This is a genomic window from Marinobacter sp. GH_1 (genome assembly GCF_048595985.1).
In the GTDB taxonomy this organism is placed as follows: domain Bacteria; phylum Pseudomonadota; class Gammaproteobacteria; order Pseudomonadales; family Oleiphilaceae; genus Marinobacter; species Marinobacter shengliensis.
In genome coordinates, this window is the sequence record NZ_CP184460.1 from 2,583,795 (window position 1) to 2,641,465 (window position 57,671).

The window sequence follows — 57,671 nt, forward strand, 5'->3', positions numbered from 1 at the left end:
CTGCACCCGTTCCTGAATCTCGGGAATATGCCCGGGATTACCGCCTCCCATCATGATCATCCCCTCACCGGAGGCCATGGCGTTACCCAGGTCATCCATCAGGGAGGTGATACCGGCGTCGGCGGTGAACTTACGACCAAAAGCAGAGAGTTTCATGGCGCTTATCCGTTCAACAGGCAATTCAATAGGTAGCTGATAAGTGTAGCGTGAGCCGGAACGGCTCAGCTATCGAGGGAAATACCGAGATTGCTGACGCCGTCGTTGGCGGCATCCGCCTTGAGTTCGGCGATAAAGTCTTCCAGTGGCGTGCGCTGGCGCTTGAGCGCGAGTACGGTGTCACGCTGGAAGATTTTGTCTTCCTTGAGCAGCGGGTGCTGTTCAAAAAGGCGTACCAGCTGGTCTTCATCCAGCTCTTCACCCTCGGACATTTCGACGAAGTCCATAATGGTCCTGGTGGCCAGCTGGGATGCGTCAGTTGCCCGGTGTTTGTTGGGGTTCAGGCGGTTGAGCAGTGCCTGTTCGAGCAACTGGCAAAAGTCGAAGGCCGGGTACACACCGTAGGCGTCGTAGTCGTCAACGTTGGGGCTCAGGCTTTCGAGCTTGGTGAGCAGTTGGGGGATGGCCGCTTCGGTGGCCTCCTGCTGGAGCGTGTCCCAGGCAAGGTCAAGCAGCTGGCGCATTTTGCCACCGCTTTTCATGCCGACGGCATCAGCGAACAGGGCGTAGTTGGGAAAGGCCCGTTCGGCCAGGGCCAGCAGGAAGGCGCATTCGCGCCAGCCCTGCAGTTGTGAGACGGCTTTAAGAAACTGGTTGGCGTTCATGTCCTGGGCAGGGTCACGCCGGTCTGGCCAAGGTACTTGCCGCCGCGGTCTTTGTAGCTGGTTTCGCAGATTTCGTCGGATTCGAAGAACAGCATCTGGGCGACGCCTTCGTTGGCGTAGATTTTCGCTGGCAGGTTGGTGGTGTTGGAGAATTCCAGGGTTACCTGGCCTTCCCACTCTGGTTCCAGCGGGGTAACGTTGACGATGATGCCGCAGCGGGCGTAGGTGCTTTTGCCCAGGCAGATGGTGAGTACGCTTCTGGGGATGCGGAAGTATTCCACGGTGCGCGCCAGGGCGAAGCTGTTCGGCGGGATGATGCAGACGTCGCCGGTGTAGTTGACGAAGCTGTTTTCATCGAAGTTCTTTGGGTCTACGGTGGCGCTGTGGACGTTGGTGAAGATTTTGAATTCGTTGCTGCAGCGTACGTCGTAGCCGTAGCTTGAGGTGCCGTAGGAGATGACGCGGCCCTTTTCGCTTTCCCGAACTTGGCCGGCTTCGAAGGGTTCGATCATGCCGTGTTGTTCGGACATCCGGCGGATCCACTTGTCGGATTTGATGCTCATGGTGAATTCTCGTTTCCAGCTGGGAAAAATTGGGGCGTAGTTTACCTTGTACTTCGGTGACTGTCGAAGCCTCGGCGTTCGTGCTCGCTGTAGCCTGTGAGCTTGGAGTCAGAGGAAGTGAGGGGCGCTTTCCAAAAAACGCTACGAGCACATCCATGTGCGCTTCGCTCCGGCCATCCATGGCCTCCGAGATTTTTGGAAAGCGCCCCTCACTTCCTCTACGCAGACTGCTCAGGAATCGCCTTACGACGGGCCTGATTAATCAGACAGGCTTAGGGCAAGACTAACTGAACAGGCGGCTCAGTGTTCCGTTACAGAAACACTGGAGATAGTCCCACCAAGGTTCCGCTCCCGGGTAGACAACTCCGCCCCCACCCTTCTGGCGATATCCAGATACCGCCTTGCCACTTCGGAATCCGGTTCAGCCGCGACGGTCGGGGCGCCGCTGTCGGTTTGTTCGCGGATGGTCATGTGCAGGGGGAGCTGGCCCAGGAGGGTGGTTTCGTATTCTTCTGCGATGCGTTCGCCGCCGCCGTGGCCGAAGAGGGGTTCTTCGTGGCCGCAGTTGGAGCATATGTGCACGCTCATGTTTTCGACCACGCCCAACACCGGGATCTCAACTTTGCGGAACATTTCGATGCCTTTTTTGCCGTCCAGCAAGGCGATGTCCTGGGGGGTGGTGACGATGACGGCGCCGGTGACCGGGACTTTCTGGGCCAGGGTGAGCTGGATGTCGCCGGTGCCGGGGGGCATGTCGATGATGAGGTAGTCGAGTTCATCCCACAGGGTTTGCTGGAGCAGCTGCATCACAGCGCCGCTGACCATGGGGCCGCGCCAGACCATCGGGGTTTTGTCGGTGGTGACAAAGGCCATGGAGTTGGCTTGCAGGCCGTGGGCCTGCATGGGGACGAAGTATTTGTTTTCTCGCACGTCCGGGCGTTTGCCTTCGGGTACGCCGAGCATCATGCCGATGCTGGGGCCGTAGATGTCGGCGTCGAGGATGCCGACTCGGGCGCCTTCGGCCTGCAGGGCCAGGGCGAGGTTGACGGCGGTGGTGGATTTGCCGACGCCGCCTTTGCCAGAGGCCACGGCGATGATGTTTTTTACGCCGGGTACGGCCGGGAGGTCTTTGTTGGTTTTGTAGCTGTGGATCTTCTGGGCCACATGGACTTCGGCGCTTTCCACGCCATCCACAAATTCCAGGGCGTTGGCGATGATCTGTTTCAGGCCGCCGGCGATGCCTTTGGAGGGGTACGGCAGTTCCACCATCAGGGTGACCTTGCCGTTGTCGTCTGCGGTCAGGTTTTTCACGGCACCCAGTGCGTACAGGTCCTTGTTGAGATAGGGGTCTCGGTATTCTTTGACGGCGGTTTCTAGGGCCTGTTGGGAAATCTGGGTCATCGGGGTCTCCGGAATAAGCTCATAAGCTTGAATGCAGGTGAAAAATGATGGCTTGGAAGGTATCATCTGTGCCCGTTTCTGACCATATGGGGTCTTTACCTGGAACAATCAATTGCGATTGTCGCCGGAACCCCGTTTTTGTCTTTCCAACCCGACTCAACATAAGGTTCGGACATCACCATGACGCAAGCGAGCAAGCAACAGCGCGATATCCTGGTTACCAGCGCCCTGCCCTACGCCAACGGGCCCATTCATCTGGGGCACCTGCTGGAATACATTCAGACCGATATCTGGGTGCGCTATCAGAATATGCGTGGCCACAACTGCTACTACGTTTGCGCCGACGATGCCCATGGCACCGCCATCATGTTGCGGGCCGAGCGTGAGGGGATTACCCCGGAGCAGCTGATTGACCGGATTCGTCAGGAGCATCAGGAAGACTTCGCCGGCTTCCATATCCGTTTCAACAACTACTATTCCACCCATTCGGAGGAGAACCAGTTTTTCTCCGAGTACATTTACCGCCAGATCCAGCAGAACGGGAATATCGCCACCCGCAATATCACCCAGTTCTATGATCCTGAAAAGCAGATGTTCCTGGCGGACCGTTTCATCAAGGGCACATGCCCCAAGTGCAAGGCGGAAGATCAGTACGGCGATAACTGCGAAGCCTGTGGCGCCACCTACACCCCTGCCGAGCTGATCAATCCGCGCTCTGCGGTGTCTGGTGCCACCCCGGTGGAAAAAGAATCCGAGCACTATTTCTTCAAGCTGCCGGAGTTCCACGATTTCCTGAGCAAGTGGACCCGCAGTGGTGCCCTGCAGCCGCAGGTGGCCAACAAGCTGGCCGAGTGGCTGGATGCGGGCCTTCAGGAGTGGGACATCAGCCGGGATGCGCCCTATTTCGGGTTCGAAATTCCGGACGCGCCCGGCAAGTATTTCTATGTCTGGCTGGACGCACCTATCGGTTACCTGGCCAGCTTCAAGAACCTGTGTAACCGCGAAGGCATTGATTTCGAGCATTTCTGGAAGAAGGATTCCACCGCCGAGGTGTACCACTTCATCGGCAAGGACATCATCAATTTCCACGCCCTGTTCTGGCCGTCGATGCTCCACGATGCCGGCTTCCGCACGCCAACGGCGGTCTGGGCCCATGGCTTTGTCACGGTCAACGGCAAGAAGATGTCCAAGTCCCGCGGCACCTTCATTATGGCCCGCACCTATCTGGACCATCTGGACCCGGAATACCTGCGCTATTACTTCGCCGCCAAGCTGACTGGCGGTGTGGATGATATGGACCTGAACCTGGAAGACTTTGCTGCCAGGGTGAACTCGGATCTGGTGGGCAAGGTGGTGAACATCGCCAGCCGCAGCGCCGGGTTCATCACCAAGCGCTTTGACGGCAAGCTGGGCAAGGTCACCGAACAGGACAAGCTGAAAGAGTTTATCGATGCGGGCGAACAGATCGCCGAGTTCTACGAAACCCGCGAGTTCGGCCGAGCGATGCGCCGGATCATGGAGTTGGCCGACATTGCCAACCAGTATGTGAACGACGAGCAGCCGTGGGTGATCGCCAAGCAGGAAGGCCAGGATGACAAGCTACAGGCCATCTGCACCAACGCCATCAACATGTTCCGCCTGCTGATCACCTACCTGGCACCGGTACTGCCCAAGATGGCCCAGGCCTCCGAGTCGTTCCTGAATGACCGGCTGAACTGGAATCGCCGCCATGAACTTCTGGAAGATCATGGTATCGACAAGTTCAAGCCATTGATGAACCGGGTCGACATGGTTCAGATCGAGAAAATGCTGGATGCCTCGAAAGAAGAGTTGCCAGCGGCGCTGGGCGACACCAATAAACAACCGACCCCGGATCTGGAGCCGGTTGCCGATGAAATTGAGTTCCCGGATTTCGCCAAAGTGGATCTTCGCGTGGCAAAGATTGTCAAAGCAGAACATGTGGAAGGCGCAGACAAGCTTCTTCGCCTGACTCTTGATGTGGGGCATGGCGAGCGCAATGTGTTTGCTGGTATCAAGTCAGCTTACAAACCGGAAGATCTGGAAGGCCGTATGACCGTGATGGTGGCCAACCTGAAACCCCGGAAGATGAAGTTCGGCATGTCCGAAGGCATGGTCCTTGCGGCAGGCCCCGGGGGTAAAGAGATTTTCATTCTGTCGCCCGATTCCGGTGCCACGCCCGGCATGCGGGTCATGTAAGCAGCAACAGGCAGAGACACTCCGATGACAGAGTATTTGCTGATACTGGTCAGTACCATTCTGGTGAACAACTTCGTACTGGTGCAGTTCCTGGGGCTGTGTCCGTTCATGGGGGTTTCCGGCAAGCTGGAAACCGCCATGGGTATGTCCCTGGCCACCACGTTTGTGCTGACTCTTGCATCAGTGTGCAGTTACCTGGCTTACACCTATTTGCTGGAACCCCTTGATCTTGCGTTCCTGAGAACCATCACGTTTATCCTGGTGATTGCCGTGGTGGTTCAGTTCACCGAAATGGTGGTCCGCAAGACCAGTCCCCTGCTCTACCGCGTACTGGGCATTTTCCTGCCGCTGATCACTACCAACTGTGCGGTGCTTGGCGTGGCCCTGTTGAACATCAACAAGAACAACAACTTCGTTGAATCGGTTTTGTACGGCTTCGGCGCTGCTGCAGGCTTCTCGCTGGTGCTGGTGCTGTTTGCCGCCATGCGGGAGCGGATTGCCGTGTCGGATGTACCAGTGGCCTTCAGGGGGGCGTCTATCGGCTTGATCACCGCAGGCTTGATGGCGCTGGCATTCCTGGGTTTCACTGGCCTGGTTGCGGTCTGACGGAGCGGTTGATTTATGTGGACAAGTTTCCTGATTGCCGTTGTGGTACTGCTCGCCCTGGCCCTGGTGTTCGGCGGATTGCTGGGCTTTGCTTCGGAGCGTTTCAAGGTTGAAGGCAACCCCCTGGTCGAGCAGATAGATGCTCTGCTGCCTCAAACCCAATGCGGCCAATGCGGTTTCCCCGGCTGCCGCCCCTACGCCGAAGCCATTGCCAACGGTGATGCCATCAACAAATGCCCGCCAGGCGGTGAAACCACCATCAAGGCGCTGGCCGACCTGCTGGATGTGGAACCTCAGCCGCTGGACGCCGAACATGGTGTGGCTCAGGCCAAGCGGGTTGCGGTTATTCGCGAAGACGAATGCATTGGCTGCACCAAATGCATTCAGGCTTGCCCGGTGGACGCCATTCTTGGCTCCGCAAAACATATGCACACCGTTATTGAGAGCGAGTGCACAGGCTGTGACCTGTGTGTGGAGCCCTGCCCCGTGGACTGTATTGACATGGTCACCATTGAGCCAGACATCCGAAGCTGGACCTGGTCTCCTCCGGAACCAACCATTATTGCTACTGATCGCCAGGGAGCCCGTGCCTGATGACGCAACTATGGGATTTTTCCGGCGGCGTTCATCCGTCTGAAAACAAACACCAGTCCACCAGCCGCCCCATTCGCATGGCCGGCGTACCCGAGCGGCTGGTACTTCCGTTACAACAGCACATCGGTGAGCCGGCTGAAGTCATTGTTGAGGTTGGCGAGCGTGTACTCAAAGGCCAGAAGATTGCCGATGTCACCACTGGCATGGGCGTGCCGGTGCATGCGTCTACATCTGGCGTTATTGAAGCCATCGAACTGCGACCGGTTCCGCACCCTTCTGGTATGTCTGACTTGTGCGTGGTGCTGAAACCCGATGGTGAAGACCAGTGGTGCCAGCTTGAGCCCATCGGCGATTATCACAAACTGGACCGGGAGACGGTACTGGACTTGATCCGGGAAGCAGGCATTGCCGGTATGGGCGGCGCCGGCTTCCCTACCGACATCAAACTGCGCCCGCCCCGAGACCGAAAAGTCGAAACCCTGATCCTCAATGGCGCTGAATGCGAGCCCTACATCACCGCCGACGATATGACCATGCGCGAACGCGCCACAGAGGTTGTCAATGGCTTGAAAGTGATGGCCTGGATTCTTCGGCCGTCCCGCTGTGTGGTCGGTATCGAAGACAACAAGCCGGAGGCCATTGCCGCCATGCGGGAAGCGGTTCAGGGCACCCAGATTGAGATTGCAGTGATTCCCACCAAGTATCCGTCCGGTGGGGAAAAGCAGCTGGTCCAGATTCTGACCGGCCTGGAAGTGCCCAGCGGAGGCATTCCTGCCGATATCGGGGTAATGTGCCAGAACGTCGGTACCGCAATGGCGGTGTCCCGGGCTGTTTTCGAAGGTAAGCCTCTGATCTCTCGTATTGTCACCGTCACTGGCAAGGCCATTCGGGAGCCGGGCAACTTCGAGATACTGGTGGGCACTCCGGTCAGTTACCTGTTGGAAAGTGGCGGCCTGCAGGAGGGCCAGCTGAACCGACTGGTGCTTGGCGGGCCCATGATGGGGTACACCCTCACCACGGACACCATACCGCTGGTTAAAACATCCAACTGCATCATTGCCGCCACCGTTGACGAGTTGCCCGCACCACCACCGGAACAGCCGTGTATCCGCTGCAGCCAGTGTGCCGAGGCCTGCCCGATGGAACTGCTGCCCCAGCAGCTGTTCTGGTACTCGAAGGCCTCCGAATTCGAGAAAGCGGAACACCTGAACCTGTTTGATTGCATCGAGTGTGGCGCCTGCTCCTACGTTTGCCCAAGCTCCATTCCACTGGTTCAGTACTACCGCTACGCCAAGGATGAGATCCGCAAGCAGCGTGCAGAGCAGCTGAAATCCGACCACGCCCGCGAGCGCTTTGAAGCCCGCCAGGCCCGGTTGGAGCGGGAACAGCAGGAGAAAGAACTGCGGCGCAAGGAACGGGCAAAGGCGGCCGCCGAAGCCCAGGCCCAGAAACAGGCCGAAGCGGAACAATCGGTTGCCGAGGGTGAAGCCACCGATGAGCGGGCGGCAAAGGCAGCACTGGTGCAACAGGCCCTGGAACGCAAGAAAGCCAAGGCTGCCCAGGCAGCAGAACCGGCGCCCGCTGCTGTTGAGCAGCCGGACATCGAAACGCTGGAAAAACAGCTGATGCAGGCCGAAACCAAACTCAGCACCATGCAAGGGATGCTGGATGAAGCCCGTGCCCAGCAGGCCGACAACGTGGAGAAGCTGGAACGGGCTGTGGCCAAGAATCACGACCGGGTGGAACGGGCCCGCGAGGCCCTGGCCGAGGCCCGGGGCCAGATGGCCGCCAACACCTCGGATGCGTCCTCCGAGTAACCCACTGCAGGCTTATCGTTTATGGCATTAGTTCAACAGTCATCACCCCATGCCCGAAATGCCCGGCCGACATCCCGGGTTATGCTCTGGGTTATTCTGGCGGCCATACCCGGCCTGATTGCCCAGACCCTGTTTTTCGGCTGGGGTAACCTGATCAATGTGGTCTGGTGTATCGCCCTGGCCCTGGCGTCGGAAGCGGCGATCCTGAAATTGCGCAACAAGCCTGTTTCATTTTTCCTGAAAGACAATACCGCCGCGGTAACCGGACTGCTGCTAGGCTTGTCGCTGCCACAGTTTGCGCCCTGGTGGGTTTCCGCCATCGCGGTAATTTCCGCCATCGTCGTGGCTAAACAGCTCTACGGCGGGCTGGGTTCGAACCCATTCAATCCGGCCATGGTGGGCTATGCCCTGGCACTCATTTCCTTCCCGGTGGCAATGACCACCAATTGGGCCCAGGCGGCAACCTTATGGGGCGGCGCACCGGGTTTTGGTGAAACCCTGGCCACTATCTTCTCCGTCAGCCAGACCACCATCGATGCCTGGACCATGGCGACGCCACTGGACGAATACAAACACAAGATCACCACCCACACCGCCGCCGAGGTACTGCAGCACCCCACCTTTGGCGATCTGGTTGCCCGTGGCTGGGAATGGGTCAACCTGGCCTTTCTGGCCGGCGGCCTGTTACTGATCTGGCTCAGGATCATCACCTGGCATATACCCGTGGCTTTCCTGGCCGCCATCGTTTTGATGAGTCTGGCATTCGGCAGCAATGCCGATCTGTATGCACCGTTGCAGCTTCACTTACTGGCCGGCGGCACCATGTTGGGCGCGTTCTTTATCGCCACCGACCCGGTATCCGCCGCCACCAGTCATCAGGGCAAACTCATCTATGGCGCCGGCATTGGCGTGCTGGTTTATCTGATTCGAACCTGGGGCAATTACCCCGATGCAATAGCGTTCAGTGTGTTGCTGATGAATTTCGCGGTGCCGTTTATCGACCACTACACCCCGCCCAGAACCTACGGTCATCACAAGGCCAAGCGTGGCGTGCCCAGCAAGAGTGGAGGTTAAGCGATGAATGCCATTACGACCTCTATCCGTCGCAGTGCCATCGGCCTCGGGCTGTTTGCCGTGATTACGGGTGGCACCATTGCCCTGACCCAGGGCATCACCAAAGACCGCATCCAGGAACAGGCCGAGCGGGCCGAAGCACGTGCCCTGTTTGAGATTATCCCCGAACACCAGCACGACAACGATATGCTGCGCGATGTCATCACCCTGCCCGCCAACGCTCGCCAACCGGGCAGTGAACCGGTCAAGGCCTGGGTGGCCCGGCGCAATGGCCAGCCAATTGGCATGATCCTGCCGGCCGTTGCTCCGGATGGTTATTCCGGTGAGATCCGATTGCTGGTAGGCATTGATCTGGACGGCCGCATACTGGGCGTGCGGGTCACCAACCACCGGGAAACCCCGGGGCTCGGAGACCGTATTGAAACCCGGAAATCCGACTGGGTATACGGTTTTGATGGTCGCTCGCTGGGCAATCCGCCCGCCGAGCAGTGGAACGTAAAAAAGAATGGTGGAGTGTTTGACCAGTTTACCGGTGCCACCATCACCCCCAGGGCGGTGGTCAAAGCCGTACAGCATTCGCTGGTCTACTTCCGCCAGAACCGGGATATTATCCGGGAGCGGCTGAACGAACCACCCGCGCCCAGAAACCGAACCCTGACTCCGGAAGCCATTGCCGGTGAATCCACTCCTGCGGAGCATTCCTGATCATGGCCACTAAATCATCCGCTGAAATCATCAGAGACGGCCTGTGGACCAATAACCCTGCCCTGGTTCAGGTGCTCGGCTTGTGCCCACTGCTTGCCGTAACCAGCACCGTGGTGAATGCCATTGGCCTCGGAATCGCCACGCTGATGGTACTGATTGGCTCCAACCTGTCGGTCTCCATCATCCGTAACTTCGTCAACGAATCCGTCCGCCTTCCGGCGTTTGTGATGATCATCGCGTCGTTTGTAACCTGTGCCGAATTGCTGATGCAGGCCTTCACCTACGAGCTTTACCAGATTCTTGGCATTTTCATTCCCCTGATCGTGACCAACTGCGCCATCCTCGGCCGTGCCGATGCCTTTGCCTCCAAGAACCCGCCACTACCGGCCCTGCTGGACGGCGCGATGATGGGTCTGGGCTTTCTGGCGGTGCTGGTGGTACTGGGTGGAATGCGGGAACTCGTAGGCCAGGGCACACTGTTTGCTGACATGCACTTGTTGTTGGGGCCCATGGCAAGCGATTGGGTGGTCCGCCCCTTTGAACACTACCCGGACATGCTGTTTATGGTACTGCCGCCGGGGGCTTTCGTTGGCCTCGGCCTGCTGATTGCACTCAAGAACGGCATTGATCACCAGATCAAAGAGCGCCGGAAGGCGGCAGAGCCCGCAAGCACCAGTGCAGGCAGCAAACGGGTACGGGTAACCGGCACCATTTCCTGAACAACGAATTTTGAGCCACCATGAACAAACAGAAGCGAATTGAGATTTTCACCCGGCTACGGGATGAAAACCCCAATCCCACGACAGAGCTGAACTACAGCACACCGTTTGAGCTGCTGATTGCCGTGATTCTGTCTGCTCAGGCAACGGACGTAGGGGTGAACAAGGCCACCGATAAACTGTATCCCGTCGCCAACACACCTGAGGCCATCTACGCCTTGGGCGTGGACGGCCTGAAGGACTACATAAAAACCATCGGCCTGTTTAACAGTAAGGCCGAGAACGTTATAAAAACCTGCAAGATTCTGATTGAGCAGCACAACAGTCAGGTACCGGACAACCGTGAGGCCCTGGAAGCCCTGCCCGGCGTTGGCCGTAAAACCGCCAATGTAGTGCTCAATACGGCGTTCCGACAGCCTGCGATGGCGGTTGATACCCATATTTTCCGGGTTTCCAACCGCACCGGTATTGCGCCGGGCAAAAACGTAGTCGAAGTTGAGAAACGACTGATGCGGCTGGTACCTAAAGAATTTCTGATGGATGCCCACCATTGGCTGATTCTGCATGGCCGATACACCTGTACCGCCCGCAAGCCCAAGTGCGGGGCCTGCCTGATTGAAGATCTTTGCGAATTCAAGCAGAAACGGGACTACCAGTAATCCAACATTAAAAAGCCGGCAAATGCCGGCTTTTTCGTAGGCAAGCAGATTGCTTCAGCGTTTGCCCAGCATCTTCTCTTTCAGGTCTTTCTGAGCCGGCTTGTCAGACAGCCAGATACCAAACAAGGCTTTCTTGAACTCCAGGTCGCCCACGGTGTCGCGCTGTTCACCGTTTTTAAGCACCTGAACGCCCTGCTCCGGCACATAGACCAGATCAAAGACATCGCCTTCTTTGATTTCTTCCTGGAACACCGCCATGAACTGGTCCACTTCAGCCTGAATACCAGACAGGTCACCACCGGTGGACGCCTGGAATCCCTCCATAGTGGCTTCTGTCATCCGCTCGCTGGTGATCATGCCAGAGGTGATATGCAGGGTAATGGCCTGGGGTTCATCGGCATCAATAACCGCTTCAGCATCGGCCACTTTCTCCGGGACATAAAGGCCACCAACGTACAGATTCATAAACCACTTGGAGCGCGTGCCTGCGCCGTTAAGCTGCAACTCCTGGCCCATGGCAGAATAGGTGTCCGGCACATCGACACCGCCAACATTCAGGGCATAAGCCGGTGCAGCCAAAGCGCCTGTCAGCAGCAGAGATGCGCAACCTGTGATAAGCGTCTTCTTCATAGTCCTTTCCTTTCGATCATTATTATTGAATGTTTCATTCGTCCCCGGATTCGACAGCCTATTCCCGCCGGGAGACGACATTCTAACAATGAAAATTAGAGGCCTATCGCCACCTGGTTCTCAATTGCTGCCACATTTAACAAAAAAGCCAGCCATGTTGCCATGGCTGGCTTTTTCCTCCTCCCTGGCCCCGGGCTATTTAAACAGCAAGCTACCAGACAAACCTTCTTTTTCCAGAATTTCCCTGAGACGCCGTAACGCCTCAACCTGGATCTGGCGCACTCTCTCACGGGTCAACCCGATTTCCTGGCCCACCTCCTCCAGGGTACTGATGGGGTAACCACGCAACCCAAACCGGCGGGAAAGCACTTCCTGCTGTTTATCGCTCAGCTGGTCAATCCACTTTTCCAGGCAGGAACACATGTTGTTGTCCTGCAGCAGATCCGCCGGGTCCAGAGCGCCTTCGTCGGCCACCGTATCCAACAGCGATTTGTCACTGCCCGCGCCAATCGGCGTGTCCATGGAGGCCACGCGCTCATTCAGGCCGAGCATGCGCTTCACATCCGCCACCGGCTTGTCCACCATGCGGGCTATTTCCTCGGCGGTGGGCTCGTGGTCCAGCTTCTGGGTCAACTCCCGGGCTGCCCGAAGATACAGGTTCAGTTCCTTGACCACGTGAATGGGCAGGCGGATGGTGCGGGTCTGATTCATGATCGCCCGCTCTATGGTCTGGCGAATCCACCAGGTGGCGTAGGTTGAAAACCGGAAGCCCCTTTCCGGATCGAACTTTTCAACAGCCCGGATCAGCCCGAGGTTACCCTCTTCAATCAGGTCCAGCAGGGTGAGACCGCGATTCACGTAGCGCCGGGCGATCTTCACAACCAGTCTCAGGTTGCTTTCAATCATGCGCTTACGGCCAGACTCTTCGCCTTTGCGGGCCAGCCGCGCGAAGTAGACTTCTTCCTCGGGAGTGAGCAGTGGTGAGAAACCGATTTCATTGAGGTACAGCTGCGTGGCATCGAGCTGCTTCTGACTGGTGAAATATTTTCCCTGGGTGGGAAAGTCGTCTTCCGCTTCTGCCATCGAGTCGTCTGCTGATGGCTTTTCAGGTTTGTCTTCCGCTAACAGATGATCGTCTGCGTCATCCAGATCTGCAACACGATCAATAATGATGTCTTCTTGCTCTGCTGACATGGTGTACCCCGCCTCTCAATAATCCTGTTTCGCCCGATACTTCTTGTTATTGCGGGCTGGTTCCGGTTGTGGTTTTCTTCAGGACATTAGCTTGTTGGCTGGCAATCACAGTTGCCGTTTTTATTTTTTACTTTGCGGTTTTCTGTCAGGCCTTACTGGCAATCACCTCAGAAACATCCAGCTTTCTGATCAATCAACGTCTTGGCAGGTATCTGGCCGGGTCAACCGGGTTGCCGTTCTTGCGAATCTCGAAATGCAACATCGGTTTGTCTGTACCAGAACTGCCCAGTTCCGCGATTACCTGTCCGGCTTTTACCTCCTCCCCTTCCTGCACCAAAATCTTCCGGTTGTGGGCGTATGCACTCAGGTAGTGCTCGTTATGATTTACGATAATCAGGTTTCCGTAACCCAGCAACCCATTACCGGCATACACCACACTTCCGCTTGCCGCCGCCTTCACAGCATCACCGGGATTCCCGGCAATATCAATACCTTTATTGACTTTTCCTGACTCTGAGAAGTTTGCAATAACGGTGCCAGAGTGCGGCCAATTCCAGCGGATATCAGAAGCTACCTGACTACTCGTGCGTGTCTGGGGCGCTGGAGCCGGTGCTCTGGAAGCAGGTTTGGACGCCGTGGGCGCCGGTGCCCTGGTGCTGGGTCTGGGAGCAGGCGCAGATTGCCTGGGCGGAGGAGATGCCTGGGCGGTCTGGCGAATGGTGCCCTTCTTGTCGAGCCGGAGCACCTGCCCGGCTCTGATGTTCCAGGGTGGCGCCAGACCGTTGGCATCACCCAATTCCCGATAGTCCCGGCCATAACGCCAGGCAATGCCGTATAGCGTTTCCCCGGGTTTCACAACATGACTACCCCAATACACAGGGGGGTTGTAGAGGTCGTCGCCATAGATCGCGTTGGTGTTGCAGCCGGATAACCCAAGCATTGCCAACAGCAGCAGGACAGCAGATACCGCAACGGGCAGGCCAGTGCGCCGCCGGCAGAACGCTTCCGTAGCAGGCGGGAGCCTGGTCGGAAAAACAGCTTGAATGTGCCGGCTAAAGAGAATCACGTAATAACAAACGCCTGATTATGATAAATCTATCTAAGAAACTGATCACTTTCGATGCAATTTCTCATGTTTCAGGACTAACTTACTAATATATTGCACATTTTATAATCAATTCCAAGTTACTCTGCGCACAGGTTTGTTACCGTCCGGAACGACATTTTGTGCGTCAGGTAACACTTTTATCGGTCAGGGCGCGACATTCTGGTGCCGTCGGGCCGATATCCTCCCAAACCATTCCAACGCAAGCACAACGACCAAACCCGCAATAGCCATGGTGATAGCCATCAATATCTGCGGGTCCTGGCCATACAGGCTGGCCCAGGTTTCCGGGCCTACCGGAGACTGGCTCACAGCCACTTGTTCACCAGCACTATTGGTGCGCCAACTCAGGGTTTTCTGCCATGGCCATACCTTGCTCAGTGCCCCCACCATAAAGCCCGTCAATAGCGCTAATACGGTGTCGTGAAAATGCCGGAACGCCAGGGTGATTATCCGGGCAACAGACAGAAGCCCAATCAGGCATCCTGCAGCAAACAATCCCAGATGGGCCAGCTCAACGGATTTTATCGCGGCCAGAACCGGCGCATACATCCCGATAATCAACAACAGAAAACTGCCGGAGATGCCGGGCAGGATCATCGCACAGATAGCCAGCGCCCCCGCCCCCAGGAACGCAATACCCGTTGGCGCCAGCTCACTGGCGGGTAAGGTGGTTACCCACCAGGCAAACACGATGCCGCACGCAAGCGGAATCAGCAATACCGGCGCTACCCGGCGAACCTGCTGCCCCACGTGCCAGACAGAGGCAACAATCAAGCCGAAAAAGAAGCTCCAGATTAACACCGGGTGGGTATCCAGAAGCCAGGTGATCAGCGAGGCCAGGCTAACAATACTGGTCAACACACCGGCCAGCAGGCACACCAGGAAGGTACCATCCACCGAGCGCCAGAAGCCGGCCACATCCCCTTTCAGCAGGTTGCGGACAAAGGCCACCGGTGTGGCGCTAATGGCTTCCAGCAGGCGAAAATAGATGCCGGTTATGAATGCAATGGTCCCGCCAGACACCCCCGGCACGATATCCGCTGCCCCCATAGCCATGCCCCGCAGGAAAACCGCTGCAGGATGATGTTCACGGCTCGTTTCGCTATTGGTGGTAGGCTGCATCAGCGAACAACCCCACCCAGCAAGGGTACAAAATGAACCGGTTCCAGCTCGCGCCGCTCGAAACGGTCACCACGGCGGATGATCTCCACCAGAACCTGCTGGTGTTCGCCAACCGGGGCGATCAGCACACCACCGTCGGCCAACTGATCGAGCAATTCCTGCGGCACATCCACCGGCGCAGCGGTCACGATAATGCCGTCAAAAGGCCCCCGCTCGGGCCAACCCATACCACCATCTGCATGCTTGAGCATGACATTACGAATATTGAGCTGCCGCAGCCGGTCCCGGGCCCGCTCCTGCAACGGGCGTATGCGTTCAACACTGTAGATGTCATCGAACAACTGCGACAACACCGTGGTCTGATACCCGGAACCGGTGCCCAACTCCAGCACTCGTGCCGGCTGATGCGCCAGAAGCAACTCCGTCATGCGGGCAACGATGTAGGGCTGGGAGAGGGTCTGGCCATAGCCGATGGGTAGTGAGGTATCCTCGTAGGCGCGGTGGGCAAGGGCTTCGTCCAGAAAGATGTGTCGGGGTACCTGACCAATCACCTCCAGTACCCGATCTGATTCAATGCCAGCTTCCCGCAACCGCTGCACCAGTCGCAGGCGGGTGCGCCTGGATGTCATACCGATCCCTTCAAGTTGAGCGATCACGATGTCGCCCTCCTGGCACCTTCCAAGCCATCTACCCAGTCCCGCAGCCCTGGCAGTGCTTCGTAACGGGTCATATCAACGTGGACAGGGGTAATGGAAACATAACCCTCACGTACCGCATGGAAATCCGTGCCAGGCCCGGCATCGCCGCCGCGGCCTGCGGCACCAATCCAGTAGCGCTGTTTGCCTCGGGGGCAGGTCATCGGAACCGCCCCTTCTGCCCTCTCCCGATGGCCCAGGCGAGTGACCTGGATACCGGAGAGCTCGTGCCAGGGCAGATCAGGAACGTTCACATTGAGGATAGAGCGAGGCCCCAAGGCCAGGGCTCGCTTGTCTTCCAGCAGCAACCGAACCACCCTTGCGGCGGTGTCGTAATGGAAATGGCCGTCGTTAACCAGCGACACGGCAATAGCCGGCAGGCCAAGGTGACGCCCTTCGGTGGCTGCCGCCACGGTGCCGGAGTAGATAATGTCATCGCCCAGGTTGGCGTGGGTGTTGATACCGGAGACCACTCGATCAAAGGGCTGATCGAACAGGCCGTTCACCGCCAGATGCACGCAATCAGTGGGCGTACCATCAACCGAGTGAAACCCATTGGGATGCTCTTCCACCGTCAGCGGGCGGTTCAGCGTCAAGGCATTACTGGCTCCGCTATGATCACGGTCCGGTGCCACCACCTCCAACACACCAAGGCCCCCAAGGCCTTCAAACAGGGCCACAAGACCCGGCGAATGCACGCCATCATCATTGGACAACAAAATACGCACAGTGTTCTCCGCTAGCTTTCTTGCTTATTATCACGGCTGAGGCTCATGTCCTGCAGCTCAAAAATATCTCCCAGCACCGTGGTGGCATACTGCCCTGGTGGCAGGAAAAACTGTAACCGCAGGGCATTGTCATCCAGCCACTGCCAGCTCAAATGCTCAGGCCGGGTTACCAGCCCCCGACGTTCCGGTTTCATTCGGGTACTGAGAAACAGCCGCTCGAACTCCGGGTGTTCCGCAACCACGGCCCGCTCAAGCTCGGCCAGCTCTCCGGTTGCCAGAGTGCCACCATCGCCCCACAACGGTCCGGTGGGACGGTCATCCTCAGAAGGCTCACCGGGCATGCCATTAAACCAAGTGCCTGCTTCAACCCGAGCAGCCAGAACTTCGTTGAACAACCAGGAACGTGCCGCCGAAAAGTACAATACGTTTTTCGAACCGCTTCCGCCACCGCCGCGACGGCCGCCTTTCTTCCGGTTCAATCGGGAAGGGTCAAGATTCACTGCCCGTTCCAGATTGCCGCCGCCAATGCCAAACCGCTGCGGCCCGAAATAATTCGGGGCTCCCCGCTCGCCAAGCAACGTCAGCGCCTGCTCAATGTCCACTCTATTGCCACTGACTTGCCTTAACACCAGATCAAATTCATTGCCCAGATGCTCGCCTCGGCGAAGCTTGCGTGCATGGCGGCCACTCGCCAACACTGGCCACCGGGCACCAATGGCTTGCAGCAGCGCAGCATCCTCGGATTCCCGGCCCGGGCAGTAGAGACTGAACCATTGCTTGGTAACCGCATGGCGATCCTTCAAACCACAAAAGCCCACCTCAAACGCCTTGCAACCCGCCAAGGCCGCCAACTCCCGGGCAACATACTCGGTATTGTCGCCAGACTTCTCAAGACGCACGCACAAGTGCTCACCGGCCCCTCCATGCACGGAACCTGGCAATTCAGAATCTGGCCAGAGTCTCTCTGTAACCCGGAAATCCTCAGGAACCGACTTTAACTGCGCCTTGCCCGGGCGCTTACCTGAAGATGTGGGCCACTCAAGACGCCAACGGCGCGCACCGTTATCCTGACTCACATGGCCACCGGTTCGAGCAAACACACTGCCTGGCAGGCAATGCCCTCACCGCGCCCGGTAAAGCCAAGCTTCTCCGTGGTGGTGGCTTTCACGCTCACCCGATTCACCGGCACCCCCAGATCCTCAGCAATATTGAGACGCATCGCCTCCACATGAGGTGCCATCTTCGGCGCCTGGGCAATAATCGTGGTATCCACATTCACCACAGCAAAGCCTTCCTCCAATACCCGCTGCATCACCCGACGCAACAGATCCCGGCTATCGGCCCCCGCCCACTCGTCGCTGGTGTCCGGAAAAAAATGCCCGATGTCCCCCAGCGCCACCGCACCAAGCAGTGCATCCGCCAGCGCATGCAACAACACATCGCCATCCGAATGGGCTTTCAGGCCATGACTATGGGGAATCTCAACGCCACCGAGAATGACAGAACTGCCCTCACCAAAGGCATGGACATCAAAGCCCTGACCAATGCGCATCATCGTCTCCGAGAAAAACAGAAATAAGCAAAAGGCGGGAAAACCCTACAGCCGGCCCAGAATAAACTCGGCCAGCGCAAGGTCAGACGGCACCGTAATCTTCAAGTTATCCGGCCGCCCTTCCACCAGAACAGGCATCTTACCGGAAAACTCCATCGCAGAGGACTCATCGGTAACCGGCTGGTTATTTTCAAGACAAGACTCCAGGGCCGCCCTGAGCGCACCAAAGCGAAACATCTGCGGCGTCAACGCCCGCCACAACCGACTCCGATCCACCGTCTGCGCCACCTCTGGCGGAACGCCGTCATCCGCCAGCTTCAAAGTATCCGCCACCGGCGCCGCCAGCAGCCCGCCAACCGGGTGGTCCGCCAAAGTATCAATCAGATTGGAAAGATCATCGGCATGCAAACACGGCCGAGCCGCATCGTGCACCAGAACCCAGTCGGAATCCTCCGCCCGCCCTTCCAGCGCATGCAACGCCGAAAGCACCGAATCCGCCCGCTCCTTGCCCCCGGTACAACTCTGGATACGATCATCCTGAGACGACTCACTATCCGGCCACCAGTGATCTGCCGGATTCAACGGCACCATACAACCCTTGAACGGCGCGTTATCCAACAAACGGGAGAGCGTGATATCGAGGATAAAACGGTTATTGATCTTGAGGTACTGCTTGGGACATTCAGCTTTCATGCGCTGGCCGATGCCAGCGGCAGGAACAACAAGCCAAAGAGATGGTTTATACATGATCGCACGCACAATGTTTGGAGAAGTGACGGGGGTGTCCTTTCCGGGAATGTCTGTGGCCAGGGATGGCCACAGTCAAGCGCACAGGGATGTGCTTGTAGCGTTTCCCGGAAAGGACACCCCCGTTGCTTCTAACTCCGAAACTAATTCTCGACGACCAAAAAGAAAGTCTCGTCTTCACGAATAAGCCCGAGATTCATGCGGGCACGCTCTTCCACCGCCCCCTGCTCGTTACGAAGATTCCGCACCTCCGCATAAAGCCGGTCATTACGCCCCGCCAACCCGGCATTCTCAGCCCGCTGCTCAGCAATCGCCTTCTCCAACGACCAAACCTGCGCAAAGCTACCCTCCCCGACCCACAGGCGAACCTGCAGCAGGAGAATCAGCACTACCAGAATGGCCCAAAGCGTTTTCATGCCCAATTAGCTCAGAAAATAACCAGATTTATCGAAAGAGTCGAAGGTCAAGTATAGACCTTATAGTAGATTAGCAACAAATTCTCGTAAGTCACTGTACAAAAAGGCCATCGTGTCCGAATTTTCATCCGGAACGCGATGGCCTTAACATTTTGTTACTTACCAGCGAGCGCTGGCAGGTTCAAAAATGTCGCAGGTCTTAACCCTGACCCTTGATCTCGCTCAGGCCACGGTAAGGTGCCTTACCTTCCAGCGCTTCTTCAATACGCAGCAGCTGGTTGTACTTGGCAACCCGGTCTGAGCGGCACAGAGAACCCGTCTTGATCTGGCCGGCACAGGTCGCAACCGCCAGGTCTGCAATGGTGGTGTCTTCAGTTTCACCGGAACGGTGAGAAATCACCGCCGTATAGCCGGCGTCCTGAGCCATCTTGATGGCATCCAGGGTTTCGGACAGGCTACCAATCTGGTTGAACTTGATCAGAATGGAATTGCCCACACCCTTCTCGATACCCTGCTTCAGGATCTTGGTGTTGGTGACAAACAGATCATCACCCACCAACTGCACCTTGCTACCCAATTTGTCAGTCAGGATCTTCCAGCCATCCCAATCGCTTTCGTCCATGCCGTCCTCGATGGACACAATCGGATAACGCTCACACAGGCCAGCCAGGTAATCGGCGAAGCCTTCGGAATCAAAGCTCTTGCCTTCACCAGACAGCTGATACTGACCGTCTTTATAGAATTCGGAAGAGGCACAATCCAGCGCCAGGGTTACGTCTTTACCCAGCTCATAGCCAGCGTCTTCAACAGCTTGCTTGATCGCAGCCAGGGCCGCTTCGTTGGACGGCAGGTTCGGCGCAAAACCACCTTCATCACCTACGGCGGTGTTCAGGCCCTGAGACTTCAAAACTTTCTTCAAGCTGTGGAAGATCTCGGCGCCGACACGCAGAGCCTCTGCAAAGCTCTTCACAGCAACCGGCTGAACCATGAACTCCTGGATGTCCACGTTGTTATCCGCGTGCTCACCACCGTTCAGGATGTTCATCATCGGTACCGGCATGGAGAATTCGCCGGGAGTGCCGTTGATATCAGCAATGTGCGCATACAGCGGCTTCTTCAGAGAAACAGCAGCCGCCTTGGCCGCTGCAAGGGAGACTGCCAGAATGGCGTTGGCGCCCAGGTTGGCCTTGTTCTCGGTGCCGTCCAGATCCAGCATAATCTGGTCCAGACCACGCTGATCCGCAGAATCTTTACCGACCAATGCATCACGAATCTTGCTGTTTACCGCATCAACCGCTTTCAGGACGCCCTTACCCAGATAACGAGAAGCATCACCATCACGCAGCTCCAACGCCTCGCGGGAACCGGTGGATGCACCAGAAGGCGCACAAGCGGTGCCGATGGTGCCGTCTTCCAGAATAACATCGGCTTCAACGGTAGGGTTGCCGCGGGAATCCAGAACCTCACGGGCTTTGATGTTGGCAATCTTGGTCATTCGATTGTTTCTCCAGTCTTAACTTTTAATTTGGTGCCGGAGCGAACAACTGGAAAGCCTTGGCGAAAACCGCTACGAGCACATCCATGTGCGCTTCTCTCAGGCCATCCTTGGCCTTCGAAATTTTCGCCAAGGCTTTCCAGTCATTCGCTCTCGTAGTCCGCAGTATGCCGTCAGGTTTGGCGACTTCAGGAATATGCGGTCGTTCAAATAGCCGACACCGCCAATCAGGCGGTGTCGATAGGTTTAAAACTTTTCACCAGATCGTCTACAGCTTTCACCCGCTGCAGGAACGGCTCCAGCTGGCTCAGGCGCAAAGCGCACGGGCCGTCGCACATGGCCTTGTCCGGGTCCGGATGGGCCTCCAGGAACAAGCCTGCCAGGCCTTGAGACATACCCGCCAGCGCCAGGTCGGTAACCTGCGCACGCCGGCCACCAGCTGAGTCTGCTCGTCCGCCGGGCATTTGCAACGAATGGGTCACATCGAACATCACCGGCACATTCATCGATTTCATGATGCCAAAGCCCAGCATGTCCACCACGAGGTTGTTATAACCGAAGCTGCTGCCGCGCTCACACAAGATAACCTTGTCGTTGCCGGCTTCTTCACACTTGGTGATGATGTGCTTCATTTCCTGGGGCGCCAGGAACTGGGCTTTCTTGATGTTGATGACCGCGCCAGTTTTGGCCATGGCCACCACCAGATCGGTCTGGCGGCTCAGGAATGCCGGCAACTGGATGATGTCACAGACTTCCGCCGCAGGCGCTGCCTGCTCCGGCTCGTGCACGTCAGAAATGATCGGCACACCAAACTTGCTTTTGATGTCTGCCAGGATCTGCAACCCCTTCTCGAGGCCAGGGCCCCGGAAGGAGTTGATGGACGAGCGGTTGGCCTTGTCGAAGGACGCTTTAAAAACATACGGGATGCCAAGACGACCGCAGACATCCACGTACTTTTCAGCAACCTCAAAGGCAAGTTCACGGGACTCAAGTACGTTCATACCACCGAACAATACGAACGGGTTGTCGTTGGCAACCTCAATGCCCGAGACGTTTACCTTGCTCTGCGCCATGCTCAGGATCCTTTCCGGTTGGCCAGTGCCGCCTCAACAAAGCCTTTGAACAGCGGGTGGCCATCGCGCGGTGTTGAGGTGAATTCCGGGTGGAACTGGCATGCCACGAACCACGGATGTTCCGGCGCCTCAACGACTTCCACCAGCTTGCCATCTGCGGAACGACCAGAGATTTTCAGGCCGGCTTCCTCAAGGCTGGGCAGGAAGTGGTTGTTGACTTCATAGCGGTGGCGATGGCGCTCGCGAATGGTTTTCTTGCCATAGCAGGCAGCGATCGTGGAGCCGTCTGTCAGTATGCAATCCTGCGCACCCAGGCGCATGGTGCCGCCCAGATCAGAAGCTTCGGTGCGCGCTTCGGTAGCACCACTGGCATCCAGCCATTCAGTGATCAGCCCAACCACCGGCTCCGGGGTGTGCTCGCGGAATTCGGTACTGTGGGCGTCTTTCAGGCCGGCCACGTTGCGGGCGTATTCGATAACCGCCACTTGCATACCCAGGCAGATGCCCAGATACGGAACCTTGTTTTCACGGGCGTACTGAACAGTGCGGATCTTGCCTTCCACGCCCCGTTCGCCAAAGCCGCCCGGCACCAGGATGGCATCGGCGGATTCCAGCACACGGGTGCCATCACGCTCGATGTCTTCGGAGTCAATGTAGTTGATATTGACCTTGGTGCGGGTCTTGATGCCGGCGTGCAGCAGGGATTCAATCAGCGACTTGTACGCATCCAGCAGCTCCATGTACTTGCCGACCATGGCAATGGTGACTTCCTGCTGCGGATTCATCAACGATTCCACAACGGCATCCCACTCGCCCAGATCTGCTTCACGGGCATCCAGACCGAAGCGCTCGATGACCAGCTGGTCCAGGCCGTATTCGTGCAGCATGCGCGGAATGGCATAGATGGACTTGGCGTCCTGCATCGGGATAACCGCCCGCTCTTCCACGTTGGTGAACAAGGCAATCTTGCGACGGGAGCTGGCATCCACTTCGTGCTCGGAGCGGCACAGCAGGATATCCGGCTGCAGGCCGATGGAGCGCATTTCTTTTACGGAATGCTGGGTCGGCTTGGTTTTGATCTCGCCGGCGGTCGCGATGTAAGGTACCAAAGTGAGGTGCATGAACAGCGCGCGCTGCGAACCTACTTCCACCTTCAGCTGACGACAGGCCTCCAGGAACGGCAGGGATTCGATATCCCCGACCGTGCCGCCCACTTCAATCAGGGCCACGTCAGAGCCGGCTGCGCCTTCCACCACACGGCGTTTGATTTCGTCGGTAATGTGCGGGATCACCTGCACGGTACCGCCAAGATAATCACCGCGACGCTCTTTACGGATAACTTCTTCGTACACCCGGCCGGTGGTGAAGTTATTGCGCTTGCTCATGGGGGTACGAATAAAGCGCTCGTAGTGGCCCAGGTCGAGGTCGGTTTCCGCGCCGTCTTCGGTGACAAAAACCTCACCGTGCTGGAACGGGCTCATGGTGCCGGGGTCCACGTTGATGTACGGGTCCAGCTTGAGAATAGTGACCTTCAGGCCGCGTGCCTCGAGGATGGCTGCCAGTGAGGCAGACGCAATACCTTTGCCTAATGAGGACACGACACCGCCGGTGACGAAAATATAACGCGTCATGCAGATTCCGTGATTATCTGGTTCGGTGAAGGAGGGAGATTGTTCATCTCAAGATGGGTCGCCAGACTACCAGAAAGCCCCCCTGTACTCAATCACAATCCCTCTCCACAATCAGCCGCCAGCCGGCGGCAGGGGCGCTTCCCGAGTATTGTTCAGAACACCACAAATCGCCAACGGCAATCAGCTCACTGGCACCGGGTGTTTCGTGGTAAACCAGCGGCAGTAAAGCCCTCTCCCAGGGCGGCACTCCTTGTTCCTGCAACCAGGTTTTCAACGATCGAGAGTGCCCGCCCTCCTCAAAGCGAAGCCTTTCGCCGCCCTGCCTCGTAGATACCCGTATTGGCGGGGGCGCTGCTTCCGGTGTAGTGGCTGTTGGCGTGAGCCGTAGTGTCCAGGGGCCCCATTGCAGCGTGCGGCCGGGCTCAAGGCCAGCGGAGTGCGCCGGCACTTCCACGTTTGGCACCAGGTACAGGTAGCCCCGATATCGCCGCAAACTGAAACCATCACCACGAATCTCCGGCGTCCGGTCTTCGCCGGCCTGAACCAACTCCGCCAGCGACTGATCCCAATCTGCCAGGGCAGGCATTTTCAAACCCTGCCGGTGAATCCACCATCGAACCAGATTTCTCTGCTCCAACGGGCTCAGGGCCTGAATCGACGCCAGTCGGAGCTGACCTGAATCAGAACACATCTGCCACTGCAGTTCCGCCAGCCGATGACTGAGCGTATCGCTTTCGGCGCAGGCCCTGGCACTGTGCTCCATCCGTTTCAGCAGGCCAGGCCAGCGCTCCTTGAGCCCCGGCAGCACAGCGTGGCGCAGGTAATTGCGATCAAATGCCAGGCTGGTATTGCTGGGATCTTCCACCCAGGAGAGACCGACATCCCGGGCAACCTGCTCCAGCCGGTCACGGCTTACCGCCAGCCAGGGTCGAAACAGGGCTCCCTGGCCAAGACGGCGGCTTTCAGGCATGCCCGCCAGACCCGTTACACCGGTTCCCCGGAGCAAACGAAACAACACCGTTTCGACCTGATCGTCTGCGTGGTGGGCCATCAACAACAGGTCGCCAGCCCCCAGTACCCGCCGGAACACGTCATATCGGGCCAGCCTGGCCGCCTCCTCAAGACCACCGGAGCCAGACTCGCCCACTGCAACGTCCACACGCTCAACCAGGAGGGGAACAGACAACCGCTCACAGAGCGACCGGCAGAACTGCTCTGTCTGCCGATGATTAGGCTGCAGTTGATGATTGATGTGCAAAGCACAGACATTACGGTGGCAGGCTGCCGCCACATGCAATAATAAGACGGAGTCCAGGCCACCACTGAGGGCGACCAGGATGCGGGAGCTGTCAGGGAGTGAGCTGACCGGCCCGCGCAAGTCGTCGGGCCAGCCAGATTCCCGGGCGGTGTTACCGCCCGCTTTCATATTTGGTAAGGCGCTCGTACCGGCGGGACACCAATTCGTCCAGAGGTAACCGGCTCAGTTCCGCGACACCCTTGGCCAACCTGGCCTTCAGGGTTTCAGCCATCCTTTCCGGATTACGGTGAGCACCGCCCAGAGGCTCTTCAATCACATTGTCGGCAACACCCAGTTCTTTCAGGCGCTGGGCGGTGACACCCATGGCCTCGGCAGCCTGGGCTGCATACTCGGCGCTTTTCCAGAGAATGGAAGCGCAGCCTTCCGGCGAAATAACGGCATAGGTGGAGTACTGCAGCATATTCAGCTGATCACACACACCAATGGCCAAGGCACCACCGGAACCGCCCTCACCGATCACTGTAGAGATAATCGGCGTTTTCAACCGGGACATGACCGCCAGGTTGAAGGCAATGGCCTCACTCTGGCCACGCTCTTCGGCGCCGATACCAGGGTAGGCACCCGGCGTGTCAATGAAGGTGAGGATTGGCATCTTGAAACGCTCGGCCATTTCCATCAGGCGCAGGGCCTTGCGGTAACCTTCCGGGCGAGGCATGCCGAAGTTGCGCTTAACCTTGTCACGCACTTCGCGGCCTTTCTGATGGCCGATTACCATTACTGGCTTGTTGTCCAGCCGGGCTGTACCACCAACAATGGATAAATCGTCGGCGTAGCGGCGATCGCCGTGCAGCTCGTCGAAATCTTCGAAAATCAGATCAATGTAATCCTGGGTGTAGGGCCGGCGCGGGTGCCGGGCCAAACGGGCAACATCCCAGGACTGCAAATCAGAAAATATGCTTTCTGTCAGACTGACACTCTTCTTCTTCAACCGACTGATTTCATCGGTGATATTGATGTCGGTGTCGTTGCCAACCATGCGAAGCTCTTCAATCTTGGCTTCCAGGTCGGCGATCGGCTGTTCGAAATCAAGGTAATTAGGGTTCATGATGTTCCATCATTTGATTGCCAGGCAGGTTTCACCCCACCAAAACCAGAATTTGGGACAAAGATAGCAGTGCAACCGGCACAGCTAAAGCGGACATTGGTATTAATCATAGACCAGTTCCACGGACTTCTCGCCTACCAGGTGTCTGAGCTCGAACAACAGGTTGTCATCCGGCTGTACTCGCCAGGACTCACCCAGCTCAATGCGGGTTCTGGCCTCAGCACTGCTGTATTCAATCCACACCGGGCTGCCTTCGTTGCGGAACGGGCGCAGGGTATCGTCCAGTTTGTCCAGCAGCCCGTTCTGCAACTGTTCCGCGTGCAGCGCCAGCCGGATGCCACGGCTGAACTGCTGCCTCGCGGTGGCCACGTCCATCACTGAACTGACGCGCATTTTCATTTGCCCGGAGTAGTCATCGTGGCTGACCTGCCCCTCCACAACGATCACCTGATCTGACTGCAGCAGTTCCCGGTTCTCGAAAAACGCCTCAGAGAACAGGGTGGCTTCTATCCGAGCACTGCGGTCATCCAGTGTAATAAAGCACATGGTGGAACCCGTGCGGGTTTTCATGGTGCGCTGGGCAACCACCAGGCCAGCCACCCGCTGGGGTGACTTGTTGGGCTTCAGATCCGCGATGGAGTTACGGACAAAACGCCGGACTTCCCGCTCGTATTCATCAAACGGATGGCCCGTAAGATAGATACCAAGGGTATCCTTCTCGCCCTTCAGGCGTTCTTTTTCAGGCCACTCCCGCACATGGGCCACATCGGCGTAGGGGTCTTCACCCTCACCGCTGCTCTCCAGCATTTCGCCAAACATATCCATCATGCCGGCGGCATCGTTTCGGGATTGCTGGTCTGCCTGCTGCACGGCCTTGTCGATACTGGCCATCAGCTGCGCGCGCCCGGCACCCAGTTTGTCCATGGCCCCGGCCCGGATCAGCGCCTCCATGGCACGCTTGTTGACCTTCTTCAGGTCAACCCGGCGGCAGAAATCGAAAATATCCTGGAACGGGCCGTCTTTGGCGGCCTCCACAATGCTATCAATCGGGCCCTCACCCAACCCTTTGATGGCGCCAAGACCATAAACAATCTGCCCGTCGTCATTGACGGTAAAGGTGTAAGCGGAACGGCTGACGTCCGGCACCAGCAGGTCCAGCTTCATGTTCCGGCACTCTTCCACCAGCGTGACCACCTTATCGGTGTTCTGCATATCGGCGGTGAGTACTGCGGCCATGAATTCGGCCGGGTAGTGGGCCTTGAGCCACAGGGTCTGATACGACACCAGAGCATAGGCGGCGGAGTGGGATTTGTTGAAACCGTAGCCGGCGAACTTTTCCACCAGATCGAAGATGTTCTCCGCCAGGGTTTCATCGATGCCATTATTGGCACAACCCTCCAGGAAAAATGCCTTCTGCTTGGCCATCTCTTCCGGCTTTTTCTTACCCATGGCCCGGCGCAGCATGTCGGCGTTACCGAGGGTGTAGCCCGCCATCACCTGGGCAATCTGCATGACCTGCTCCTGGTAGAGGATAACCCCATAAGTGGGCTCCAATACCGGCTTCAGGCCTTCATACTGATAATCCGGGTGTGGGTAAGACAACGGCTGGCGGCCATGCTTACGGTCGATAAAGTCGTCTACCATGCCCGACTGCAACGGCCCCGGACGAAACAGGGCCACCAGGGCGATCATATCTTCCAGGGAGTCCGGCTGCAGGCGCCGGATCAGATCTTTCATACCGCGGGATTCCAGCTGGAAAACGGCGGTGGTTTCCGCCTTTTTGAGCAACTCGAAGGAGCGCTTGTCTTCCAGCGGGATGGTGGCAATGTCCAGTTCTGATTGACCCTGCGCCTGTCGGCGCGGGTTAATCATGTGCAAGGCCCACTTGATGATGGTCAGGGTCCGAAGACCCAGGAAGTCGAACTTCACCAGGCCCGCGTCTTCCACATCGCCTTTGTCAAACTGTGTGACCAGGCTGCCGCCTTCGTCGTCACAGTACAGGGGCGAGAAATCGGTAATCTTGGTGGGCGCAATCACCACGCCACCGGCATGCTTGCCGGCGTTACGGCAAACGCCCTCGAGTTTGAGGGCCATCTCCCAGATTTCCTGGGCTTCTTCGTCCTGCTCCAGAAACTCCTTGAGCTGGGGCTCCTGCTCAATAGCCTTGTTGAGCGTCATGCCCACTTCAAACGGAATCAGCTTGGACAGTTTGTCTGCCAGGCCGTAGGACTTGCCCTGTACCCTCGCCACATCCCGCACCACCGCCTTTGCGGCCATGGTACCGAAGGTAATGATCTGGGAAACCGCTTCCCGGCCGTATTTCTCAGCGGTGTATTCGATCACCCGGTCCCGGCCTTCCATGCAGAAATCGACGTCAAAGTCCGGCATGGAAACCCGTTCCGGGTTCAGGAATCGCTCAAACAGCAGGTCGTACTCCAGTGGGTCAAGATCCGTAATCAGCAGCGCGTAGGCCACCAGGGAACCGGCACCGGAACCCCGGCCGGGGCCTACCGGTACACCGTTGTTCTTGGCCCACTTGATAAAGTCCATAACGATCAGGAAGTAGCCGGGGAAGCCCATCTGAATAATGATGTCCAGCTCGAACTTCAGGCGCTTGTAATACTCTTCCCGCTTCTGGTCATACTCCGGATCATCCTTGCTCAGGATGGTTTCCAGGCGCATCTCCAGACCTTCCTCGGACACATGCCGGAAATACTCGTCCATGGTCATGCCATCGGGAATCGGGTAGTTCGGCAGGAAGTATTCGCCCATCCGGACCTTGACCGAACAGCGGCGGGCAATCTCGACCGTGTTTTCAACGGCCTCGGGGATGTCCGAAAACAGTTCGATCATCTCTTCCGCGCTGCGAAGATACTGCTGGTCGCTGAATCGCCGGTCCCGACGGGGGTCATCCAGTGTTCGGCTCTCACCGATACAGACTCGGGCCTCGTGGGCTTCGAAATCGTCCGCCGTCAGGAAGTGCACATCATTGGTGGCAACCACCGGCAGGCCCAATTCAGCCGCCAGCTCGACGCTCAGGTGCAGGCAATCCTCATCACCTGCCCGCTCGGTACGCTGCAGCTCCAGGTAGTAGCTGCCCGGATACAGATTCTTCCAGTATTGAGCCCGTTCCCGGGCCAGTTCCGGCTTGCCCGCCAGCAGGGCCTTGCCCACATCGCCCATTTTGGCGCCGGAAAGCGCAATCAGACCCGCCGCACGGGCTTCCAGCCAGGCCTTCCGGATAATCGGCTTGCCGTAGCGCTGGCCCTCGGTGTAGCCCAGGGAAATGATTTCGGTAAGGTGCAGATAGCCTTTCTCATCCCGCGCCAGCAACGTGAGCCGGAACGGGTTTTCCGGCTCATCAGGATTTTCCAGCCAAAGATCGGCACCGATAATCGGCTTCACACCAGCACCCATGGCCGCCTTATAAAAGCGCACCAGCGAGCACATATTGGATTGTTCGGTGAGGCCCACCGCCGGCATGCCCAACTCGGCCACACGGCTAATCAGTGGCTTGACCCTTACCAGGCCATCCACCATGGAGTATTCGGAGTGTACGCGAAGATGTACGAACGTCTGTGCCATGGTCAGCTACCGATCAGTTGCATCAGATCTTCTTCGGTTTGGGGACCAAAGCGTGTTTCTATCAGTTTGCCCGCCGGGTCCACCACGAACGTGGCGGGCAGTGCCATCGGCATCTTCCAGCCAAAGTCGGGGCCCGGATCCTGGCCCAGCATGGTGAATTCAATGCCCATTCTCTGGCCCAGGTCCACAAGCGCGGCGCCTTCAACGCCGTCAAAATTGACGCCCAGCACCGAAATTCTCGGTGACTTGTCGAGATGATTCAACTCAGGAATCTCCTCCAGGCAGGGCTTGCACCATTCGGCCCAGTAGTTCACCAGCACCCATTGGCCACGGTAACTGTCCCAGTCCACCGCCACACCATCGGCACGTTGCAACTCCGTTCTCTCGCAACCCGCCAGGGCCAGCACCATAATAGCGGCTGGAATCAGCAGCAAGCGCCTGGGCCATTCAGAAACCTTGGGGCGGGGAACGGACGGGTACCGAGGGTACTGCAAGGTAAATCCTCCTGTTAGACTACGGCCCTCATTAAAGACCGTACTCATCACTGTTAACCGGGCATGACCATGACAGAACCAACCCGCATTTTCCATAACCCACGGTGTTCAAAATCACGCCAGACCCTTGAGCTGCTTCAGCAAAAGGGCGTCGAGCCGGAGATTATACGCTACCTCGAGACACCACCGACAGAGCAGGAACTGTTACACATTCTTGATCTTCTGGGTTGTGAACCCCGCCAGCTCATGCGTACCAAGGAATCCGAGTACAGAGAACTTGGCCTGAACGCCCCGGAACTGACCAGGGAAGAGCTGGTCAAGGCCATGGTAAATACCCCGAAACTGATCGAACGCCCTATCGTTCTGGCCAATGGAAAGGCAGCCCTCGGGCGTCCGCCAGAGAACGTACTGGATATTCTTTGAGCCATCCCCTGGAGCAGCCATGAGCAACGCTACACCGTACGTTCTTGTGCTTTACTATAGCCGCAACGGCCAGACCGCCGAGATGGCCAACCAAATTGGCCGCGGCGTCGCCCGAGCGGGTGGCATTGAGGCGAAAATCCGCACGGTTCCACCAGTGTCACCAGACACCAGCGCCAGCATGCCCCCGGTGCCGGACAGCGGCGCCCCTTACGCCACCCGTGAAGATCTCGCAAACTGCGCCGGGCTGGCCCTGGGCAGCCCTACCCGGTTTGGCAATATGGCGGCCCCGCTCAAACACTTTCTCGATGGTACCGGCGATTTGTGGCTTAACGGCAAGCTGGTTGGTAAACCTGCTGGCGCCTTCACCTCTACCGGCAGCCTGCATGGCGGCCAGGAAACCACGCTGCTGACCATGATGATGCCATTGCTGCACCACGGCATGGTACTGTGCGGGCTGCCTTACTCCGAGAGTGCCCTGAATGAGACCTCGACCGGCGGCACGCCTTACGGCCCCACCCACTGGGCAGGTACCGGTGCACAGCAGGCGCTGAGTGACCATGAAAAGGCCCTGTGCCAGGCCTTTGGTGAGCGCCTTGCCCGGCTGGCGCTCAAACTTGCCGGTTGATCACCGCCAGCATCCAAACTTTCAACCACCCGGAACCTTTTATGCTCAAAAATGAAAAAGCAAAAACCACGGCCCGCATAACCATTGCGCTGTACCTTGCGGTATTGGCCACACTGCTGTTGACAACATTCTATCCAGCGCCAGTGGAAGGCGTGTCCATTCCCCTGATGTTGACGGTGAAACTGTTACCCCTGCTGGCGTTTGCAGTACCGGTATTCCGGGGGCACAATCGCGGGTACATCTGGATGGCCTTCGTGGTGATTTTTTACTTCACCCAGGCCGTGGTCTCCGCCTGGCTGAGCGAAGGCGCCCCAGGCCCGATGATTCTCACAGTGCTTACATTCCTACTGTTCACCGTCGCCATGGTTCACCTGAAAGTAAACCGGCCGGTTGCCAACTGAGTGCCCATAACACCCGGAGAGCACAACGATGGCTGATCAAACGCCCCCCATGCCAGCACCACCACATCGGCACACCCTCACCCTGCGAGACATCTGCTCTGCCCTGGTGGAAAGTGGCGAAATCAGCCAGCAGGATGCTGAGAAGGTGCTCACGGCCAACCTGGGGGCCGCTACCCAGGACGGACGAACTTCTCCGCGGCACCCCCTGGAACTGGTTGCCATTGCCGGCATTACCAGCCTCAGGGATGGCCGAACCCTGAATCTTGATCGGCTGACCAGCTGGCTGGCCCGATGGGCGGGCCAGGATTACTACCACATAGACCCGCTCAAGATCGACACGCCGGCCATCGCCCGGGTGATGTCCTACGCCTTTGCCCAGCGCCACGGCATTCTGGCGGTAGAGATACGCCAGGATGAAGTGCTGATTGCCAGCACAGAACCATTCAAGACCGAATGGGAAAGCAACCTTCGACAGGCCATTCGCAAGGACATTCGCCGTGTCGTTGCCAACCCGGAAGACATCCGGCGCTACACGGTGGAGTTCTACCAGCTCGCCAATTCCGTGAGCAAGGCCAGCGGCAGCCAGGCCCCGGGTGCCGCCAGCAATCAGAATTTCGAACAACTGCTGGACATAGGTACCAACGAAAACCCGGATGCCAATGACCAGCACGTGGTCAAGATTGTCGACTGGTTGTTGCAGTATGCCTTTGACCAGCGCGCTTCAGACATTCACATCGAACCACGCCGGGCGGTCACCCAGGTGCGTTTTCGTATTGATGGCGTGTTGCATAACGTCTATGAGTTTCCGGAACATGTCGGGGTGGCTGTCACCAGCCGTCTGAAAATTCTGGGGCGCCTGAATGTGGCCGAGAAACGCCGGCCCCAGGACGGCCGGATCAAAACCCGAAAACCGGATAACAGCGAGGTGGAGTTGCGCCTGGCCACCATGCCCACCGCCTTTGGCGAGAAGATGGTGATGCGGATTTTTGATCCGGAGGTGCTGCTGAAGTCCTTCGAGCAGCTAGGCTTCAGTAAAGAAGACCGGGAGCGCTGGCAGGCCATGACCGCCCGCCCCCATGGCATTGTACTGGTGACCGGCCCTACCGGTTCCGGCAAGACCACCACCCTGTACTCCACCCTCAAACAGCTGGCGTCGCCGGAACTGAACATCTGTACCATTGAAGACCCCATTGAGATGGTGGAGCCAGCGTTCAACCAAATGCAGGTGCAGACCAACATCGACCTGACGTTCGCCCACGGCGTTCGGGCCCTGTTACGGCAAGACCCGGACATCATCATGATTGGTGAAATCCGCGACCTGGAAACCGCCGAGATGGCGGTACAGGCAGCGCTGACCGGCCACCTGGTGCTCTCCACCCTGCACACCAACGACGCCCCGAGTGCCATTACCCGACTGATGGAACTGGGCATCCCGCCCTACCTGATCCGGGCCACGGTGCTGGGGGTGATGGCCCAGCGCCTAGCCCGCACCCTGTGCCCCCACTGCAAGGCTCCGGGTGAGGCCGACGAGCAGGCCTGGCAAACACTGACCCGCCCCTGGAAAGCGCCGGTTCCCCGTCAGTTCTATCATCCGGTGGGCTGCCTCGAATGCCGCAATACCGGCTATATGGGCCGCGCCGGGGTCTATGAAATCATGACGCTCTCCGACCACCTGACTCGCCAGATCAATGATCACTGCGAACTCGAGCAGTTAAGGCTGGACGCCTACAAAGAAGGCATGAAATCCCTGCGCCTCAGTGGCGCACAGAAAGTGGCCGCCGGCCAGACCACGGTGGAAGAAATCCTGCGGGTGACCCCGGAAAGCCAGCGCTGAACCCGCATCAACCCGGGCGCAGACCGCACTGCTCCAACAGTTCCTGCCAGTGCCGGGTGTGCTGCATCATGGCCTGGTCCAGCTCCCGCCAGAGGCTGACTTCAGCATCGGCTGACAAATGACGCTGGTACCAGTCCTGAAAGCTCGCCGGCATAACGGCAGTTTGCTGGTCCGCCAGCTCCGCCAGAGCCCCGATCAGCGAATCCCGGGCCCGGCTGACATCGCTCATGTAGGGCTGGATTTCACCAATGTACACATTGAAGAAGAAATTTCGGACGATTTCTGATTGATTATTCGGCCGGCCATTCAGACATAATGGACGCTCATCAAGGCGCGCTTTCAGGGTCTCTGTTCCTGCATTGAGGGTTGCAATCAACAGCCGGGCGCTGTTGATCACCTGCCCGGCGCGAAACTCCGATTGCCAGCGTTGGTGCACTCCGCCAAGTGCATCGAGGGGAACATCGAGCTGCTGGACCGACAAATCGGATACGGCCCGGTTCAACTGGCCCAGGTCCCGCACCAGATCAGACACCGGGTTTCCCTCCGCGGCCACCGGATAAAACCCTTTGGACAGAGTCAACAAGCGCTCAATCTCTTCCGTTCCCCAGGTCGCATTCCATATGGCCACCGGCAATGATGCCCGCTTGCTCTCGACCGCATCCTGGAGGGTTTTCTCCAGGCGCTCGTCGTCGATCTCTGCCATGCAATCTTCCGCGGCTCGGATAAACCGGACTTCATAACGCAGCCGGTTAAGAGGCTGCATCACCCGGCCCATCACCGAGTTTCGCTCGCCAACCACATACTGAAGTTCACACCCGTACAGCGACAGAAAGTCCAGCATGCCCAGATCCAGCTCAGGCATATCAAGTACACGTTCGCGGCGACGGGGTACGGTGGAGGCAGGGGGAAGATCAGAGGGAACCGATACCGATGGCGTATCCAGCACCCGGGCAAGGCGCTCCAGGTACTCTTCCATCATCGGCTCGGCTTCGGAGAACGGATTGCAGCCGGCCAGAAACAAGGCACAAACACCCGGAATAAGCCATTTCAGACATGAACTACCGGGCATTCGACCACCTCCTAACGTTTACGCAGTAGCGCGTCTACCTCCGCAAAATCACGGGCAACAGGCCGACCAGTGTCAGGAAGCTCCCCATCACGCACCAGCCAGACGGTTTTAAGCCCAGCTTCCTCAGCCGCCGAGAGCTCGGCTTCCACGTCCGACAGGAACAGAACGGTCGCCGGCTCTACACCCAGCTCGGCAAGAATATTGCGGTAAGACTGTGCTTCTTTTTTGCCGCCCACACCGGTATCGAAGTATCCGGAGAAAAACGGCGTAAAGTCGCCTTCGTTACTGAAACCAAAAATCAGTTTCTGTGCCTTCACGGAACCAGAGGAATATACGAACAGCCTTAGGCCCCGATCATGCCAGCGCTGAAGATAATCCGCCGCATCCGGATAGATATCGCCCTTCAGCTCTCCGCTGTGATATCCCTGCTCCCAGACCATGCCCTGCAGTGCTTTGAGCGGCCCTTCTTTGCGATCCTCGGATATCCAGGCCTGGAGGACATCAATCAGGCCCTCCACATCTTTACTGTCGACACCACTTTTTTCTGCGACCAGAGCCAGCTGTTCAGCCACAGCCGGCGTGGTGTGATGGTTCGTGCGGATAAATTCCGGCAAGTGTTTACTGGCGTAGGGAAACAGCACATCGTGCACGAATGAGATCGAGCTGGTCGTGCCCTCTATATCGGTCAGAACTACCCGAATCATCCTGCCACTCCCGCAAGCCCTTCGTAACGGGGCAGTCGACTGGCGATATCCTCGCCGGTAAAGCTCGCAACCCAGCCTTCCGGGTTGGTGAACAGGCGAATGCAGGTGAATTGCGGCTCTGGCCCCATATCAAACCAGTGGCGTGTGCCATCCGGTACACTGATCAAATCGTTCTGCTGGCACAGCAGGGCATACACCTGGTCGCCAAAGTGCAGATAGAACAGGCCCTGGCCCCGCACGAAAAACCGCACTTCATCCTCGCTGTGGGTATGCTCGTCCAGAAACTTCTGGCGGAAGGCTTCCTTTTGCGGGTTGTCCGGGTTCAGGCTGACCACATCGGCCGTCTGGAAACCGCATTCCTGCTTCAGGCGCGCAACCTCTTCACTGTAGGCTTCCAGAATCTGCTCCTGGCTGGCATCCGCCGGCAGATCACGGGTTGGCCACTGTTCGAAACGCACTCCGTGGCGGGCGAGCGCATCACCGATAGCCCCCGGGTCGGTCATCACGGTGTGGGCCTCGTCCGGCTGGCTCTGGTGAAATATGCTCAGGGTAGTCATGGGCGGACCCTCATGGTTTCAAGTTCACATTCAAAGAGAAATTCGAAGGCTTCGACATGGCGCAGGCAATCCGCCATGGTCTTACCCCAGGTATACAGGCCGTGGCCGCGAATCAGGTAACCGGGTTGTTCAGGATGGGCCAGAAACCAGGCCCGGGTGTCCTCGGCCAACGCCGGAATATCCTGAGTGTTGTCGAAAACCGGAATGCTCAGCGCACCCTCATGAGTCTCGACGCCGGAAAACGCCTTCTGCAATTCGTAGCCTTCCAGCTCCAGCGCCTGACCCGCAGCAATCAGCCGACTCAATACTGTGGCTTTTACGGAATGGGTGTGCAAGACGGCACCAACCTCCGGGAACACCTGGTAAAGCACGGTATGCAACAGGGTTTCTGCGGAGGATTTGCACTGGCTTTGGACCGGCCGGCCGTCAAGATCAACCACCATGACGTCTGCGGCGGTCAGCTGCCCCTTGTGGCGGCCAGACACCGTAATGGCCACATGATCACTGTCGATCCGCGCAGAATAATTGCTGCTGGTGGCAGGCGACCAGCCACGGCCGTAAAGGAACTGACCTGCATCCACGATGGACTGAGCCGCTGTGGCGTATCGGGTTACATCAAACACACGCAATCTCCCGGTTGAAACGTGCCCTGCCGGGCAAGCGATGGCCGCCATTATAGGACGGCCATCGCTCCCCGAAAACCGCTTTGGCTCAAGCCGTCAACGGCAGGCGGCGCTGGCGCTTTCCGGTCAGCGCAAACAGGGCATTGCCTAGGGCGGGAATCACCGGGGGCACGCCCGGCTCACCCACACCGGTCGGGTCTGCCTCACTGTCAACAATATCCACCACCACTTCGGGCGTCTGGTGCATCTGCATCAGGCGGTAGTCGTGGAAATTGCTCTGCCGGATCTCGCCGTTGTCGAAGCTGATCTCGCCGTAGAGCGCGGCGGTCAGGCCAAACAGGATGCCACCCTCGATCTGGTCTTCAACAATCCTGGGATTAACCACCTGGCCGCAATCCACGCTGCAGATCACCTTGTACACCCGTATTTCACCGTTCTCGATTCCGGCTTCAACCACTTGGGCCACATAGGTACCAAAGCTCTTGAACAAGGCGAGCCCCCGGGCGCGACCTTCCGGCGCTGGCTGGCCCCAATCCGCCAGCCGGGCTGCGCGCTCTAGCACCTCGCGATGGCGCGGCTCGGCATCCAGCATTTTCAGGCGGAACTGCAACGGATCTTCACCGGATTCGTGGGCCAGCTCATCCATGAAGGTTTCCACCGCAAACCCGTTGTGGGAATAACCCACCGAACGCCACCAGGTGATGGGCACACCGGGATCGGTGTGGGTATGACGAACGCTGACGTTCTGCACCTGGTAGGGGTATTCAATGGCCCCTTCAATGGCCGAAATATCTTTCGGTGTGGCAATGCCCTCAGCCATCAGCCCTACCCGCCCCAGGGTGTCGTAGAGGAACTTGGGCGCCCAGGGATACTGTGCGGGTGCGGCATTGCGCACGTACCAGTCCAGAACCTGCGGGCCAACGATCTGGTGGTGCCAGCCGGCCAGCTCACCGTCGTTCAGGCTGGCTTTCATCCTGTGCAACATGGCGGGGCGAAGGAAGCCGTGGCGGGTATCTTCTTCCCGGGACCAGATCAGCTTGACCGGAACTTTCAGCTGGTAAGCCACCGCTGCAGCTTCTTCGATATAATCCTGGGTGAGGCGACGGCCAAACCCGCCGCCAAGAAATGTGGTGTGGATGTTTATCTTGCCCGGTGACAGATCGGTATGACGAGCCGCGGCAATGCGCCCCAGGTCTGGCGCCTGGGTGGGTGCCCAGACATCCATTCCACCGTCGCGATACCAGGCCGTGGCGTTCATCGGCTCCATGGTGGCATGAGCCAGGTAGGGCTGCTCGTACTCGGCCTCTACCACCTGTTTTGCACGCTCGGCTGCCTTTTCTACATTTCCCTCACTGCGCTCTTTGACCCCGGGGTCTTTGCTGGCTGCCTGTCGGTAACTTTCAAAAACAGCTTCCGTATTGGTGTCCAACGCGTCGGAGAAATCCCACTCTACTCGCAATTTCTGCTGGGCCTTTCGTGCCTGCCAGTAGCGCTGGGCAACCAGGGCAACGCCGCGTTCCGTGATAAATGCATCGGTTACACCTGGCATACCGAGAACTTCATCGCGGTTGAAGCTGCTGGCCTTGCCGCCGTAACGGGGGCTTCGGGTCATCACCGCATAGACCATGCCCGGAAGCTCAACGTCCATCCCGTAGACGGCGGTACCCGTTGCCTTGGCACGGGCATCCAGCTTGCCGCCTTTGCGGCCGATGTATTTCCATTCGGCGCGGGGTTTGAGGGGCACCTTGCCCCGGATAACTTCCCGGTCCGCCAGCTTCACCAATTGGCCGTAACGTAACGAATCAAGTCCGTTAGGATGCACCACCCGGCCATCCTGGGTAGTGCACTGGTCCGCGTCTACTTCCCACACCCGGGCAGCCGCCATCACCAACATCTGCCGGGCCTGCGCGCCGGCAACCCTCAGCGGCTCCCAGCTTGTGGCCAGGCTGGTACTGCCGCCGGTCAGCTGCAAACCAAACAGGGGGTTTCGGTATTCCGGCGCCACCGGGGCAAACCTGACTTTAATCCTGCTCGGCTCCACATCCAGTTCTTCAGCCACCAGGGTGGTCAAACCGGTGTAGGTGCCCTGCCCCATCTCAACCCGGGCCAGGGTAAAGATGATTTCATCATCACGGGTCAATTCCAGCCAGATATCCGGCTTCCACTCTCCGGTCTCGGGCTGGTACCCGGTCTGGACAGAGGCGCACCCCGGGATAGATACCGCCAGTATCAAGCTGCCTGAAGCACCCGTGCTGACTTTCAGAAAATCACGACGATTCATGGTCATGTCAGGCGTCCTCCCCGGCGGGCTGGTAATGGCCAACCGAACCGGCAACCGCCTCGACGGCGGCGACAATACGGGAATAGGTACCGCACCGGCACAGGTTTCCGGTCATGGCGGTCACAATGTCCTGACGAGATGGCGACGGATTGTTCTTCAGAAGGTGCGCTGCGGTCATGATCTGGCCCGACTGACAGTATCCGCACTGGGGAACGCCCTGATCAATCCAGGCCTGTTGCAACGGGTGCAACCGGCCATCTTCGGACAAACCTTCGATAGTGGTCACGGAAGCGCCGTCTACCGACGCCACCGGTGTTGAACAGGAGCGCGCTGGCTGACCGTTAACATGAACCGTGCAAGCGCCGCACAAGCCGGCACCGCAACCAAACTTGGTGCCCTTGAGCCCAACTTCATCCCGAATCACCCACAACAGAGGCGTATCGGAATCAACATCAACTGTGTGCCTTTGGCCGTTAATCGTCAGGCTGAATGCCATGGGCCTTTCCTTTTATTATTTGCTGGAAGACGAATTCGTTCACTTGATCACTTCTTTGCCATCCTGGTCTACCCAGATCTTGCGATCACCGGTGTTCATTCTGCCATTGGAATCCCAGACTTCACGATCTTTGGTGGCACTCTCCACCTTGCCGTTGTCGTCCCAGATCACCCGGTCTTTGCAACCCGCCAGAGTGAACAGGCCGGCCATAACAATCACCACCAGAGAACCCTTTTTCATCATCAATAACCTCATCAGCTGTTTGAAATGCAGTACCGTGATTCGTTGATCACCGGCGGCCATGCAATTCCCGATTATTCTGTTTGTCCCGGTCGCTCTTGCGAACCATGACATAGACCGCGCCAGTTCCACCATGGTGTTTCTGGGCCGAGTGAAAGGCCAGTACGCTGTCCAGTTCCGGAAGCCACTTCGCCAGGTAGCTTTTCAACTGGGCAATGCCATCGGGGTTGCGCTCACCCTTACCGTGCAAAATGATGACTGAACGCAAGCCGTAGCGCACACAATCGTTGATAAACGCAAATACCTCCCGGCGGGCTTCCTCAACGGTCATCCGGTGCAGATCCAGCCTGGCCTCGATCGGGTACTGCCCCAGCCGGAGCTTGCGGAACACACCATGCTGAATACCGGGCCGCATCCAGCTAAGGACGTCATGGGCCGTCAGCGGCTCAACCATGTCAGAAGTCAGCGGGTTCAGGTCACGAACCGGCTTTTCAACGGCCGCTTTCTGCCGTTCCAGATGCCCGGGCGTCAGCTCCCTGGGGGTCGACACTTCGGCCCGATTGGGTTTCCGAATACGCCGGACATCCTTCATCTCTTCAAGAAACGCCAGGCGTTCATCTTTACTGGTCATGAGCTATCTGTTTCTGGATTGACGAATGTCAGAACTCTACCACCGTGCCGGGCTACCATAAAGAAAAGCCCTGAGACACGTTTCGACCAAAATCGTAGGGCATAACATGGCTCCGCTGAACTACACTGCAAGCGGACAACAATAACTACGGAACAGCGGCGAAGGCCGACCAACTCCGACCCACGACGGATTGCGATATGGCAGCAGCGAACCAGGACACATCCCGCCCCCAGAACACCCGAGCCATCATGACATTTCTGCGGGAACATGCACCTTTTTCCAGCATGGATGACACCCACCTGGCCCATTTTGCTGAACATGCCACCCTGAGATTCTACGCCGATGAAGACGTGGTGCTCTCGCCGGATGACGGCGTAGTAAAGCGCTTTTACATCGTTAAACAAGGCCGTATTCGGGGCGAACGCCACAACGAAAAAGAGGATCGGGCAGAAACCACCTTCGAAATCAGCCAGGGCGAATGCTTTCCGCTGGCTGCCCTGATTGGCGAGCGCCCTACCCGTACCCTGCACCGGGCCTCCGGAGACACCTTCTGCCTGAGCATTGAACAAAAAGCGTTCATCACCCTGTTCTCCGAAAGCGAACCCTTCCGGGACTTCTGCCTGCGCGGTGTCAGCAGCCTGCTGGATCAGGTCAACCAGCGCATCCAGTCCAAGGCGATGGCCTCGATCGGGTCCAGCAATAGCCTGGATACCCCGCTTGAACGTTACGCCCTGCGCAATCCCATCGTTTGCTCGCCTGACCTGCCGGTGCGCAAGGCGGTGGCCCGCATGCATGAGAATAATGTCGGCAGCATCATTATTACGGATGACAACCGCCACCCCAAGGGCATCTTCACGCTGCGCGATTTGCGCACCATGATTGCCGAGGAACGAGGCCCCCTCGACACCCCTATCCGGCAGGTCATGACAGCAGATCCCTGCTGTTTACCCTCAACAGCCGATGCCTTTGAAGCCGCCATGTTGATGGCCGAGCACCACTTTGCACATCTGTGCGTGGTCGATGAGGAAAATCATCTGATCGGGGTGGTCTCCGAGCGGGACCTGTTCTCCCTCCAGCGCGTGGACCTGGTGAACCTGGCCCGGACTATCGGTACGGCCACCCACCTGCGCACGCTGGTGAGCCTGCGCACCGACGTTTCCCGCCTGGTGGATTCCATGCTGGCCCACGGCGCGGACTCCGGTCAGGTGGTCAAGATCATCACCACGCTCAACGATGTGACCGTTCGGCGGGTACTGGAACTGAACCTGAAGAAAAACGATCCCGGTATCCCTTTCACCTGGCTGACCTTTGGCAGCGAAGGCCGGCAGGAGCAAACACTGCTGACCGACCAGGACAACGGCATCCTGTTCGAGACGCCCGAGGGCATGACCGAGGACCAGGTTAGGGAAAAACTGCTGCCGTTCGCACGCAAGGTGAATGATGAATTGGCCGAGTGTGGCTTTACCCTGTGTAAAGGCAACATCATGGCAAGCAACCCGAAACTGTGTCTGAGTGATCGGGAGTGGGATGACTGGTTCGTTCGGTTTATCGACGCCTCCACCCCCCAGAATCTGGTGTACTCATCCATCTTCCTCGATATGCGCTCAGTATTCGGGCCAACGGAGCCATTACACCGATTGCTGGAGAAAGTTCTGGACAGGATTCGCAAGAACGCCCTGTTCCAGAAGATGCTGGCGGGCAATGCGCTGCAACGCAAACCACCGCTCACCATGTTCAGGAACTTTCGCTATCTGAATGACGAGAAAAAGCATTCTCTGGACCTGAAACGACAAGGCCTGGCGCCGTTTGTCGAATCCGTCCGGGTATTCGCCCTGGCCCACGGGGTGGAAGCTGCCAATACGCTGGAGCGAATGGACGCCCTGTCCCGAAAGGGGGTTTTCGACGCCAAAGATGCAAACGCGTGGAAAGAGGCGTACAGCCTGATCCAGGCCATCCGTATGCGTGCCCACCAGGAGATGCTGGACAGGGGCGAGGAACTGACCAACTACATTGATCCGGACGACCTGAACCCGCTCGACCGACGCATCCTGCGGGAGTCTTTCCGCCAGGCTCAAAGGCTGCAGCAAAAGCTGGAAGTCACTTACCAACTCTAGGTACCGGAAACACCATGCTCGACTACATCAAGCAATGGCTGGCACAGCGAAGGGGCGGCGCCGTTGGCAATCACGATCCTGAGAACCTGCCCACGCCGAAAACGGTGAGCGACCAGCCGCTAACCCGGTGCCGCCTGATCGTACTGGACCTTGAGACCACCGGACTGAATGCCTCGAAAGATGAAGTCATCGCCATCGGCGCTGTGGCTATTGAGGGCGGGGTCATTCACCTGAATGATCAGTTTGATCTGATCCTGCGCCGACCGGAGCTCGATATCCGGGATACCGTGCTGATCCATGGTATCGGGCCGGAGGCCCTGACCCAGGGCCACGAAACCGAAGATGCCCTGCTCTACCTGCTGGAGTGGATGAACGGCGACCCAATCCTTGCCTACCACTCCGCATTCGACCAGAAATTCCTGGAAAAAACCCTGAAAGCCCAGCTTGGCTACACCATCCCCCACGTCTGGATGGACGTTGCCGAGCTACTACCGGCGATATTCCCAAAAGCAGAAACCAAGGGGCGCAGCCTCGACCACTGGGCCGACTTCTTCAAACTCGAAGTTAGTGAACGGCATCACGCCGCTGCCGATGCCCTGGTGACCGCAGAACTGACACTCATGGCCCTGAACCGGGCGCAAAAAAATGGCGTCAAGAACCTGAAAGAACTGGCTGAAAAGCTGCATTATCAGCGCCGTTTACAGAATATGCACCGCTACTGACAACCTGCTTCAGCGCCTGATGTCCTTGACCAATTACAAGGCAAGTTACTGAGAGTTAGACCATTTGCCAATATCCATAATTCCATTGACCAGTAAAGTCGGAGAAGACAACAAGTCGGAGAAGTACTACATGAATAATAAATTCTCTATCCGCAACACCCCACAAGTAATCCACCCAACCTCCACAACAACAATACAGGAGTGATGTGTATGTCAGGTCATAGCTACGACGCTGAGAACTACTGGAAGGCGAACTTGCGCCTGATATTCGGGAGCCTGATTATCTGGGCCCTGGTGTCTTATGGCTTCGCCATTCTGTTACGTCCCATGCTGGCGGGCATTCCGGTCGGTGGCACCGATCTCGGTTTCTGGTTCGCCCAGCAAGGCTCCATTCTTACCTTCATTGCCCTGATCTTCTTCTACGCCTGGCGTATGAACAAGATCGACGAGCAATTCGGCGTACATGAGGAGTAAGACACCATGAGCCAATTTGCAATCAACCTGCTTTTCGTCGGGGGTTCCTTCCTCCTGTATATCCTGATCGCTGTGTGGGCGAAAGCCGGCAGCACCAGCGATTTCTACGTTGCCGGCGGCGGCGTTCACCCGGTCACCAACGGTATGGCGATCGGTGCCGACTGGATGTCTGCCGCGTCCTTCATTTCCATGGCGGGCCTGATCGCCGCCGGTGGTTATGCTAACTCCACGTTCCTGATGGGCTGGACCGGCGGTTACGTTCTGCTGGCCATGCTGCTGGCTCCTTACCTGCGTAAGTTCGGCAAGTTCACGGTTCCCGAATTCATCGGTGATCGCTATTACAGTCCAAACGCACGTCTGGTGGCGGTAATCTGCTTGATCGTCGCGTCTGTGACCTACGTAATTGGCCAGATGGCCGGTGCTGGTGTTGCCTTCTCCCGATTCCTGGAAGTAGAGGCTACCAACGGCCTGATGATCGCTGCGGTTGTGGTCTTTATCTACGCCGTGCTCGGCGGCATGAAAGGCATCACCTACACCCAGGTGGCCCAGTACTGCGTTCTGATCATCGCCTACACCATTCCGGCGGTGTTCATTTCCCTGCAGCTGACCGGCAACCCGATCCCGATGTTCGGTATGTTCTCAACCCATACTGAATCCGGCCTGCCATTGCTTGAAAAACTGAACATGGTGGTCACCGACCTTGGCTTCCGGGAATACACGGCGGACATCGACAATAAACTGAACATGGTTCTGTTTACCCTGTCCCTGATGATCGGTACGGCTGGCCTGCCCCACGTTATCATCCGTTTCTTCACCGTTCCCAAGGTAGCTGACGCTCGTTGGTCCGGCGGCTGGGCCCTGGTCTTCATCGCCCTGCTTTACCTGACTGCTCCGGCTGTTGCTTCCATGGCTCGTCTGAACCTGATGACCACCATCTACCCGGAAGGCACTGCAGCCCAGCCCATCGAATATGATGCGCGTCCTGCCTGGATTGCCACCTGGGAAGAAACTGGCCTGATCAAGTTCGAGGATAAGAACAACGATGGCCGCATCCAGGTGTATAACGACGGCAACGCCGATTTCGCAGCCACCGCAGCAGAGCGCGGCTGGGAAGGCAACGAGCTGTCTGTTAATAACGACATCCTGGTACTGGCCAACCCGGAAATCGCCAACCTGCCCGGCTGGGTTATTGGTCTGATTGCTGCCGGTGGTCTGGCTGCGGCTCTGTCAACGGCGGCAGGTCTGTTGCTGGCTATTTCTTCGGCGGTGAGTCACGACCTGATCAAAGGCCGAATCAACCCCAACATCACCGATAAGGGCGAACTGTTGGCGGCACGGATCTCCATGGCCGTTGCCATCGTCGTCGCCACCTGGCTAGGCGCCAACCCGCCCGGGTTCGCGGCACAGGTGGTCGCTCTGGCCTTTGGTATCGCTGCGGCCTCCCTGTTCCCCGCGCTGATGATGGGTATTTTCTCCAAGCGTGTGAACAACATAGGCGCAACCCTGGGCATGTTGTCCGGTCTGATCTTCACACTGGTCTACATCTTCATCTACAAGGGCTGGTTCTTCATTCCGGGCACCAACAACCTGCCGGATACCGCCGAGTTCTGGGTGCTGGGTATCTCCCCGCTGTCCATCGGTGCGGTTGGTGCTCTGGTCAACTTTGCGGTAGCCTTCGGGGTATCCAAAGTGACTGCCGAGCCGCCTGTTGAAATCCAGGAGCTGGTTGAAAGCGTCCGTTACCCACGCGGTGCCGGCAGCGCTCAAGACCACTAAGCTGAAAGACAGCCTGATTCATTGAAACTAATGACGGGTTGAGACCGAACGGGCTTCCTCACTGAGGGAGCCCGTTCTTTTTTGAGTTAAGGAATCCAATCCTATGTTCTGGACTTTTGTTGCCACTATTGTTTGCGGTCTCGGGGCTGCAGGCATCGCCATGGGCATCCGCGCCGCCACCGCAAAGCGTGCACCCCGATGGATCATTCCAGTGTTTGCAGGTGCCGGCATGCTCGGCTACCTTGTTTATGGCGAATATTCTTGGTATGACCACAAGCGATCATTACTCCCTGAAGAAGCGGTTGTCGTGGCGACTGAGCAGGAGAAGATTTTCTTCCGTCCCTGGACCTTCGTATTTCCCTATGTCACCGCCTTCTCCACCGTCGACACGAGTGATTTCCGCCGGGACACCAGCGACAACGATATTGTTCGCTTCACCCTCTACCGATTTGAGCAAACCGTGACAGACGCCGTATCACACCGGGCTCACCTGATCCATTGCCAGAGCCGGGAGCTGGTTCCCCTTGGTTCAGATGGCGTGCCACGGGTGGACAATATGAAGTTGCTGACCGCAAACGATCCTCTATACAGAACCGTGTGCGGTAACTGACATCGGATAACCGGATAACAACAAAGCATGATTAGCGCCTGGCTGCTGATAGTTATATCCATTAGCTACATTTCCCTGTTGTTCGTCATTGCCTGGGCGGGTGACCGACACCCGGGATTGTATCGACGCAGGCTGGCGCGAACCCACATCTACGCTCTATCACTGGCCGTCTACTTTACCTCCTGGACATTCTACGGTGCCGTTGGGCGAGCCACCCAGGAAGGCTTTGCCTTTCTTCCCATCTACCTGGGGCCGCTACTGGTATTCCTGTTCTTTGCACCGCTCTTGCGGCGCATTATTTACATCAGTAAACGCAACAACAGCACCTCCATTGCCGACTTTATTGCCTCCCGTTACGGCAAGTCCCAGGTGCTGGCGGCCATGGTGGCCATCTTTGCCCTGATTGGCAGCGTTCCTTATATCGCCCTGCAACTCAAAGCCATTGCGCTGGGCTTTAACGTACTGACCGAGGGGGGAATCGGCTACCAGGAACTGAGCACGGCTGCCTGGAATGACTCCGCCTGGTACATCACCCTGGCCCTGGCCGTCTTTACCGTGTTATTCGGCACCCGACACCTTGAATCAACCGAGCATCATCGAGGCATGATCCAGGCGGTCGCCTTTGAATCACTGATCAAACTGGTGGCCTTCATCGCCGTTGGCCTGTTTGTTGGTTACGGCCTTTATAATGGTTTTGGCGACCTGTTCAGCCGGGTGAAACAGGCCGACCTGGTGGGCACCCTGACCACCAGTTCCCTCGAGACACCTGCGTTCCTCACTCAAACCCTGGTCGCCATGCTGGCGATTGTCTGCCTTCCCCGCCAGTTTCACGTCATGGTTGTGGAAAATGCTGATCACCGTGACTTTGAGACAGCGCGGTGGGCCATGCCGATTTACCTGGTCATTGCCAGCGCCTTTGTTCTGCCCATTGCAGCTGCCGGACTACTGAACTCCGATCTCGCCGGCGGTGATCCCGACATTATCATCCTGCAACTGCCCATCGTAGCGGGTGAGCAGTGGCTGGCCGTGCTAGCCTTCCTCGGCGGCGGCTCAGCCGCAGCGGCTATGGTTATTGTCTGTTCTGTGGCCATTGCCACCATGGTCAGCAACGAAATCATCATGCCCGGGCTGTTGCGTTTTTTCCGGCCCGGCATGAACCGCAGGACAGACCTGAGCTTCCTTCTGCTCACCATTCGCCGGGTGGCCATCTTTGTCGTGCTGTTTACCGCTTACGGTTTTTACCGGATGGCGGGCGCCGATTACAGCCTCACCGCTTTCGGCCTGCTGTCCTTTGCCGCCGCCGCCCAGTTTGGGCCAGCCCTGGTGGGCGGCATCATCTGGCGGCGCGGGAATTTTACCGGGGCCGCCTGGGGCCTCGGTCTTGGCTTCCTGATGTGGTGCTACACCCTGCTGTTGCCAGCCCTGGTGTCCACCGGCTGGATTGCCGACACGCTGATCGAACAGGGGCTGTTTGGCCTGAACTGGACCCGCCCGACAGCCCTGTTCGGCTCTGAGCTGGACCAGATCAGCCATGGCATTATCTGGAGCCTCGGCATTAACACCGGCACCTACATCCTGCTGTCACTGGTAACCCGGCAGCGCATCCGCGAACGAATCCAGATTGCCGCCTTCTTCCATGAAGCCCAGCCAAAACCGGAAAGCGCACAACATCAGAGCTGGCAGGGCGAAGTTCTGACCTCCGATCTCCAGGCCCTGACCGATCGATTCATGGGTGAGGAACGCTCCGAGAGCGTCTTCCGCAATTACGAGCGCCGCAACGCCATCAGGCTGTACCCGCACCGGCCCGCCTCTACCCACCTGATGAAATACATCGAGCGCCAACTGGCCTCGGTTATTGGTGCGTCTACCGCCCGTGTCGTCCTGGAGTCCACCCTGACCGGGCGGGATATGCAGATCGAGGATGTGGTCAGCATTGTAGATGAAGCGTCGCAGGCCATGACCTTCAGCCGCGAGCTGCTGCAATCCGCAATCGAGAACATCAGCCTGGGTGTATCGGTGGTCAATCATCAACAGCAGTTGGTGGTTTGGAACCACCGCTACCTGGAGCTGTTCAATTACCCGAAAGGATTCGTCCGGGTTGGCCGGCCGGTTGAAGACCTGATGCGTTACAACCTGACTAACGCCAACCTGTCAGCGAGACGCATAGATGACATCATCGATAACCGCTGCAACAGCATGCGCGAAGGCAAACCCATGTCTTACGAACGTCAGCGCCCGGATGGCACCGTTGTCCGGGTGGATGGTAGTCCCATCCCCGGGGGTGGCTATGTCACCACGTTCCAGGACATTACAGCCATGCGTCGCACCGAGCAGGCCCTGAAGGAGACCAACATCTACCTGGAGCAACGGGTACGGGAACGTACTCAGGAACTGCAGGTGATCAACGAGCAGATGCTGAAAGCAAAATCAGTCGCGGAACAGGCCAACCAGAGCAAGACCCGGTTTCTTGCCTCGGCCAGCCACGACCTGCTTCAACCATTGAATGCGGCACGGCTATTCACCTCCGCCCTGTCAGGCAAGGTTATTGAAGGTGATACCCGTGAACTGGTTGAGCACATCGACAGCTCACTTGGCGCGGCTGAAGAGATCATCAGCACCTTGCTCGATATCTCCAAGCTGGACGCCGGGGCACTGGAGCCGGATATCGGCGTGTTCCCGGTCAACGAACTGCTCCGCCACCTGGCAACGGAATTCTCTGCTATCGCCAAAGATCAGGAGCTGGACCTGCATGTTGTTCCCAGCAGCGCCTGGGTACGATCAGACGTCAAGTTGCTACGCCGGGTAGTCCAGAACTTCCTGTCCAACGCCATTCGCTACACGGCCAGTGGCAAGATACTGATGGGCTGCCGTCGACTCAAAGGCTACCTGCGCATTGAGGTCTGGGACACCGGCCCAGGAATGTCCGAAGACCAGCTCACCCATATTTTCGAGGAGTTCCGGCGCTTCCAGCATGGCCGTGACAAGAAGGGGCTGGGTCTTGGCCTGGCCATTGTGGACCGCATCAGCGGCATGCTGAACCACCCGGTCACCGTACACTCAGTTCAGGGCAAAGGGAGCGTTTTCGGTATCACCGTACCACTTGCACCGCCAGACCTGAGCCGCGCCGAATACAACAAGCCCGGCGCCAGCACAAGGCGGGTATCCAGTCTGGGAGGCTTGCATGTTCTGTGTATCGATAACGATCCGGCCATACTTCAGGGTATGGTCGCGTTACTGGGTAACTGGCAGTGTGATGTGACTGCGGCCGAAAGCCTTGAAGATGCCCTGGAAAAACTGGCAGACCGCTTACCGGATATTATACTTGCCGATTATCAGCTTGATGATAACCGCAATGGGCTGGATGCTATGGACAGCATCAGAGACAAACTTGGCCATGGCATACCGGGCATTCTGATTACCGGTTATATGGCGCCAGAGGTACGCGAAGACGCTGGAAACCGCGGCTATCAGGTTCTCTACAAGCCGGTTAAACCGGCGGCACTGAGAGCGCTCGTCAACAAACTACTTAAACAGAAGCGCGCATGAACCAGACCGACAGGAAAGACGCGATCAACCCCTTTGGAAAACTCAACTTCCTGGTGGTTGATGATTTCGAGAACTTCCGTCTATCGATGCGCCAGATGCTCAGAAGCTGTGGCGCAGACAAGATCGAGCTGGTGGCTCACGCCACCCCGGCAATCCAGTACTGCACCTACAACCACGTAGATGTTGTCCTGTGTGATTACAACCTGGGGGAAGGCAAGAACGGCCAGCATATTCTTGAGGAGCTCCGGCACAAAAAGCTTCTGAGCCGCTCCTCCCTGTTCTTGATGGTGACCGCCGAAACGTCCAAAGAGATGGTCATGGGCGCCCGTGAATACCAACCGGATGCTTACCTGACCAAGCCGTTGAACCGCGCCATGCTGGAGAAGCGCCTTGGCGCTCTGGTTCAGCAACGTAGTGCCTTGCTACCGATTACCCGTGAAATGGATCGGGAGAACTACCCTGAGGCCATTTCACAGTGCCTACAGCTACTGCCCAAACAACCAAGGTACAAAACCTGGCTAATGAAAACCCTGGGCGAACTCTATTTCATCGTCGGCGATCTGTCACACGCCCTGAAAGTGTATGACGAGGTACTTGCGCAGCGGGAGCTTTCCTGGGCCCGACTGGGCCGTTGCAAGGTATTGTTGGGTAACAGAAACTTTGACGACTCTGTGGAAGGTTTGAAAGCACTGATCGCCAAACACCCCGATTACATGGAAGCCTACGACCTGTTGGCCGAAGGGCTGGAAAAGCAGGGCAAAGCAGTACAAGCCCAGCAGATCCTGGAAAAAGCCGCAGAACACTCACCAAACGCCCTGCTACGCCAGAAGCACCTGGCGCTACTGGCCAGTACCAACCAGGACATAGACACCGCCTCACAGGCCTGGCGGCAGACGGTGACACTGGGAACCTATTCGATTCACGATAACTCTGATCACTACCTGTCGCTGGCTCAAAGCCTCTCCGACCTTAGCGAAGGACACCCGGAAGCCGAAGGTGCGGAACATGCGGCAGAAGCCTTGAATGTGCTATCGAAGATGGAAAAGCGTTTCGCCGACGACGACAGCATTGGCCTGAAAAGTCGTATTGTGCAATGCCGTGTTCACGCCGGACAGGGCAACCAGAAATCTGCAGAAAAACTGCTGGGCGACTTACGGGCAGAATTGGAAACACTGGAAGACATCCCAGCAGATCTGGGCCTCGACTATGCCAAGACCCTGTTCAGGTTGGGGCATGATGAAGACGCCAAGTCGTTGCTATCGGATCTGGCGGCTCGTTACGGAGACAACCCGGAAACTCTGCAGAAAATTGAAAACCTTCTCGATGAACCCGTTGGCTTCCGCCAGAAAATAGAAGCCCGGGGATACAACCGGGATGGAATCAAAGCATTCGAATCCGGCGATCTGGACGGCGCGGTCGAGGCTTTCAACCGAGCCTTGGCGATCGTTCCGGATCATGCCGCTCTGAATCTCAACCTGATTCAGGTGTTACTGCGAAAGTATGATCAGGCTCCTGACGATCATAGCCTGCTCACTACCTGCCAGGAATGCCTCAGGCGGCTCGAAGGACTGCCTGAACAACACAGACAGCACCGCCGTTACAGCGCACTGGCCAGAAAACTGAAAGGACTGACTGCATGACTGACCACAACATCGACTTTTCAATGGTACTGGCTTCAGCCGTGCATGACATGAAAAACTCCCTGGGCATGCTGCTGAACACCCTTGATGAACTCCGTACCGAACATGAAGAGTCACTGTCCGGCTCCAGCAAGTTCAATATGCTGCAGTACGAGGCCGAGCGCATGCACAATGACCTTGTTCAGCTGCTGGGCATCTATCGGCTGGGTGAGAACAATCTGTCAGCCCACATTGATGAACACTTTGTACCGGATTTTCTCTCCGAGCATATGGCACGACACGTCCCCCTGCTTGATGGCCTGGGCATCGATTACGCCATCGAAGCCGATGACATCAATGGTTTCTTTGATGACGATCTGCTTACCGGGGTGCTCAACAACACCATCAATAACGCCATCCGTTATACCAAAACCAGAATCCGCCTGACCGCCCGGGAACAGGATGGCTATCTGGTGCTTGGTGTGGAAGATGACGGCACAGGCTATCCGGAGAGCATGCAACATACCGGAACGCTCAGCTTCAAATCCCTCGACTTCAACAGCGGCAGCACAAGCCTTGGTCTTTTCTTCGCGTCTTCCGTGGCCAAGCTGCATACAGACGGCGACCGCACCGGTTCAATAACGCTGCACAACGGTGGGAAATATGGTGGAGGGGTGTTTGAAATCTGGCTGCCCTGATCGTGCCTTCCTGGAAAAATCAAATGAGCGTCGCAAAACTGACTCTCTGGCGCCCTCTCCCCTGTATATTTTTTGAACTCCGCTTATAGTGCGACAAGCAATCCTGCATTACCAATGCAGCTACAGAATCGTGATGGCGGAGCAAGGACAGGGAGCACACTTACAATGGCACGGGCGCACGCACTGATTATCGAAGATTCGTCGACTGCCAGGATCATCCTGGCCCGGCTCCTCGAACGATCAGACATCAGTAGCAAAGGAGTCTCAACGGCAGAGGAAGCATTCTCGCTACTCCAGCACGAGTCCTATGACGTTATCTTTCTGGATCACCTTCTACCGGGCATGAACGGATTTCAGGCTCTGGAACAACTCAAAAGCCAGCCTCACACACGCGACATACCTGTTTTCATGTACACCTCACAGAACGCCGAGCGCTACATTGACGAAGCAAAGACCCTTGGCGCTGCTGGCGTTATTCGCAAGCAGATTGATCGAGAGCACCTGCAGAAAACTCTGGATACCTTACTGGTAAACAGCCCGGAACCCGAGTACAGCGAAGCTTTCAGAATCGCGGTGGAAGAAACTGGCAGAACAGCACAGGAGAATACCGAGCAGGCTACCCGTAAACTCACCGGTCGGATGTCGACCCTGGAAGTAGCCTATGAAGAGCTTGAGGAAGAGTTAAGGGAGCTCAGGCAAGCCAGCGAAAACGCCCAGCGCCAACACGCCGATCGTATCAACCGTCAAAGCCGAAGCATCCGATGGCTGATGTCTACGGCAGTGTTACTGGTCGTAGCGCTGGTATGGGTTAGCAGCTGGCAGGCCAACATCCTGGACAATCACATTGAGCACACCAATGAACAGTTTGAATTGATGCACAGCATTGTAGGTGGGGTGATCGAATTGATCAGCCGATAACGGGCCCAAAATAGCGAGTAGGGTGAGGCGTTACCGCCTCATCCCTCTCACAGAACCGTACATACGGGCCACGTATACGGCTCATGCCATTAACTTACCCCGAACTCGGGGACAGTGATGCCGGTTTTGACCTTCGCAAGATCCATCAACTTCAGGTCATTGTGCAGGTAGGTGTTGGGCAGGGCCAGACTGGCCAGTGGGGACGCCGCGTTGCGCCAGCTTTGCATCTTGATATGCCGGAACGGGGGTTGGTAACCTAGCTGTTTCAGCCTCCGATGCAGCCGACTCGGCTTTTTCCACTGCTTGAGCTGGAGGCAGCGCAGGCGCCGCCTTAGCCAACTCATCACCTGCTTTAACACCCGCGCGCAGTTCGCCACCCGGAAGTAGCTGACAAAGCCCCGCAACACCGGATTCAGCTCACGTATAATGGCCGCGAGTCCGATGCCCCGGTTTCGCTTCGTCAGTGATTTCAGCTTCTGCTTAAGCCTGACCACCTTCTTTCCCTGTATGCGGGTGTACTTGCTATGTATCACCACGCCCAGGAACTTAACCCCTTCATCACTATGGGCGATGTGGGTTTTGGTGGTATTGACCGTCAGCTTCAACTCATTTTCCAGATAGCGCCGGGCAACCCGTAACGCATTCTCCGCGCCCGCTCGTGAGCCGCACAGGATCAGGATGTCGTCCGCGTAGCGAACGATCCGGTGCCCCCGCGCTTTCATGAACTGGTCGAAGGCGTCCAGGTAGGCGTTTGCGATCAGCGGACTGATCACGCCACCCTGAGGGCTTCCCAGTTCCGTCTCTTCGAGGTGGTATCCCACCATCACGCCACTTTCCAGGAACTGGCGCAGCAGTGACAGGACACTGCCGTCCGTGATCCGTTGGCGGAATTGGCGGATGATCAGGTCATGGTTGAGTGTGTCGAAGCATTTCGACAGGTCCATATCCACGACCCACTCACGCCGGTATCGGCGGATGAACAACTCCGCCTTGCCAATGGCATGGTGACCACTGCGTCCCGGACGATACCCGTAGCTCGACGGGTGAAAGCCCGGGTCGAAGATCGGCTCTAGGATGCTGCGCAACGCCTGCTGCACAACCCGGTCCCGAACCGTTGGAATGCCCAGTAAACGCTCACCACCATCGTCCTTGGCAATGGCGACGCGCCTGACCGGCTGCGCCCGATAGCGCTTTTCCTTCAGCTCGAGCAACAGGCACGACAGCTCCACCTCCAGATTCGCCTCAAACGCACCCAGGCTCTGCCCATCGATTCCGGCCGCGCCCTTGTTGCGTTTGATGTGTCTGAAGGCTTCATACAGGCGCTGTTTTGACAGCAATTGCCCGTACAGACTGTAGTATTTCCTCATGCCTGCTCATCTCTGTGGTGACGGCTTCGAGGATCGGTCTGGCTGCCGGTCTGTTTCAGGCGATCCGTCCGGGTACTAGCGCTCTGGCAATCTGCCGCCACGGTATCGCTCTACTCCCTTGTCCGGAGAACACCAGAGCCACTGCGTTCCCGCAGCACCCCAGTGCACGTCCCTGCCCCGTCGGGCAGCTTGTGAACACAGCGTCCACCTCTCACTCGTCGTCCGTCATTCTCGTTAATGACTTCCGCCCTTCGCATCCGATCAGAGCTTTTGACCCTGACCGGTCCGCTGAACCTCCGCCAGCGGTCATTCCGGTTTTGTCCTCCACGCTGTTACCAGGCTTCTCAGGCCGGAACTTCCTCACTACTACGGCTTCATCTGCCACCTCGCACCGACTGCGGCCTCGGCTTTCACCTTGCGCCACAGCCTCCGGCGTCGCCGGATTCGGTGTCAGGCTTCCCCGGTTACTGCACCGGCTCCCTGTTAACGATGCCACCCTCAAACACAGCCCAGGTCTGACTGAGTATCGGGCTTCGCGTTATTTCGCACGCTGACCCACCTGAACTGCCGAAGCAGGTTCACTTGCGTTGTGTACCGTTAACTTCCTATGGCTTCCTTCAGACCCCACCGTTGGCCAGTGGCGCCCTTGCCAGTCGGATTGTCTTCCCCTCAGTCGGGGTGACGCCATCTTCTTTCAGATGGCCGGGTTTGCCGGCTTCGCCGGGCAAACAAAAAAGCCCCAACATCAAGGATGCTGGGGCTTTGGTATTAAGAGCCTGACGATGACCTACTCTCACATGGGCGAACCACACTACCATCGGCGCTGGTCTGTTTCACTTCTGAGTTCGGGATGGGATCAGGTGGTTCCAGACCGCTATGGTCGTCAGGCAAAACGGATGATCACTGGGAAGGACGAGATGGAACGTGATGTTGATTTCTATGGAGCGTGGCGTTTGCCCTGCTCTGCGTTATCCGCAATTGTCTTGGGTGTTATATAGTCAAGCCGCACGAGCAATTAGTACTGGTTAGCTCAACGCCTCACAGCGCTTACACACCCAGCCTATCAACGTCCTGGTCTTGAACGGCTCTTCAGGAGGCTCAAGGCCTCAGGGAGATCTCATCTTGGAAGGGGCTTCCCGCTTAGATGCTTTCAGCGGTTATCCTGTCCGAACATAGCTACCGGGCAATGCGTCTGGCGACACAACCCGAACACCAGCGGTTCGTCCACTCCGGTCCTCTCGTACTAGGAGCAGCTTTCCTCAAATCTCCAACGTCCACGGCAGATAGGGACCGAACTGTCTCACGACGTTCTAAACCCAGCTCGCGTACCACTTTAAATGGCGAACAGCCATACCCTTGGGACCGGCTTCAGCCCCAGGATGTGATGAGCCGACATCGAGGTGCCAAACACCGCCGTCGATGTGAACTCTTGGGCGGTATCAGCCTGTTATCCCCGGAGTACCTTTTATCCGTTGAGCGATGGCCCTTCCATACAGAACCACCGGATCACTATGACCTACTTTCGTACCTGCTCGACGTGTCTGTCTCGCAGTCAAGCGGGCTTGTGCCATTACACTAACCGTACGATGTCCGACCGTACTTAGCCCACCTTTGTGCTCCTCCGTTACGCTTTGGGAGGAGACCGCCCCAGTCAAACTACCCACCACACAGTGTCCTCAACCCCGATAAGGGGTCAGAGTTAGAACCTCAAACATGCCAGGCTGGTATTTCAAGGTTGGCTCCACCGGAACTGGCGTCCCGGGTTCAAAGCCTCCCAGCTATCCTACACAAGCATGCTCAAAGTTCACTGTGAAGCTATAGTAAAGGTTCACGGGGTCTTTCCGTCTAGCCGCGGATACACCGCATCTTCACGGCGATTTCAATTTCACTGAGTCTCGGGTAGAGACAGCGCCCCCATCGTTACGCCATTCGTGCAGGTCGGAACTTACCCGACAAGGAATTTCGCTACCTTAGGACCGTTATAGTTACGGCCGCCGTTTACCGGGGCTTCGATCAAGAGCTTCGCACGAGTGCTAACCCCATCAATTAACCTTCCGGCACCGGGCAGGCGTCACACCCTATACGTCCACTTACGTGTTTGCAGAGTGCTGTGTTTTTAATAAACAGTCGCAGGGGCCTGGTATCTTCGACCGGCTTCCGCTCCACCCGCAGGGGCTTCACGTACACACCGGCGTGCCTTCTCCCGAAGTTACGGCACCATTTTGCCTAGTTCCTTTACCCGAGTTCTCTCAAGCGCCTTGGTATTCTCTACCTGACCACCTGTGTCGGTTTGGGGTACGGTCTCGAATAGCCTGAAGCTTAGAAGATTTTCCTGGAAGCAGGGCATCAATGACTTCGCGCCCTTGGGCACTCGTCGTCGCGTCTCAGGATTGTGGACCCGGATTTGCCTAAGTCCACTCCCTACTCGCTTAAACCGGGACAACCGTCGCCCGGCTCACCTAGCCTTCTCCGTCTCTCCATCGCAGCTATCCAAGGTACGGGAATATTAACCCGTTTCCCATCGACTACACCTTTCGGTCTCGCCTTAGGGGCCGACTCACCCTGCGCCGATTAGCGTTGCGCAGGAACCCTTGGTCTTCCGGCGTGCGGGTTTTTCACCCGCATTGTCGTTACTCATGTCAGCATTCGCACTTCTGATACCTCCAGCATGCTTCTCAACACACCTTCGCAGGCTTACAGAACGCTCCCCTACCCCGCATACAAAGTATGCAGCCGCAGCTTCGGTGACCAGTTTGAGCCCCGTTACATCTTCCGCGCAGGCCGACTCGACTAGTGAGCTATTACGCTTTCTTTAAAGGATGGCTGCTTCTAAGCCAACCTCCTAGCTGTCTGAGCCTTCCCACATCGTTTCCCACTTAACTGGTACTTTGGGACCTTAGCTGGCGGTCTGGGTTGTTTCCCTCTTCACGACGGACGTTAGCACCCGCCGTGTGTCTCCCGGATAGTACTCACAGGTATTCGGAGTTTGCATCGGGTTGGTAAGTCGAGATGACCCCCTAGCCGAAACAGTGCTCTACCCCCTGTGGTATTCGTCCGAGGCGCTACCTAAATAGCTTTCGGGGAGAACCAGCTATCTCCGGGCTTGATTAGCCTTTCACTCCGATCCACAAGTCATCCCCTGGCTTTTCAACGACAGTGGGTTCGGTCCTCCAGTGCCTGTTACGGCACCTTCAACCTGCTCATGGATAGATCGCCCGGTTTCGGGTCTATGCCCAGCGACTAATTCGCCCTATTCAGACTCGGTTTCCCTACGGCTCCCCTAAACGGTTAACCTCGCCACTGAACATAAGTCGCTGACCCATTATACAAAAGGTACGCCGTCACAGAACAAGTCTGCTCCGACTGCTTGTACGCATACGGTTTCAGGGTCTATTTCACTCCCCTCACAGGGGTTCTTTTCGCCTTTCCCTCACGGTACTGGTTCACTATCGGTCAGTCAGGAGTATTTAGCCTTGGAGGATGGTCCCCCCATGTTCAGTCAACGTTTCTCGTGCGCCGACCTACTCGATTTCACTGGACTCAGGTTTCGGATACGGGGCTATCACCCACTATGGCGGCACTTTCCAGAGCCTTCTCCTACCAGTTGTCCAGCTTAAGGGCTGGTCCCCGTTCGCTCGCCGCTACTTAGGGAATCTCGGTTGATTTCTTTTCCTCGGGGTACTTAGATGTTTCAGTTCCCCCGGTTCGCCTCTTACACCTATGGATTCAGTGTAAGATACCTGGCCGAAACCAGGTGGGTTTCCCCATTCAGAGATGTCCGGATCACAGCTCGTTTGCCAGCTCCCCGAACCTTATCGCAGGCTTCCACGTCTTTCATCGCCTCTGACTGCCAAGGCATCCACCGTATGCGCTTAGTTGCTTGACTATATAACCCCAAGACAACTGTGTTCCATCCATCGACCGCCTGGTAAAC

Annotated in this window: 51 protein-coding genes and 2 rRNA genes (1 of these 53 only partly in view); 21 read left to right on the forward strand and 32 right to left on the reverse strand. The window is 57.4% G+C overall.

The genetic code is table 11. The features are described 5' to 3' along the window. The 4 genes from ACNSOI_RS11795 to apbC all read right to left on the reverse strand — a co-directional run. Positions 1-156, reverse strand: the beginning of a protein-coding gene (locus tag ACNSOI_RS11795) for a valine--pyruvate transaminase (protein WP_420194101.1). Its footprint begins 1,116 nt before the window's first position; the window shows 156 of its 1,272 coding nt (coding positions 1-156); its start codon is at positions 154-156; its stop codon lies off the left edge, out of view. Between the two features lie 65 nt (positions 157-221). Then, positions 222-821, reverse strand: a complete 600-nt coding sequence (locus tag ACNSOI_RS11800; RefSeq protein WP_106693700.1) for a YjaG family protein — start codon at positions 819-821, stop codon at positions 222-224. Continuing rightward, positions 818-1,384: a dCTP deaminase gene (gene dcd / locus ACNSOI_RS11805; protein WP_011784457.1), complete on the reverse strand. Its 567-nt coding sequence runs from the start codon at positions 1,382-1,384 to the stop codon at positions 818-820. The genes ACNSOI_RS11800 and dcd overlap by 4 nt, the downstream gene beginning before the upstream one ends. Before the next feature lie 300 nt (positions 1,385-1,684). Further along, a complete protein-coding gene (gene apbC, locus ACNSOI_RS11810) occupies positions 1,685-2,785 on the reverse strand; it encodes an iron-sulfur cluster carrier protein ApbC (protein ID WP_420194102.1) in 1,101 nt (366 codons plus the stop codon). Positions 2,786-2,965: 180 nt separating this feature from the next. Here apbC and metG point away from each other — a divergent pair, with 180 nt between their 5' ends. From metG to nth, 8 genes are read left to right on the forward strand one after another with little or no spacing between them, the layout of a single operon-like run. After that, positions 2,966-5,002, forward strand: coding sequence for a methionine--tRNA ligase (gene metG, locus ACNSOI_RS11815; protein WP_342630630.1), 2,037 nt, complete (start codon positions 2,966-2,968; stop codon positions 5,000-5,002). A gap of 24 nt (positions 5,003-5,026) precedes the next feature. Next, positions 5,027-5,608 carry an electron transport complex subunit RsxA gene (rsxA, locus tag ACNSOI_RS11820; RefSeq protein WP_058090326.1) on the forward strand — a complete coding sequence of 194 codons (582 nt, stop codon included), beginning with the start codon at positions 5,027-5,029 and terminating at the stop codon, positions 5,606-5,608. Positions 5,609-5,623: 15 nt separating this feature from the next. Continuing rightward, positions 5,624-6,202 carry an electron transport complex subunit RsxB gene (gene rsxB / locus ACNSOI_RS11825; RefSeq protein ID WP_061332676.1) on the forward strand — a complete coding sequence of 193 codons (579 nt, stop codon included), beginning with the start codon at positions 5,624-5,626 and terminating at the stop codon, positions 6,200-6,202. Continuing rightward, positions 6,202-8,019 carry an electron transport complex subunit RsxC gene (gene rsxC / locus ACNSOI_RS11830; protein WP_420194103.1) on the forward strand — a complete coding sequence of 606 codons (1,818 nt, stop codon included), beginning with the start codon at positions 6,202-6,204 and terminating at the stop codon, positions 8,017-8,019. Before rsxB ends, rsxC begins: the two co-directional genes overlap by 1 nt. A 21-nt stretch (positions 8,020-8,040) precedes the next feature. After that, positions 8,041-9,093 carry an electron transport complex subunit RsxD gene (gene rsxD / locus ACNSOI_RS11835; protein WP_420194104.1) on the forward strand — a complete coding sequence of 351 codons (1,053 nt, stop codon included), beginning with the start codon at positions 8,041-8,043 and terminating at the stop codon, positions 9,091-9,093. A gap of 3 nt (positions 9,094-9,096) precedes the next feature. Next, on the forward strand, positions 9,097-9,798 hold the full coding sequence (gene rsxG, locus ACNSOI_RS11840; RefSeq protein WP_072677030.1) for an electron transport complex subunit RsxG: 702 nt from the start codon (positions 9,097-9,099) through the stop codon (positions 9,796-9,798). Positions 9,799-9,800: 2 nt separating this feature from the next. Then, on the forward strand, positions 9,801-10,517 hold the full coding sequence (locus ACNSOI_RS11845) for an electron transport complex subunit E (RefSeq protein ID WP_152438407.1): 717 nt from the start codon (positions 9,801-9,803) through the stop codon (positions 10,515-10,517). A gap of 20 nt (positions 10,518-10,537) precedes the next feature. Beyond that, entirely contained in the window at positions 10,538-11,176 is a 639-nt protein-coding gene (gene nth / locus ACNSOI_RS11850; protein ID WP_072677028.1) for an endonuclease III, read from the forward strand. Positions 11,177-11,230: 54 nt separating this feature from the next. Here nth and ACNSOI_RS11855 read toward each other — a convergent pair whose 3' ends face one another. The 17 genes from ACNSOI_RS11855 to ACNSOI_RS11935 all read right to left on the reverse strand — a co-directional run bounded on the left by ACNSOI_RS11855 (position 11,231) and on the right by ACNSOI_RS11935 (position 30,009). Further along, positions 11,231-11,806: a chalcone isomerase family protein gene (locus tag ACNSOI_RS11855; protein WP_072677027.1), complete on the reverse strand. Its 576-nt coding sequence runs from the start codon at positions 11,804-11,806 to the stop codon at positions 11,231-11,233. A gap of 195 nt (positions 11,807-12,001) precedes the next feature. Next, a complete protein-coding gene (gene rpoS, locus ACNSOI_RS11860) occupies positions 12,002-13,000 on the reverse strand; it encodes an RNA polymerase sigma factor RpoS (protein ID WP_420194105.1) in 999 nt (332 codons plus the stop codon). Positions 13,001-13,193: 193 nt separating this feature from the next. Then, a complete protein-coding gene (locus tag ACNSOI_RS11865; protein WP_420194106.1) occupies positions 13,194-13,940 on the reverse strand; it encodes a peptidoglycan DD-metalloendopeptidase family protein in 747 nt (248 codons plus the stop codon). A 312-nt stretch (positions 13,941-14,252) separates the two neighbouring features. Continuing rightward, complete coding sequence (locus tag ACNSOI_RS11870) at positions 14,253-15,230, reverse strand: DUF368 domain-containing protein (protein ID WP_420194107.1); 978 nt, start codon at positions 15,228-15,230, stop codon at positions 14,253-14,255. Continuing rightward, complete coding sequence (locus tag ACNSOI_RS11875) at positions 15,230-15,886, reverse strand: protein-L-isoaspartate(D-aspartate) O-methyltransferase (RefSeq protein WP_138435507.1); 657 nt, start codon at positions 15,884-15,886, stop codon at positions 15,230-15,232. The genes ACNSOI_RS11870 and ACNSOI_RS11875 overlap by 1 nt, the downstream gene beginning before the upstream one ends. Continuing rightward, a complete protein-coding gene (gene surE / locus ACNSOI_RS11880; RefSeq protein ID WP_342630634.1) occupies positions 15,883-16,653 on the reverse strand; it encodes a 5'/3'-nucleotidase SurE in 771 nt (256 codons plus the stop codon). Before surE ends, ACNSOI_RS11875 begins: the two co-directional genes overlap by 4 nt. Positions 16,654-16,664: 11 nt before the next feature. After that, positions 16,665-17,729, reverse strand: coding sequence for a tRNA pseudouridine(13) synthase TruD (truD, locus tag ACNSOI_RS11885; RefSeq protein ID WP_420194108.1), 1,065 nt, complete (start codon positions 17,727-17,729; stop codon positions 16,665-16,667). Then, the gene (ispF, locus tag ACNSOI_RS11890) at positions 17,726-18,205 is read right to left on the reverse strand and encodes a 2-C-methyl-D-erythritol 2,4-cyclodiphosphate synthase (RefSeq protein ID WP_061332665.1); all 480 of its coding nucleotides are present in this window, start codon (positions 18,203-18,205) and stop codon (positions 17,726-17,728) included. The genes truD and ispF overlap by 4 nt, the downstream gene beginning before the upstream one ends. A gap of 45 nt (positions 18,206-18,250) precedes the next feature. Next, positions 18,251-18,952, reverse strand: coding sequence for a 2-C-methyl-D-erythritol 4-phosphate cytidylyltransferase (gene ispD, locus ACNSOI_RS11895; protein ID WP_420194109.1), 702 nt, complete (start codon positions 18,950-18,952; stop codon positions 18,251-18,253). Between the two features lie 143 nt (positions 18,953-19,095). Continuing rightward, the gene (locus ACNSOI_RS11900) at positions 19,096-19,368 is read right to left on the reverse strand and encodes a septum formation initiator family protein (RefSeq protein WP_022990067.1); all 273 of its coding nucleotides are present in this window, start codon (positions 19,366-19,368) and stop codon (positions 19,096-19,098) included. A gap of 199 nt (positions 19,369-19,567) precedes the next feature. Then, positions 19,568-20,863, reverse strand: a complete 1,296-nt coding sequence (eno, locus tag ACNSOI_RS11905; protein WP_022990066.1) for a phosphopyruvate hydratase — start codon at positions 20,861-20,863, stop codon at positions 19,568-19,570. Between the two features lie 227 nt (positions 20,864-21,090). Beyond that, the gene (gene kdsA, locus ACNSOI_RS11910; RefSeq protein ID WP_058090341.1) at positions 21,091-21,936 is read right to left on the reverse strand and encodes a 3-deoxy-8-phosphooctulonate synthase; all 846 of its coding nucleotides are present in this window, start codon (positions 21,934-21,936) and stop codon (positions 21,091-21,093) included. 2 nt (positions 21,937-21,938) lie between these two features. After that, the gene (locus tag ACNSOI_RS11915) at positions 21,939-23,567 is read right to left on the reverse strand and encodes a CTP synthase (protein WP_106693685.1); all 1,629 of its coding nucleotides are present in this window, start codon (positions 23,565-23,567) and stop codon (positions 21,939-21,941) included. Positions 23,568-23,655: 88 nt separating this feature from the next. Further along, positions 23,656-24,993 carry a tRNA lysidine(34) synthetase TilS gene (tilS, locus tag ACNSOI_RS11920; protein WP_286250426.1) on the reverse strand — a complete coding sequence of 446 codons (1,338 nt, stop codon included), beginning with the start codon at positions 24,991-24,993 and terminating at the stop codon, positions 23,656-23,658. Next, positions 24,977-25,930, reverse strand: coding sequence for an acetyl-CoA carboxylase carboxyl transferase subunit alpha (gene accA / locus ACNSOI_RS11925; RefSeq protein WP_286250428.1), 954 nt, complete (start codon positions 25,928-25,930; stop codon positions 24,977-24,979). Before accA ends, tilS begins: the two co-directional genes overlap by 17 nt. Before the next feature lie 102 nt (positions 25,931-26,032). Continuing rightward, complete coding sequence (gene dnaE / locus ACNSOI_RS11930; RefSeq protein ID WP_286250430.1) at positions 26,033-29,515, reverse strand: DNA polymerase III subunit alpha; 3,483 nt, start codon at positions 29,513-29,515, stop codon at positions 26,033-26,035. 2 nt (positions 29,516-29,517) lie between these two features. Further along, the gene (locus ACNSOI_RS11935) at positions 29,518-30,009 is read right to left on the reverse strand and encodes a TlpA family protein disulfide reductase (RefSeq protein ID WP_374787567.1); all 492 of its coding nucleotides are present in this window, start codon (positions 30,007-30,009) and stop codon (positions 29,518-29,520) included. 69 nt (positions 30,010-30,078) lie between these two features. Between ACNSOI_RS11935 and arsC the strand changes: the two genes are divergently transcribed. From arsC to ACNSOI_RS11955, 4 genes are read left to right on the forward strand one after another with little or no spacing between them, the layout of a single operon-like run. Beyond that, a complete protein-coding gene (gene arsC / locus ACNSOI_RS11940) occupies positions 30,079-30,432 on the forward strand; it encodes an arsenate reductase (glutaredoxin) (RefSeq protein WP_138435500.1) in 354 nt (117 codons plus the stop codon). Between the two features lie 19 nt (positions 30,433-30,451). After that, on the forward strand, positions 30,452-31,057 hold the full coding sequence (wrbA, locus tag ACNSOI_RS11945) for an NAD(P)H:quinone oxidoreductase (protein ID WP_420194110.1): 606 nt from the start codon (positions 30,452-30,454) through the stop codon (positions 31,055-31,057). Between the two features lie 41 nt (positions 31,058-31,098). Then, a complete protein-coding gene (locus tag ACNSOI_RS11950; RefSeq protein WP_061332656.1) occupies positions 31,099-31,458 on the forward strand; it encodes a DUF2069 domain-containing protein in 360 nt (119 codons plus the stop codon). Positions 31,459-31,486: 28 nt separating this feature from the next. After that, positions 31,487-33,292 (forward strand): GspE/PulE family protein, encoded by a 1,806-nt coding sequence (locus tag ACNSOI_RS11955; protein WP_420194111.1) that lies wholly within the window; start codon positions 31,487-31,489, stop codon positions 33,290-33,292. A 7-nt stretch (positions 33,293-33,299) separates the two neighbouring features. On the opposite strand, the gene ACNSOI_RS11960 is transcribed toward ACNSOI_RS11955, so the two are convergent. The 8 genes from ACNSOI_RS11960 to smrA all read right to left on the reverse strand — a co-directional run bounded on the left by ACNSOI_RS11960 (position 33,300) and on the right by smrA (position 39,893). Further along, positions 33,300-34,361 carry a DUF3080 domain-containing protein gene (locus ACNSOI_RS11960; RefSeq protein ID WP_138435497.1) on the reverse strand — a complete coding sequence of 354 codons (1,062 nt, stop codon included), beginning with the start codon at positions 34,359-34,361 and terminating at the stop codon, positions 33,300-33,302. A gap of 11 nt (positions 34,362-34,372) precedes the next feature. Then, a complete protein-coding gene (gene mtnC / locus ACNSOI_RS11965) occupies positions 34,373-35,065 on the reverse strand; it encodes an acireductone synthase (RefSeq protein WP_106693675.1) in 693 nt (230 codons plus the stop codon). Then, on the reverse strand, positions 35,062-35,622 hold the full coding sequence (locus tag ACNSOI_RS11970) for a 1,2-dihydroxy-3-keto-5-methylthiopentene dioxygenase (RefSeq protein ID WP_374787563.1): 561 nt from the start codon (positions 35,620-35,622) through the stop codon (positions 35,062-35,064). The genes mtnC and ACNSOI_RS11970 overlap by 4 nt, the downstream gene beginning before the upstream one ends. Continuing rightward, complete coding sequence (locus ACNSOI_RS11975; RefSeq protein WP_374787562.1) at positions 35,619-36,245, reverse strand: methylthioribulose 1-phosphate dehydratase; 627 nt, start codon at positions 36,243-36,245, stop codon at positions 35,619-35,621. Before ACNSOI_RS11975 ends, ACNSOI_RS11970 begins: the two co-directional genes overlap by 4 nt. A gap of 88 nt (positions 36,246-36,333) precedes the next feature. After that, positions 36,334-38,532 carry a xanthine dehydrogenase family protein molybdopterin-binding subunit gene (locus ACNSOI_RS11980; RefSeq protein ID WP_286250443.1) on the reverse strand — a complete coding sequence of 733 codons (2,199 nt, stop codon included), beginning with the start codon at positions 38,530-38,532 and terminating at the stop codon, positions 36,334-36,336. A gap of 1 nt (position 38,533) precedes the next feature. Continuing rightward, positions 38,534-39,022 (reverse strand): (2Fe-2S)-binding protein, encoded by a 489-nt coding sequence (locus tag ACNSOI_RS11985; RefSeq protein ID WP_420194112.1) that lies wholly within the window; start codon positions 39,020-39,022, stop codon positions 38,534-38,536. A gap of 39 nt (positions 39,023-39,061) precedes the next feature. Further along, positions 39,062-39,325 (reverse strand): hypothetical protein, encoded by a 264-nt coding sequence (locus ACNSOI_RS11990; protein ID WP_286250446.1) that lies wholly within the window; start codon positions 39,323-39,325, stop codon positions 39,062-39,064. Continuing rightward, the gene (smrA, locus tag ACNSOI_RS11995; protein WP_061332649.1) at positions 39,312-39,893 is read right to left on the reverse strand and encodes a DNA endonuclease SmrA; all 582 of its coding nucleotides are present in this window, start codon (positions 39,891-39,893) and stop codon (positions 39,312-39,314) included. Before smrA ends, ACNSOI_RS11990 begins: the two co-directional genes overlap by 14 nt. A 197-nt stretch (positions 39,894-40,090) precedes the next feature. Between smrA and ACNSOI_RS12000 the strand changes: the two genes are divergently transcribed. From ACNSOI_RS12000 to ACNSOI_RS12040, 9 genes are all read left to right on the forward strand, one after another. Further along, positions 40,091-42,007: a putative nucleotidyltransferase substrate binding domain-containing protein gene (locus tag ACNSOI_RS12000; protein WP_106693667.1), complete on the forward strand. Its 1,917-nt coding sequence runs from the start codon at positions 40,091-40,093 to the stop codon at positions 42,005-42,007. Between the two features lie 14 nt (positions 42,008-42,021). Then, positions 42,022-42,729 (forward strand): PolC-type DNA polymerase III, encoded by a 708-nt coding sequence (locus ACNSOI_RS12005; RefSeq protein WP_420194113.1) that lies wholly within the window; start codon positions 42,022-42,024, stop codon positions 42,727-42,729. A gap of 210 nt (positions 42,730-42,939) precedes the next feature. Further along, entirely contained in the window at positions 42,940-43,203 is a 264-nt protein-coding gene (locus tag ACNSOI_RS12010) for a DUF4212 domain-containing protein (RefSeq protein WP_058090360.1), read from the forward strand. A gap of 6 nt (positions 43,204-43,209) precedes the next feature. Beyond that, entirely contained in the window at positions 43,210-44,979 is a 1,770-nt protein-coding gene (locus tag ACNSOI_RS12015) for a sodium:solute symporter family protein (protein ID WP_106693663.1), read from the forward strand. Positions 44,980-45,082: 103 nt separating this feature from the next. Beyond that, complete coding sequence (locus tag ACNSOI_RS12020; protein WP_286250458.1) at positions 45,083-45,589, forward strand: hypothetical protein; 507 nt, start codon at positions 45,083-45,085, stop codon at positions 45,587-45,589. 27 nt (positions 45,590-45,616) lie between these two features. After that, positions 45,617-49,135, forward strand: a complete 3,519-nt coding sequence (locus ACNSOI_RS12025) for a NahK/ErcS family hybrid sensor histidine kinase/response regulator (protein ID WP_420194114.1) — start codon at positions 45,617-45,619, stop codon at positions 49,133-49,135. Then, a complete protein-coding gene (locus tag ACNSOI_RS12030) occupies positions 49,132-50,775 on the forward strand; it encodes a response regulator (RefSeq protein WP_420194115.1) in 1,644 nt (547 codons plus the stop codon). Before ACNSOI_RS12025 ends, ACNSOI_RS12030 begins: the two co-directional genes overlap by 4 nt. Then, a complete protein-coding gene (locus ACNSOI_RS12035) occupies positions 50,772-51,452 on the forward strand; it encodes a sensor histidine kinase (RefSeq protein WP_286250463.1) in 681 nt (226 codons plus the stop codon). The genes ACNSOI_RS12030 and ACNSOI_RS12035 overlap by 4 nt, the downstream gene beginning before the upstream one ends. A gap of 165 nt (positions 51,453-51,617) precedes the next feature. Next, positions 51,618-52,370, forward strand: coding sequence for a response regulator (locus ACNSOI_RS12040; protein ID WP_420194116.1), 753 nt, complete (start codon positions 51,618-51,620; stop codon positions 52,368-52,370). Between the two features lie 89 nt (positions 52,371-52,459). Here the strand turns inward: ACNSOI_RS12040 and ltrA are convergent, their stop codons facing one another. From ltrA to ACNSOI_RS12055, 3 genes are all read right to left on the reverse strand, one after another. Beyond that, on the reverse strand, positions 52,460-53,737 hold the full coding sequence (ltrA, locus tag ACNSOI_RS12045) for a group II intron reverse transcriptase/maturase (protein WP_420194047.1): 1,278 nt from the start codon (positions 53,735-53,737) through the stop codon (positions 52,460-52,462). Positions 53,738-54,511: 774 nt separating this feature from the next. Next, positions 54,512-54,625: ribosomal RNA gene (rrf, locus tag ACNSOI_RS12050) — 5S ribosomal RNA — on the reverse strand. 106 nt (positions 54,626-54,731) lie between these two features. Then, a 23S ribosomal RNA gene (locus tag ACNSOI_RS12055) occupies positions 54,732-57,623 on the reverse strand. Positions 57,624-57,671 lie beyond the last annotated feature (48 nt).

Coding starts and splice junctions, on each gene's coding strand:
- ACNSOI_RS12010 (WP_058090360.1), top strand. CDS start 42,940: ATGTCAGGTCATAGCTACGACGCTGAGAACTACTGGAAGGCGAACTTG.
- ACNSOI_RS12030 (WP_420194115.1), top strand. CDS start 49,132: ATGAACCAGACCGACAGGAAAGACGCGATCAACCCCTTTGGAAAACTC.
- rsxB (WP_061332676.1), top strand. CDS start 5,624: ATGTGGACAAGTTTCCTGATTGCCGTTGTGGTACTGCTCGCCCTGGCC.
- ACNSOI_RS11950 (WP_061332656.1), top strand. CDS start 31,099: ATGCTCAAAAATGAAAAAGCAAAAACCACGGCCCGCATAACCATTGCG.
- ACNSOI_RS12040 (WP_420194116.1), top strand. CDS start 51,618: ATGGCACGGGCGCACGCACTGATTATCGAAGATTCGTCGACTGCCAGG.
- smrA (WP_061332649.1), bottom strand. CDS start 39,893: ATGACCAGTAAAGATGAACGCCTGGCGTTTCTTGAAGAGATGAAGGAT.
- ACNSOI_RS11865 (WP_420194106.1), bottom strand. CDS start 13,940: ATGCTTGGGTTATCCGGCTGCAACACCAACGCGATCTATGGCGACGAC.
- ACNSOI_RS12035 (WP_286250463.1), top strand. CDS start 50,772: ATGACTGACCACAACATCGACTTTTCAATGGTACTGGCTTCAGCCGTG.
- rpoS (WP_420194105.1), bottom strand. CDS start 13,000: ATGTCAGCAGAGCAAGAAGACATCATTATTGATCGTGTTGCAGATCTG.
- wrbA (WP_420194110.1), top strand. CDS start 30,452: ATGAGCAACGCTACACCGTACGTTCTTGTGCTTTACTATAGCCGCAAC.
- apbC (WP_420194102.1), bottom strand. CDS start 2,785: ATGACCCAGATTTCCCAACAGGCCCTAGAAACCGCCGTCAAAGAATAC.
- ACNSOI_RS11990 (WP_286250446.1), bottom strand. CDS start 39,325: ATGGCCGCCGGTGATCAACGAATCACGGTACTGCATTTCAAACAGCTG.
- ACNSOI_RS12025 (WP_420194114.1), top strand. CDS start 45,617: ATGATTAGCGCCTGGCTGCTGATAGTTATATCCATTAGCTACATTTCC.
- ACNSOI_RS11915 (WP_106693685.1), bottom strand. CDS start 23,567: ATGACGCGTTATATTTTCGTCACCGGCGGTGTCGTGTCCTCATTAGGC.
- ACNSOI_RS12005 (WP_420194113.1), top strand. CDS start 42,022: ATGCTCGACTACATCAAGCAATGGCTGGCACAGCGAAGGGGCGGCGCC.
- ACNSOI_RS11955 (WP_420194111.1), top strand. CDS start 31,487: ATGGCTGATCAAACGCCCCCCATGCCAGCACCACCACATCGGCACACC.
- ACNSOI_RS12015 (WP_106693663.1), top strand. CDS start 43,210: ATGAGCCAATTTGCAATCAACCTGCTTTTCGTCGGGGGTTCCTTCCTC.
- rsxD (WP_420194104.1), top strand. CDS start 8,041: ATGGCATTAGTTCAACAGTCATCACCCCATGCCCGAAATGCCCGGCCG.
- ACNSOI_RS11970 (WP_374787563.1), bottom strand. CDS start 35,622: ATGACTACCCTGAGCATATTTCACCAGAGCCAGCCGGACGAGGCCCAC.
- tilS (WP_286250426.1), bottom strand. CDS start 24,993: ATGAAAGCGGGCGGTAACACCGCCCGGGAATCTGGCTGGCCCGACGAC.
- ACNSOI_RS12000 (WP_106693667.1), top strand. CDS start 40,091: ATGGCAGCAGCGAACCAGGACACATCCCGCCCCCAGAACACCCGAGCC.
- ispF (WP_061332665.1), bottom strand. CDS start 18,205: ATGCGCATTGGTCAGGGCTTTGATGTCCATGCCTTTGGTGAGGGCAGT.
- rsxC (WP_420194103.1), top strand. CDS start 6,202: ATGACGCAACTATGGGATTTTTCCGGCGGCGTTCATCCGTCTGAAAAC.
- ACNSOI_RS11980 (WP_286250443.1), bottom strand. CDS start 38,532: ATGACCATGAATCGTCGTGATTTTCTGAAAGTCAGCACGGGTGCTTCA.
- ACNSOI_RS11960 (WP_138435497.1), bottom strand. CDS start 34,361: ATGCCCGGTAGTTCATGTCTGAAATGGCTTATTCCGGGTGTTTGTGCC.
- metG (WP_342630630.1), top strand. CDS start 2,966: ATGACGCAAGCGAGCAAGCAACAGCGCGATATCCTGGTTACCAGCGCC.
- accA (WP_286250428.1), bottom strand. CDS start 25,930: ATGAACCCTAATTACCTTGATTTCGAACAGCCGATCGCCGACCTGGAA.
- ACNSOI_RS11845 (WP_152438407.1), top strand. CDS start 9,801: ATGGCCACTAAATCATCCGCTGAAATCATCAGAGACGGCCTGTGGACC.
- eno (WP_022990066.1), bottom strand. CDS start 20,863: ATGACCAAGATTGCCAACATCAAAGCCCGTGAGGTTCTGGATTCCCGC.
- ltrA (WP_420194047.1), bottom strand. CDS start 53,737: ATGAGGAAATACTACAGTCTGTACGGGCAATTGCTGTCAAAACAGCGC.
- rsxA (WP_058090326.1), top strand. CDS start 5,027: ATGACAGAGTATTTGCTGATACTGGTCAGTACCATTCTGGTGAACAAC.
- ACNSOI_RS11985 (WP_420194112.1), bottom strand. CDS start 39,022: ATGGCATTCAGCCTGACGATTAACGGCCAAAGGCACACAGTTGATGTT.
- dcd (WP_011784457.1), bottom strand. CDS start 1,384: ATGAGCATCAAATCCGACAAGTGGATCCGCCGGATGTCCGAACAACAC.
- ACNSOI_RS11800 (WP_106693700.1), bottom strand. CDS start 821: ATGAACGCCAACCAGTTTCTTAAAGCCGTCTCACAACTGCAGGGCTGG.
- ispD (WP_420194109.1), bottom strand. CDS start 18,952: ATGTATAAACCATCTCTTTGGCTTGTTGTTCCTGCCGCTGGCATCGGC.
- arsC (WP_138435500.1), top strand. CDS start 30,079: ATGACAGAACCAACCCGCATTTTCCATAACCCACGGTGTTCAAAATCA.
- dnaE (WP_286250430.1), bottom strand. CDS start 29,515: ATGGCACAGACGTTCGTACATCTTCGCGTACACTCCGAATACTCCATG.
- kdsA (WP_058090341.1), bottom strand. CDS start 21,936: ATGGCGCAGAGCAAGGTAAACGTCTCGGGCATTGAGGTTGCCAACGAC.
- ACNSOI_RS11855 (WP_072677027.1), bottom strand. CDS start 11,806: ATGAAGAAGACGCTTATCACAGGTTGCGCATCTCTGCTGCTGACAGGC.
- ACNSOI_RS11900 (WP_022990067.1), bottom strand. CDS start 19,368: ATGAAAACGCTTTGGGCCATTCTGGTAGTGCTGATTCTCCTGCTGCAG.
- ACNSOI_RS11870 (WP_420194107.1), bottom strand. CDS start 15,230: ATGCAGCCTACCACCAATAGCGAAACGAGCCGTGAACATCATCCTGCA.
- nth (WP_072677028.1), top strand. CDS start 10,538: ATGAACAAACAGAAGCGAATTGAGATTTTCACCCGGCTACGGGATGAA.
- rsxG (WP_072677030.1), top strand. CDS start 9,097: ATGAATGCCATTACGACCTCTATCCGTCGCAGTGCCATCGGCCTCGGG.
- mtnC (WP_106693675.1), bottom strand. CDS start 35,065: ATGATTCGGGTAGTTCTGACCGATATAGAGGGCACGACCAGCTCGATC.
- ACNSOI_RS12020 (WP_286250458.1), top strand. CDS start 45,083: ATGTTCTGGACTTTTGTTGCCACTATTGTTTGCGGTCTCGGGGCTGCA.